46 protein-coding genes and 1 riboswitch (2 of these 47 running past the window's edge) are annotated in these 57,671 nt (G+C 65.0%); of the genes, 19 read left to right on the forward strand and 27 right to left on the reverse strand.

Annotated elements, in window-relative coordinates; translation table 11 throughout:
* Window positions 1-529: the beginning of a CynX/NimT family MFS transporter gene (locus NG898_RS23000; protein WP_252694587.1), read on the reverse strand. The gene continues 683 nt to the left of window position 1, outside the view; 529 of the gene's 1,212 nt are visible here — the first part of the coding sequence; its start codon is at window positions 527-529; its stop codon lies beyond the left edge, outside the window.
* The gene (locus tag NG898_RS23005) at window positions 526-981 is read right to left on the reverse strand and encodes a nucleoside deaminase (RefSeq protein WP_252694588.1); all 456 of its coding nucleotides are present in this window, start codon (window positions 979-981) and stop codon (window positions 526-528) included. The genes NG898_RS23000 and NG898_RS23005 overlap by 4 nt, the downstream gene beginning before the upstream one ends.
* A gap of 94 nt (window positions 982-1,075) precedes the next feature.
* Here NG898_RS23005 and NG898_RS23010 point away from each other — a divergent pair, with 94 nt between their 5' ends.
* On the forward strand, window positions 1,076-1,963 hold the full coding sequence (locus NG898_RS23010) for a LysR family transcriptional regulator (RefSeq protein ID WP_252694589.1): 888 nt from the start codon (window positions 1,076-1,078) through the stop codon (window positions 1,961-1,963).
* 82 nt (window positions 1,964-2,045) lie between these two features.
* Here the strand turns inward: NG898_RS23010 and ahpF are convergent, their stop codons facing one another.
* Window positions 2,046-3,620 (reverse strand): alkyl hydroperoxide reductase subunit F, encoded by a 1,575-nt coding sequence (gene ahpF / locus NG898_RS23015; protein WP_012430076.1) that lies wholly within the window; start codon window positions 3,618-3,620, stop codon window positions 2,046-2,048.
* Window positions 3,621-3,744: 124 nt separating this feature from the next.
* Window positions 3,745-4,308, reverse strand: a complete 564-nt coding sequence (ahpC, locus tag NG898_RS23020; protein WP_024978277.1) for an alkyl hydroperoxide reductase subunit C — start codon at window positions 4,306-4,308, stop codon at window positions 3,745-3,747.
* Window positions 4,309-4,711: 403 nt separating this feature from the next.
* Here ahpC and glgA point away from each other — a divergent pair, with 403 nt between their 5' ends.
* From glgA to NG898_RS23080, 12 genes are all read left to right on the forward strand, one after another.
* Window positions 4,712-6,343, forward strand: a complete 1,632-nt coding sequence (gene glgA, locus NG898_RS23025) for a glycogen synthase GlgA (RefSeq protein ID WP_252694590.1) — start codon at window positions 4,712-4,714, stop codon at window positions 6,341-6,343.
* 31 nt (window positions 6,344-6,374) lie between these two features.
* The gene (locus tag NG898_RS23030) at window positions 6,375-9,965 is read left to right on the forward strand and encodes a maltotransferase domain-containing protein (protein ID WP_252694591.1); all 3,591 of its coding nucleotides are present in this window, start codon (window positions 6,375-6,377) and stop codon (window positions 9,963-9,965) included.
* Complete coding sequence (gene treS / locus NG898_RS23035; RefSeq protein ID WP_252694592.1) at window positions 9,962-13,456, forward strand: maltose alpha-D-glucosyltransferase; 3,495 nt, start codon at window positions 9,962-9,964, stop codon at window positions 13,454-13,456. Before NG898_RS23030 ends, treS begins: the two co-directional genes overlap by 4 nt.
* Complete coding sequence (glgB, locus tag NG898_RS23040) at window positions 13,453-15,759, forward strand: 1,4-alpha-glucan branching protein GlgB (RefSeq protein WP_252694593.1); 2,307 nt, start codon at window positions 13,453-13,455, stop codon at window positions 15,757-15,759. Before treS ends, glgB begins: the two co-directional genes overlap by 4 nt.
* Window positions 15,760-16,666: 907 nt before the next feature.
* Entirely contained in the window at window positions 16,667-18,955 is a 2,289-nt protein-coding gene (glgX, locus tag NG898_RS23045; protein ID WP_252694594.1) for a glycogen debranching protein GlgX, read from the forward strand.
* The gene (treZ, locus tag NG898_RS23050) at window positions 18,952-20,793 is read left to right on the forward strand and encodes a malto-oligosyltrehalose trehalohydrolase (RefSeq protein WP_252694595.1); all 1,842 of its coding nucleotides are present in this window, start codon (window positions 18,952-18,954) and stop codon (window positions 20,791-20,793) included. The genes glgX and treZ overlap by 4 nt, the downstream gene beginning before the upstream one ends.
* Window positions 20,794-20,819: 26 nt before the next feature.
* The gene (gene malQ, locus NG898_RS23055) at window positions 20,820-23,102 is read left to right on the forward strand and encodes a 4-alpha-glucanotransferase (protein ID WP_252694596.1); all 2,283 of its coding nucleotides are present in this window, start codon (window positions 20,820-20,822) and stop codon (window positions 23,100-23,102) included.
* Window positions 23,099-25,921: a malto-oligosyltrehalose synthase gene (gene treY / locus NG898_RS23060; protein ID WP_252694597.1), complete on the forward strand. Its 2,823-nt coding sequence runs from the start codon at window positions 23,099-23,101 to the stop codon at window positions 25,919-25,921. Before malQ ends, treY begins: the two co-directional genes overlap by 4 nt.
* A gap of 135 nt (window positions 25,922-26,056) precedes the next feature.
* On the forward strand, window positions 26,057-27,304 hold the full coding sequence (locus NG898_RS23065; protein ID WP_252694775.1) for an MFS transporter: 1,248 nt from the start codon (window positions 26,057-26,059) through the stop codon (window positions 27,302-27,304).
* Window positions 27,305-27,359: 55 nt separating this feature from the next.
* Window positions 27,360-28,280, forward strand: a complete 921-nt coding sequence (locus tag NG898_RS23070) for an amidohydrolase family protein (protein ID WP_252694598.1) — start codon at window positions 27,360-27,362, stop codon at window positions 28,278-28,280.
* A 119-nt stretch (window positions 28,281-28,399) separates the two neighbouring features.
* Window positions 28,400-29,152: a class I SAM-dependent methyltransferase gene (locus tag NG898_RS23075; RefSeq protein WP_252694599.1), complete on the forward strand. Its 753-nt coding sequence runs from the start codon at window positions 28,400-28,402 to the stop codon at window positions 29,150-29,152.
* A gap of 223 nt (window positions 29,153-29,375) precedes the next feature.
* On the forward strand, window positions 29,376-30,761 hold the full coding sequence (locus NG898_RS23080) for a sensor histidine kinase (RefSeq protein WP_252694600.1): 1,386 nt from the start codon (window positions 29,376-29,378) through the stop codon (window positions 30,759-30,761).
* A gap of 21 nt (window positions 30,762-30,782) precedes the next feature.
* Here the strand turns inward: NG898_RS23080 and NG898_RS23085 are convergent, their stop codons facing one another.
* Together NG898_RS23085 and NG898_RS23090 are read right to left on the reverse strand one after the other, a co-directional pair.
* Window positions 30,783-31,289 (reverse strand): acyl-CoA thioesterase, encoded by a 507-nt coding sequence (locus NG898_RS23085; RefSeq protein ID WP_024978265.1) that lies wholly within the window; start codon window positions 31,287-31,289, stop codon window positions 30,783-30,785.
* Window positions 31,290-31,421: 132 nt separating this feature from the next.
* Window positions 31,422-33,071, reverse strand: coding sequence for a diguanylate cyclase domain-containing protein (locus NG898_RS23090; RefSeq protein ID WP_252694601.1), 1,650 nt, complete (start codon window positions 33,069-33,071; stop codon window positions 31,422-31,424).
* 542 nt (window positions 33,072-33,613) lie between these two features.
* Here NG898_RS23090 and NG898_RS23095 point away from each other — a divergent pair.
* On the forward strand, window positions 33,614-35,095 hold the full coding sequence (locus NG898_RS23095; RefSeq protein WP_252694602.1) for an AMP nucleosidase: 1,482 nt from the start codon (window positions 33,614-33,616) through the stop codon (window positions 35,093-35,095).
* 6 nt (window positions 35,096-35,101) lie between these two features.
* On the opposite strand, the gene NG898_RS23100 is transcribed toward NG898_RS23095, so the two are convergent.
* Window positions 35,102-36,019, reverse strand: coding sequence for a LysR family transcriptional regulator (locus tag NG898_RS23100; RefSeq protein ID WP_252694603.1), 918 nt, complete (start codon window positions 36,017-36,019; stop codon window positions 35,102-35,104).
* 64 nt (window positions 36,020-36,083) lie between these two features.
* Between NG898_RS23100 and NG898_RS23105 the strand changes: the two genes are divergently transcribed.
* Window positions 36,084-37,718 (forward strand): M20/M25/M40 family metallo-hydrolase, encoded by a 1,635-nt coding sequence (locus NG898_RS23105; RefSeq protein ID WP_252694604.1) that lies wholly within the window; start codon window positions 36,084-36,086, stop codon window positions 37,716-37,718.
* 13 nt (window positions 37,719-37,731) lie between these two features.
* On the opposite strand, the gene NG898_RS23110 is transcribed toward NG898_RS23105, so the two are convergent.
* From NG898_RS23110 to NG898_RS23160, 11 genes are all read right to left on the reverse strand, one after another.
* Entirely contained in the window at window positions 37,732-39,258 is a 1,527-nt protein-coding gene (locus NG898_RS23110) for a carotenoid oxygenase family protein (RefSeq protein WP_252694605.1), read from the reverse strand.
* A gap of 19 nt (window positions 39,259-39,277) precedes the next feature.
* The gene (locus tag NG898_RS23115; protein ID WP_252694606.1) at window positions 39,278-39,718 is read right to left on the reverse strand and encodes a DUF2141 domain-containing protein; all 441 of its coding nucleotides are present in this window, start codon (window positions 39,716-39,718) and stop codon (window positions 39,278-39,280) included.
* Window positions 39,719-39,938: 220 nt separating this feature from the next.
* Window positions 39,939-40,160: a hypothetical protein gene (locus tag NG898_RS23120; protein WP_252694607.1), complete on the reverse strand. Its 222-nt coding sequence runs from the start codon at window positions 40,158-40,160 to the stop codon at window positions 39,939-39,941.
* Between the two features lie 98 nt (window positions 40,161-40,258).
* Window positions 40,259-41,050: a phytanoyl-CoA dioxygenase family protein gene (locus NG898_RS23125; RefSeq protein WP_252694608.1), complete on the reverse strand. Its 792-nt coding sequence runs from the start codon at window positions 41,048-41,050 to the stop codon at window positions 40,259-40,261.
* A 125-nt stretch (window positions 41,051-41,175) separates the two neighbouring features.
* A complete protein-coding gene (locus NG898_RS23130) occupies window positions 41,176-42,327 on the reverse strand; it encodes a glycosyltransferase family 90 protein (RefSeq protein WP_252694609.1) in 1,152 nt (383 codons plus the stop codon).
* 241 nt (window positions 42,328-42,568) lie between these two features.
* Window positions 42,569-42,889 (reverse strand): copper-binding protein, encoded by a 321-nt coding sequence (locus tag NG898_RS23135; RefSeq protein ID WP_252694610.1) that lies wholly within the window; start codon window positions 42,887-42,889, stop codon window positions 42,569-42,571.
* A gap of 37 nt (window positions 42,890-42,926) precedes the next feature.
* The gene (locus NG898_RS23140) at window positions 42,927-43,415 is read right to left on the reverse strand and encodes a cupredoxin domain-containing protein (protein ID WP_252694611.1); all 489 of its coding nucleotides are present in this window, start codon (window positions 43,413-43,415) and stop codon (window positions 42,927-42,929) included.
* A 46-nt stretch (window positions 43,416-43,461) separates the two neighbouring features.
* A complete protein-coding gene (locus tag NG898_RS23145; RefSeq protein WP_252694612.1) occupies window positions 43,462-44,760 on the reverse strand; it encodes a multicopper oxidase family protein in 1,299 nt (432 codons plus the stop codon).
* 2 nt (window positions 44,761-44,762) lie between these two features.
* Window positions 44,763-46,172 carry a TolC family protein gene (locus NG898_RS23150; protein ID WP_252694613.1) on the reverse strand — a complete coding sequence of 470 codons (1,410 nt, stop codon included), beginning with the start codon at window positions 46,170-46,172 and terminating at the stop codon, window positions 44,763-44,765.
* A gap of 8 nt (window positions 46,173-46,180) precedes the next feature.
* Window positions 46,181-46,522 (reverse strand): hypothetical protein, encoded by a 342-nt coding sequence (locus NG898_RS23155; RefSeq protein ID WP_252694614.1) that lies wholly within the window; start codon window positions 46,520-46,522, stop codon window positions 46,181-46,183.
* Window positions 46,523-46,618: 96 nt separating this feature from the next.
* Window positions 46,619-47,014 (reverse strand): DUF2946 family protein, encoded by a 396-nt coding sequence (locus NG898_RS23160; protein ID WP_252694615.1) that lies wholly within the window; start codon window positions 47,012-47,014, stop codon window positions 46,619-46,621.
* A gap of 172 nt (window positions 47,015-47,186) precedes the next feature.
* Between NG898_RS23160 and NG898_RS23165 the strand changes: the two genes are divergently transcribed.
* Window positions 47,187-47,690 carry an acyl-CoA thioesterase gene (locus tag NG898_RS23165; protein WP_092974893.1) on the forward strand — a complete coding sequence of 168 codons (504 nt, stop codon included), beginning with the start codon at window positions 47,187-47,189 and terminating at the stop codon, window positions 47,688-47,690.
* A gap of 139 nt (window positions 47,691-47,829) precedes the next feature.
* On the opposite strand, the gene NG898_RS23170 is transcribed toward NG898_RS23165, so the two are convergent.
* The 5 genes from NG898_RS23170 to NG898_RS23190 form a co-directional block, all read right to left on the reverse strand.
* A complete protein-coding gene (locus NG898_RS23170; RefSeq protein ID WP_252694616.1) occupies window positions 47,830-48,639 on the reverse strand; it encodes an alpha/beta fold hydrolase in 810 nt (269 codons plus the stop codon).
* 12 nt (window positions 48,640-48,651) lie between these two features.
* A complete protein-coding gene (locus NG898_RS23175) occupies window positions 48,652-48,984 on the reverse strand; it encodes a hypothetical protein (protein ID WP_252694617.1) in 333 nt (110 codons plus the stop codon).
* A 134-nt stretch (window positions 48,985-49,118) separates the two neighbouring features.
* Window positions 49,119-49,514, reverse strand: a complete 396-nt coding sequence (locus tag NG898_RS23180) for a carboxymuconolactone decarboxylase family protein (protein ID WP_092974884.1) — start codon at window positions 49,512-49,514, stop codon at window positions 49,119-49,121.
* A 33-nt stretch (window positions 49,515-49,547) separates the two neighbouring features.
* Window positions 49,548-50,330: a sulfite exporter TauE/SafE family protein gene (locus tag NG898_RS23185; RefSeq protein ID WP_252694618.1), complete on the reverse strand. Its 783-nt coding sequence runs from the start codon at window positions 50,328-50,330 to the stop codon at window positions 49,548-49,550.
* Between the two features lie 110 nt (window positions 50,331-50,440).
* Window positions 50,441-51,217 (reverse strand): NAD(P)H-dependent oxidoreductase, encoded by a 777-nt coding sequence (locus tag NG898_RS23190; protein ID WP_252694619.1) that lies wholly within the window; start codon window positions 51,215-51,217, stop codon window positions 50,441-50,443.
* Window positions 51,218-51,303: 86 nt separating this feature from the next.
* Between NG898_RS23190 and NG898_RS23195 the strand changes: the two genes are divergently transcribed.
* A complete protein-coding gene (locus tag NG898_RS23195) occupies window positions 51,304-52,197 on the forward strand; it encodes a LysR family transcriptional regulator (RefSeq protein WP_252694620.1) in 894 nt (297 codons plus the stop codon).
* A gap of 33 nt (window positions 52,198-52,230) precedes the next feature.
* On the opposite strand, the gene NG898_RS23200 is transcribed toward NG898_RS23195, so the two are convergent.
* Both NG898_RS23200 and NG898_RS23205 read right to left on the reverse strand, forming a co-directional pair.
* Window positions 52,231-52,869, reverse strand: a complete 639-nt coding sequence (locus NG898_RS23200; RefSeq protein WP_252694621.1) for a LysE family translocator — start codon at window positions 52,867-52,869, stop codon at window positions 52,231-52,233.
* A gap of 126 nt (window positions 52,870-52,995) precedes the next feature.
* Window positions 52,996-53,451 carry a hypothetical protein gene (locus NG898_RS23205; protein ID WP_252694622.1) on the reverse strand — a complete coding sequence of 152 codons (456 nt, stop codon included), beginning with the start codon at window positions 53,449-53,451 and terminating at the stop codon, window positions 52,996-52,998.
* A 314-nt stretch (window positions 53,452-53,765) separates the two neighbouring features.
* Window positions 53,766-53,846: riboswitch (cyclic di-GMP riboswitch) on the forward strand.
* Between the two features lie 62 nt (window positions 53,847-53,908).
* Between NG898_RS23205 and NG898_RS23210 the strand changes: the two genes are divergently transcribed.
* Complete coding sequence (locus tag NG898_RS23210; RefSeq protein WP_252694623.1) at window positions 53,909-54,763, forward strand: spherulation-specific family 4 protein; 855 nt, start codon at window positions 53,909-53,911, stop codon at window positions 54,761-54,763.
* A gap of 122 nt (window positions 54,764-54,885) precedes the next feature.
* Window positions 54,886-55,968, forward strand: a complete 1,083-nt coding sequence (locus NG898_RS23215; protein WP_252694624.1) for a calcium:cation antiporter — start codon at window positions 54,886-54,888, stop codon at window positions 55,966-55,968.
* Between the two features lie 75 nt (window positions 55,969-56,043).
* Here the strand turns inward: NG898_RS23215 and NG898_RS23220 are convergent, their stop codons facing one another.
* The gene (locus tag NG898_RS23220) at window positions 56,044-57,423 is read right to left on the reverse strand and encodes an FAD-containing oxidoreductase (RefSeq protein ID WP_252694625.1); all 1,380 of its coding nucleotides are present in this window, start codon (window positions 57,421-57,423) and stop codon (window positions 56,044-56,046) included.
* Between the two features lie 186 nt (window positions 57,424-57,609).
* Window positions 57,610-57,671, reverse strand: the final stretch of a protein-coding gene (locus tag NG898_RS23225) for a hypothetical protein (RefSeq protein ID WP_045205440.1). The gene runs 373 nt beyond the window's last position; 62 of the gene's 435 nt are visible here — the last part of the coding sequence; its start codon lies off the right edge, out of view — the gene reads right to left on this strand; it ends in the stop codon at window positions 57,610-57,612.

Raw genomic sequence — 57,671 nt, forward strand, 5'->3', positions numbered from 1 at the left:
GACCGACATGCCAATCGGCGACGTGTGCAATACGCGGACTCAGCGTCGCCGCGATACCGCCGCCGGCCATCAGCGAGGCGGAATACAGACCCAGCGCCATCGGCACACGCTGCGGAAACCACCGCTTGACGATGCCCGGCACCAGCGCCTGAACAATCGCCACGCCCGTGCCGGCCAGCGCGGCGCTTGCGATCAGCGCGGCGCCCTGCCCGGCCCACAGCCTCCACAGGCACGCGCCCGCAATGGCGAGCAGACTGCAAGCCACGCCACGATGCTCCGGCAACCAGCGCGCAAGCCACGGCAGGAACAGCGCCACGCTGCCCATGCAGAGCACGGGAATCACCGTGAGCAACGATGCGCCCTGCAAGCTGAGGCCCGTGCCCGCACGGATTTCCGCCAGCAGCGGCCCGATGGTCGTGAGAATCGGCCGCAGGTTCAGCCCAAGCGCAATCACGACCGCCACGCCGATCCGACCGGCATCGATACGCGCGGAAGCGGCTGCGGCACCCTGAGCGGCGACGTCGCTCACGATTGACGTGCCTGCCATGCGTCGTAGAGGCCCTGCTCGCCCGTCGGTCGGCACGAGCGCAGTTGCAACTCGCCACGCTCCGGTGCTCCGCGCATCTCGGCATACAGGGCGGCGGTGGACATACCGAACGGCTCGCCGTCTTCGTTCGAATACGCGAAGTACACCGCGCGAATACCGCTGCGGTGCATCGCCGCGAAACACATCGGGCACGGATGGCCGCTGGCGTACATCACCGCGCCGCGCAGGTCGGGCGTGGCCAGCGTCTGGCTTGCCTGGCGGATGGCCTGCATTTCAGCGTGCGCGGTGGGATCGTTGGTGGTGTGCACCTCGTTGACGGCACGCGCAACGATCTTGCCGTCGCGCGCCAGCACCGCGCCAAACGGCAGGCCACCAGCGTTGACGTTACCGCGCGCAAGCTCTACCGCCTCACGCATGTACTGCTCATCGGACATCGGATTCTCCGCAGACGAAATTGCGGGTCGATTATGGTTGCGCCCCTAAACATGTTCAAATTAAATAGTGGAATGATGTTCAGTGGGTTTTCAAATGATTGATCTTGTCTTGCTGCGCAGCTTTGTCACGGTGGTCGATACGGGCAACTTCACCCGCGCGGCCGAGCATCTGCACCTGACGCAATCGACCGTCAGCCAGCAGATCCTCCGGCTCGAGCAGCAGTTGGACTGCCGCCTGCTCGACCGCAGCCAGCGCCAGGTGCTACCGACGGAAGAAGGCGATCGCCTGCTTGGCTACGCCCGCCGTCTGCTACGGCTGGCCAACGAAGCCAGCGAGGCGCTCAGCCCCGAACACACTGGCGGTGTGCTGCGCCTGGGTGTGCCGGAAGACCTCGGCAGCGGCGCGCTGATGCCACTCATCGCCAGCTTCGCGCGCGAGCGCCCGCGCCTGCGTCTGGAGGTGGAAAGCGGCCTCTCCCACCACCTGCTGCGCCTGTACCGCAACGGCGATCTCGACATGCTGCTCGTCAAGCAATGGGGTACCGATAGCGACTGCCATGCGCGCTGGGCCGAGCCGGTGTGCTGGATCGACAGCGCCGAGCGGCCGCACACGCTGCCGCTCGGGCCATCGCAACCTTCCTTGCCGCTGGTGGTGTTTCCGGTGGGCGCGCTGTATCGGCAGGAGATGCTGCACGCGCTGGAATCGATCGGCCAGCCGTGGCGCATCACGTATTCAAGCCCGAGCCTGGCAAGCCTGTGTGCGGCCGTCAGCGCGGGGTTGGGCGTGAGCCTGCTGCCCGCCAGCACCGTGCAGGCCGGACATCGCGTGCTCGGCGCTGCGGATGGTTTTCCGGAGATCGGCGGGCTCGAGCTGGCGCTTTTTGCGCGACCCGACCTCGACAGCGCTGGGCGGGCGTTGCGCGATCGCCTTGTCGACATGTGCTCTGCGCGCGCGAAGGCGCTGCAGTCCGCCGCCGGCTGAGCACCAAAGCGCCAAAGAAAAAAGCCGGACCCGCTGATCGCGAAGTCCGGCTTTGTACGGCTGGGTTCAGCCTGTTTCTGCTTCAGGCAGCTTCGGCCAGCGGCACGCGGATCAGATGATCAAACGCCGACAGTGCGGCCTTCGCGCCATCGCCGGTGGCGATGATGATCTGCTTGTACGGCGTCGTGGTCGCATCGCCTGCGGCAAACACACCTTCTGCACTGGTCTGGCCGCGCGCATCGACGACGATCTCGCCAAAGCGGTTGCGCTCGAGCGCGCCGTCCAGCCATTCGGTGTTGGGCACCAGGCCAATCTGCACGAACACACCTTCCAGCGCGACCGTGTGCTCGACGCCATCCACGCGGCTCTTGTAGCGCAGGCCGTTGACCTTCTGGCCGTCACCGGTGATCTCGGTGGTCTGCGCATTGGTCACGATGGTCGCGTTCGGCAGGCTTTGCAGCTTGCGCACCAGAACGGCATCGGCCTTCAGCTCGCTGGCGAATTCCAGCAACGTGACGTGGCTTACCAGGCCGGCCAGGTCGATGGCCGCTTCCACACCCGAGTTGCCGCCGCCGATGACGGCCACGCGCTTGCCCTTGAACAGCGGGCCATCGCAGTGCGGGCAGTACGCCACGCCCTTGTTCTTGTATTCCTGCTCACCCGGCACGTTGACGTTGCGCCAGCGCGCGCCAGTCGACAGGATGACGGAGCGGCCCTTGAGCACCGCGCCGTTGGCCAGCGTCACCTCGGCAAAGCCGCCCGGCTTGTCTGCCGGCGTGAGCTTGACCGCGCGCTGCGTGTTCATGATGTCGACGTCGTACTGGCGCACGTGCTGCTCCAGCGCGGCGGCAAACTTCGGCCCTTCGGTCTCCTGCACGGAGATGAAGTTTTCAATGCCCAGCGTGTCGAGCACCTGACCGCCAAAACGCTCGGCCACCACGCCCGTGCGCACGCCCTTGCGCGCCGCGTACACCGCAGCTGCCGCACCCGCCGGGCCACCGCCGACGATAAGCACGTCAAACGCTTCCTTGGCGGCAAGCTTTTCAGCGTCACGCGCAGCAGCGCCGGTGTCGATCTTGGCGAGGATCTCTTCCACGCCCATGCGGCCCGTGCCGAAGGTCTCACCGTTCAGGAACACGGTCGGCACAGCCATGATCTGGCGTGCTTCGATTTCGCCCTGATACAGCGCGCCGTCAATGGCGACGTGCTGGATGCGCGGGTTGATCACGGACATCACGTTCAGCGCCTGGACCACGTCCGGGCAGTTCTGGCACGTGAGCGACATGTAGGTCTCGAAGCGGAAATCCCCTTCGATATTGCGAATCTGTTCGATGACGTCGGCTTCGAGCTTGGGCGCATAGCCGCCCACTTGCAGCAGCGCCAGCACGAGCGAGGTGAACTCGTGACCGGTCGGGATGGCGGCAAAACGCACGCTCACATCCGCGCCGGTGCGGCGGATCAGGAACGACGGCGCGCGCTCGGCGGCGTCGCGTTGTTCGGTCAGCACGATCATGCTGGACTGCTCGGCCACGTCGCGCAGCAAGTCCATCATGTCGCGGGAGCCCTCGCTGTCATCGACGTTGGCGACCAGCTCAATGGGCTGCACGAGGCGTTCGAGGTAGGCCTTCAGTTGGGCCTTGACATCAGCATCCAGCATGACGACTTCCTTTATTCGTTTTGATTCAGTGACAGGGCGCGGCACATGCCTGCGCCCTTAAGCAAACGGCCGGCAGAGCCGGCCGTTTTTCACGCTGCATTTCTGCAGCAACAGCCTTTACAACTTAGATCTTGCCGACCAGGTCGAGCGACGGCTTGATCGTCTTGGCGCCTTCGTTCCACTTGGCCGGGCACACGTTGCCCGGGTTGTTGGCGACGAACTGGGCAGCCTTGAGCTTGCGCAGGGTTTCCTTCACGTCACGGGCGATGGCGTTGTCGTGCACTTCCATCGTCTTGATCACGCCTTGCGGGTCGATCACGAACGTGCCGCGCAGTGCCAGGCCTTCTTCCGGAATGTGCACGCCGAAGGCGTTGGTCAGTTGGTGCGTCGGGTCACCCACCAGCGGGAACTGTGCCTTGCCCACGGCCGGCGACGTTTCGTGCCACACCTTGTGCGAGAAATGCGTGTCGGTCGTGACGATGTAGACCTCAGCGCCAGCCTTCTGGAATTCAGCGTAGTTGTCCGCTGCGTCTTCCACTTCGGTCGGGCAGTTGAAGGTGAACGCGGCCGGCATGAAGATCAGCACGGACCACTTGCCCTTGAGCGACTCATCCGTGACTTCGATGAACTTGCCGTTGTGGAACGCTTGGGCCTTGAACGGTTGGACTTGAGTATTGATCAGCGACATAGTGGTTTTCGGTTGGGTTGCTTGGTTGACAACGGAGTGGATCGTATCGTCGATCGATGCATTGCACAAGTTGATTGATATGATTTTACCGATTGTTTTTTTCTATTGCCCGGGCAATCGAGCGTCTACGGCCTGAAGCGCCATCTATCCCAAACGTGCGCCTGCGTGCATAGACGAAATTACACAGCGCACCCGCAGGTTGCACACCCCGCACGTGGTCCCGCAGCGCGCACATGACGTACAGCCAAGGCGGCGTGGGCAAAGGCTCATAGCCTTGTCAGCGTCTGTCCGACTGGCATAGGTCTTGCGCGAAGAGGTCGATCGCAAACCTCCGCCGCGCATCGGCGCCGTCCACTGCTCATGCAGTTGGCTGACGGCCCGGCAGGCGAATTCCCCCGGGAGCATGACCTTGTCGCTGAACGTTCTCTTTGTCGCTTCTGAAGCTGTGCCGCTGGCCAAGACCGGCGGGCTTGGAGATATGGTCGGGGCCTGCGCGAACGCACTGCGGCGCGCCGGCATGAAAGTGACGGTGATGCTGCCGGGCTATCCCGACGCCATCACGCAGTTGCAGCACACGCGCACCCTGTGTGAATGGACTGACCTGCCCGGCGGCCGCGCCCGCCTGCTGAGTGGCCGCATGGGCGCACAGGGCATCCCGGTGCTCCTGTTCGACGCGCCGGCGCTGTTCGCGCGGCCCGGCAACCCTTACCTCGACGACCACGGCGAGCCGTATGAAGACAACGCGCTGCGCTTTGCGGCGTTCAGCCAGGCCGCGGCGCGCGTTGCCGGCGGCGTGCCGGGCGTGCATCGCTTTGATATCGTGCAGGCGCATGACTGGCATGCGGGGCTGGTGCCGCTGTTCGTCAAGCGTGCGCAGGTGCCGACGAAGACCGTCTTCACGATCCATAACCTCGCGTTCCAGGGCAATTTCCCGATGCACATGGTGCCGGACATTGGCGTGCCGCCCGATGCGGCGCACGAAGCCGAGTTCTGGGGTCAGTTCAGTTTCCTGAAGGCCGGCCTGCTGTGGGCGGACCGCATCACCACCGTGAGTCATGCGTATGCGCGCGAAATCCTGACCGACACGGCGGGTTGCGGCATGCAGGATCTGCTGCGCGCACGCCAGCAAGACCTCGTCGCGATCCTCAACGGCATCGACAATGACGTCTGGAACCCATCGAAAGACCCGCTGCTGCCGCAGCAGTTTGTTGCCGCCAACCTGAGCGGCAAGCACACCGCCAAGCGCGTACTGCAGCAGCGCTTCGGGCTGCCGGAAGACGCCAAGGCGCCGCTGCTGGCCGTGGGCAGCCGCCTGACGCATCAAAAGATGGCCGACGTGACGTTGCAGGCGCTGCCCCAGTTGCTGGAGTCCAACCCGCAATTGCAGGTGGCCGTGCTCGGCTGCGGTGAACACGCCTACGAGACCGGCATGGCCGAGCTGGCAGCGCGGTATCCGCGCCAGGTGGCCGCGAAGATCGGCTACACCGAGGCCTATGCCCACCTGCTGCACGCCGGCGCCGACATCCTGCTGCATGGCAGCCGCTTTGAGCCGTGCGGCCTGACGCCGCTCTATTCGATGCGCTACGGCACGGTGCCGGTCGCGTCGCGCGTGGGCGGCCTGATGGACACCATCACCGACCGCGGCTCGCCCGAAGCAGCGTTGCATGGCGCGACGGGCTTCCTGTTCGACGGCGACACCGCCGACGCCATGGTGGCCGCGGTGGAGCGCGCCCTGCGCGTCTTCGCCCAGCCGCAGGCGTGGCGCATCCTGCAATACAACGGCATGACGACCGACTTCGGCTGGTCGCAGCCCGCACGCGAATACATCGCGCTGTACCGCACCCTCGTGCCAGCCGCCACGCCAATGCCCGCCGTGGCGCTTGCGCAGACGCCCGCTACACCTGACGCGCTGCACTCGCCCCGACCCGACCAACCTGTGCGTACGCCGGCGCGGCGACGCTCGACGGCACTGTCCGACGAGATCCGAGCGCACGCGGTGGCGCGCGCCGCCAGTGCCGAGAAGATCCGTGCCTGACCGCGCCTGACGCTCTGCCCCGCTTTCACGCATGCCCGAGACCAAGTCGCCCAAGCCCGCTACTCCACGTAAAACCACGGCCGCACTCAAGGCGGCCAAGCCACCCGGCAGCAATGCCAAATCCGTGACCCGGCCGGCAGCAATGCCGAGCACCGCCCCGCCCACCGCGGCGGAGCCCCCATACGCTCCGGCCATCTGCTACGTGCATCCGCTGCAACTGGGCAGGCTCGACCGATGGGACGGCGTGCTCGATCACATCGCCTCGTTGGGTTTCGATCATGTGTTGATGGCGCCGCCGTTTGCGGTGGGTGCGTCCGGCAACGTCTTCGTCACCCGTGACCATGCACAACTGCATGCGGCGCTGGGCGCAGGGCCGGCCGACGCCGCACTCGCCAAGCTGGCGGAAGACTGCCGCTCGCGCGGGCTTACGTTGCTGCTCGACTTGGTGATCGACCGCGTGGCCGTTGATGCGCCCCTGCGTGCCGACCACCCGGACTGGTTCGCCAGCCATGCCGAAGACGGCAACGCGCTGGACCCGCGCCTGCCGCCATCGCACCTTGAGGTGGCGTCCTTCCGCCACGACGACCCGCGCAACGCAGATGCCATCCTCACGTGGTGGGCTCAGCAACTGCGCGTCTGGGCCGCATTGGGCATTGGCGGGTTCCGCTGCGAAGCGCCCGCCCGCCTGCCTGCAGACCGCTGGCGCACGTTGATTGCCGACGTGCGCAAGGACGCCAGCGCCGTACGCTTCCTGGCGTGGACGCCCGGCATGGATGGCGCTGCGGTCGATGCGCTGGCCGGTGTCGGCTTTGACGCAACATTTTCGTCGCTGCGCTGGTGGGATTTCCGTGCCGGCTGGATGGTGGAAGAGCACGCGCGCCTGGCCGCTGTGGCACCGCCCATCGCCACCGTGGAAGCACCGTTCGGCACGCGCTACGGACAGGCGTTTGGCGACGCGATGGTCCGTGAACGCGCCTATCGCCGCCTCCTGCACGTGGCCGACACGCTCGATGCCGGCTGGCTGATGCCGCTGGGCTTCGAACGCGGCGCCCTGCTGCCGATGCTGGCCGAGCGCGGTGACCCATCCGACCAGCAATGGATCGACGCCCATGCTGCGTTTGACCTGAGCGATGCCGTGCGCGATGTGAACGCCACCATCCGCGCCGCACGCGAGACGAACACCGTCGCACCGCACGCCGAACTGCGCATGCTGACCGGCCCCGACGCGCCCGCCACCGCCCTGCTACGCGCCGACGGCCCCGACCTGCGTGCAGGCGATGCCGCCACGCTGACCGTCATCAACCCTGATCTGCACATGGGCGTGTCGGTGCATGCCGACCACTTTCTGCCCGGCGTGGCTGGCGGCTTTACGCGCGGCGTAGCGCTCGACCTGCTGACCGAACCGGTGGGCAGTTGCGACGACACGCTGCGTGCCAATGCACGGCCCTTGGCCGAGATCGATTTGCTGCCCGGCGACGTGCAGGTCTGGCGCGTGTTCCGCAATGCTCCGGTGCACTATCCCGCGACAGCCAAAGCCGCCAAGAGCCCGCGCACCAAGGCCGGCGAAGCGAAAGACCCTGTCAACGCGGCCATTGCGTCGCCGCGCATCGGCATCGAACAGGTGCAGCCCTCCGTTGAAGACGGCCGCTTTGCCGTGAAGCGCCTGGTGGGCGATGACATCATCGTCGAGGCCGATGTGCTGATGGACGGGCACGACAAGTTGGCCGTGCACCTGCTGTGGCGCGCGCAAGATGAAGACACGTGGCAGCACGTACCGATGATGCCGCTCGGCAACGACCGCTGGCGTGGCGCGTTCCGGCCCGAACGGCTGGGGCGGCACGCCTATGCCGTGGCCGCGTGGCGCGATGCGTTCGGCACCTATCGGTCTGAACTGGAGAAGAAGCACACCGCCGGCGTGGACGTAACGCTGGAGCTGGAAGAAGGCGCGCAGCTCGTCGCACAGGCAGCAGAACATGCGCCGAAGGACGCACCGGTCGACGCCTTGCACAAGCTGGCCCACCTGTTGGCCGAGGCGGACCACGCGCACCGTCTCACGCTGCTGTTGGACCCCGTGACCGCCCACGTGATGGCGCAGGCTTCGCACTACCGGCCGTTCTACGTGGAAAGCGTGGCGTATCCGCTGGACGTGGAACGCGATGGCGCGGCGTTCGCGAGCTGGTACGAGCTGTTCCCTCGCTCGGCATCGGATGACGAACAGCGGCACGGCACGTTTGATGACGTGATCCGCCGGCTGGGCGCCATCCGCGGCATGGGCTTCGACGTGCTGTACTTCCCGCCCATCCACCCCATCGGCCGCACCAACCGCAAAGGCCGCAACAACAGCCTGCGTGCGGAGGCCGACGACCCCGGCAGCCCATACGCCATTGGCGCTGCCGAAGGCGGGCACGACGCCATCCATCCGCAGCTCGGCACGCTGGAAGATTTCCGCCGCCTGGTGCGCGCCGCGCGTGAGAAAGGCCTGGAGCTGGCGCTGGACTTTGCCATTCAATGCTCGCCCGACCACCCCTGGCTGCGCGAGCACCCCGGCTGGTTTGCATGGCGGCCCGACGGCAGCATCAAATACGCCGAGAACCCGCCCAAGAAGTACGAAGACATCGTCAACATCGACTTCTATGCCAGCGATGCCAAGCCCGGCCTGTGGACCGCCCTGCGCGATGTGGTGATGTTCTGGGCCGACGAGGGTGTGCGCCTGTTCCGCGTCGACAATCCGCACACCAAGCCGCTGCCGTTCTGGGAATGGATGATTGGCGAGGTCCGTGCGCGTTATCCGGATACGATGTTCCTGTCCGAAGCCTTCACGCGGCCCAAGGTGATGTACCGGCTGGCGAAGGTGGGGTTTTCGCAGTCGTACACGTACTTCACGTGGCGGCACACCAAGCAGGAATTCATCGATTACCTGACCGAGCTGACGCGCACGCCGGTGCGCGAGTATTTCCGCCCGCACTTCTTCGTCAACACGCCAGACATCAACCCGGTGTTCCTGCAGTCGTCGGGCCGGCCGGGCTTTTTGATTCGTGCCGCGCTGGCGGCCACGCTGTCTGGCCTGTGGGGCGTCTATAACGGGTTCGAGCTGTGCGAAGGCGCTGCGGTGCCGGGCAAGGAGGAGTACCTCGACTCCGAGAAGTACCAACTGCGCGCATGGGACCACAACCGCCCCGGCAACATCGTCAAAGAAATTGCGCTGCTCAATCGCATCCGCCGGGCCAATCCGGCGCTGCACTCGCACCTGGGCGTGACGTTCCAGCCCGCCTCGGGCGAGCAGATCCTGTTCTTCAGCAAATCGACGCCGCCCGTGGTGCCGGCGCAGTTGGGAACCTCGCCGGCCGAATTGGCCAACGCCCTGCCGCCAGACCGCTTTGGCGACAACACGGTGTTCGTGGCCATCAACCTCGACCCGCGCTCCGCGCACGAATCCGATATCGAACTGCCACTGTGGCAATGGGGCCTGCCCGACCACGGCGCGCTGATGGCTGAGAACCTGGTCAACGGCCAGCGCACCGTGTGGCGCGGCAAATGGCAGCACATCCGTCTTGAACCCGAGCAGCCGTTTGCCATCTGGCGCGTGCGCCCGGCCCTGCCTTCGGAGGAACAACCGTCATGACGCGCAATCCGACCGCGCTGCTGGTGGACGACGCGCTCTGGTACAAGGACGCCGTCATCTATCAGTTGCACGTCAAATCGTTCTGCGATTCCGACAACGACGGTGTCGGAGACTTCCCCGGTTTGATCTCCAAGCTCGACTACATCGCCGAGCTGGGGGTGGACGTCATCTGGCTGCTGCCGTTCTATCCGTCGCCGCGCCGCGACGACGGTTACGACATCGCCGAATACCGCGGCGTCCACCCCGATTACGGCAACATGGCCGACGTGCGCCGCTTCATTGCCGAAGCGCATGCGCGGGGCCTGCGCGTGATCACGGAACTCGTCATCAACCACACGTCGGACCAGCACCCGTGGTTTCAGCGTGCGCGGCGCGCCAAGCCGGGTTCTGCGCTGCGCGACTTCTACGTGTGGTCCGACAACGACAAGAAGTACGCCGGAACGCGCATCATCTTTATCGATACCGAGCCGTCCAACTGGACGTGGGACCCGGTGGCCAAGGCGTATTACTGGCACCGCTTCTATTCGCACCAGCCCGACCTCAATTTCGACAACCCGCGCGTGCTCAAGGCCGTGATCGGCGTGATGAAGTTCTGGCTGAACCTGGGGGTAGATGGCCTGCGGCTGGATGCCGTGCCTTACCTCGTCGAACGCGAAGGCACCTCGAACGAGAACCTGCCCGAGACGCACGACGTGCTGCGCAAGATTCGCGCGGCCATGGATGGGGAATTCAAGAACCGCCTGCTGCTGGCAGAAGCCAACCAGTGGCCCGAAGACACCCAGGAATACTTTGGCGCCGGCGACGAATGCCACATGGCATTCCACTTCCCGCTGATGCCACGCATGTACATGGCGATTGCGCGTGAAGACCGCTTCCCGATCACCGACATCATGCGTCAGACGCCGGAGGTGCCCAGCGGCTGCCAATGGGCGATCTTCCTGCGCAACCACGACGAACTGACGCTCGAAATGGTGACCGACGCCGAGCGCGATTACCTCTGGGAGGTCTACGCGAGCGACCGCCGTGCGCGCCTGAACCTCGGCATCCGCCGCCGGCTGGCACCGCTGCTGGAACGCGACCGCCGCCGCGTCGAGCTGATGAACAGCCTGCTGTTTTCGATGCCCGGCACGCCCGTCATGTATTACGGCGACGAAATCGGCATGGGCGACAACATCCACCTGGGCGACCGCGACGGCGTGCGCACGCCCATGCAGTGGTCACCGGACCGCAATGGAGGATTCTCTCGCGCCGACCCTGAACAGCTCGTGCTGCCCGCCATCATGGGCTCGCTGTACGGCTATGAATCGGTGAACGTCGAAGCGCAAAGCCGCGACGCGCACTCGCTGCTGAACTGGACGCGCCGGCTGCTTGCCACACGCAAGCGCCATCGCGTGTTCGGGCGTGGTTCCATCCAGTTTCTGCAGCCGTCCAACCGCAAGGTGCTGGCGTATATCCGCGCGCTGGAAGGCGAGGCGCCCATCCTGTGCGTGGCCAACCTCTCCCGTGCCTCACAGGCCGTGGAGCTGGACCTATCCGCCTTTGCACAGCGCGTGCCGGTGGAGCTGATTGGCGGGACGGCGTTTCCGCCGATCGGCCAGTTGTCGTATCTGCTCACGCTGCCACCCTACGCGTTCTATTGGCTGGAGCTGCGCGAGAACGAGCCCGGCCCAAGCTGGTCGCAGCCGGCCGCCGAGCAGTTGCCCGAGTTCACGACGCTGGTGCTGCGCGCGGGGCTCGATGCCTTGGCCGACACGCGACAACGCGAGGCACATCGCCAGTTGATCGAACGCGAGATCCTGCCAACCTATCTGCCCAAGCGCCGCTGGTTTGCCGCCAAGGACAGCGTGCTGCGCGGCGCGAAGTTTGCCTGGGGCGCGACCGTGCCCGTGGATGCCGCATCCACCAATCGCCCGCTGGCTGGGGCAACGCGGCCCGAGGTGTTCTTCAACGAAGTGGCCGTCACGCTGGGCAGCCCCGACGGCAGCGAACGCGTCGAGCGCTACCTGCTGCCGCTGTCCATCGCATGGGAATCGTCCACACTGCCGGCACTGCCGATTCAGCTCGCCCTGGCGCGCGTGCGGCGCGGCCGCCATGTCGGCTACCTGACCGACGCCTTCACCACCGAGACGTTCGCCCGCGCGCTGCTCACCAACCTCGTGCGCGGCACCACGCTGGAAGCCAATGACGGCACCGTGCGGTTCGAGCCCGAGCCGAACATCGCAGAGCTGGCAGAACCTGCCGTGTCGCCTGAAACGGGCAGCACACGGCCCGCACCGCTACCGCTGGCGCCCGACACGCCCATCCAATGGCTGGCGGCGGAGCAGTCGAACAGTTCGCTGGTGATTGGTGAGTCCGTCATCGTCAAGCTCATTCGCCGTATCGCCGCGGGCATCCACCCCGAGGTTGAGATGACGCGCCACCTCACGCGCGTGGGCTATGCCAATACGGCGGCGCTGATCGGGGAGGTCTCTCATCACGCTGCCGACGGCGAACGCTCGACGCTGGCCGTCATGCAGAGCTTCGTTCCCAACCAGGGCGATGCGTGGACCTGGGCGCTGGACTACCTGCGACGCACCATCGACGAACTGGCCGTGCAGATGGAAGGCGTGACTTCCGGCGATGGTGAATCGTCCCCTGTGGCCGTCTCGGAAGCGCGCGTGGATACCGACGAAGCATTGGCGGGCTACGTCAACTTCATCGGCGTGATTGGCACACGGCTGGGCGAACTGCATGCGGCGCTGGCCGCGCCCACCGAAGACGCAAACTTCGGTGCCCGCATTGCCGATGCCGACGATGCTGCCTACTGGACTGCCCGCGTGAGCGAACAGCTCACCCGCGCGCATGACAACCTGACGGCATGGCAACAGCAAAACGCCGACAGCCCCCGGCAACCCGACGTGCAATGGCTGCTGTCGCAACACCAGGCGCTGCTCGACGCTGCGCGCACGCATGCCGAAGACGGCCTGGGTGCCACGCTCTCGCGCATCCATGGCGATTTCCACCTCGGCCAGGTGCTGGTGGCGCAGGGCGATGCCTTTCTGATCGACTTTGAAGGCGAGCCCTCGCGCCCCGTGGAAGAGCGCCGGCGCAAGACCAGCCCGTTGCGCGACGTGGCAGGGCTGATGCGCTCGCTCGACTACGTGGTGGGCGCCATGCGCCAAGGCCCCGAACACGTGGCCGGCCCAGCGCAGGAGCGCCGCAACGTCCTGCTGGAGCGGTTCCGCGCTGCGTCCACCGAACGCTTCCTGGAGGCGTATGCCGCTGCCATTCGGGGGCCCGATCTGAACGCGCTGGATCAGCCCGTGGTCGACTTTCACCTGCTGGATCTTTTCCTGCTGGAAAAGGCCGCATACGAAGTCAACTACGAAGCGTCCAACCGCCCGACCTGGCTGCCGATTCCGTTGGAAGGCTTCACGCGCGTGGCACGCCGCCTGCTGCATGCAGAGCCACCCTCACCTGCTGCAGAAGACTCGACGGGAGGCCCACCGTGACCGCACTCGACTTTGCCTCTCCAACCAAAACCGCCGCCGCCCCTGAGGCGCCGATCGTGCTACCGCCCGGTGTCGACCAGATGCGCGTCGACGCGCTCACGCATGGCCGCCTGGGCGACCCGTTTGCCGTGCTCGGGCCGCATCGCGTGGACACCGACGACGGCACGCGCTGGGCGGTGCGTGCCTTCTATCCCGGTGCGCGCCGTGTGCAGGCCATCGACGCCCGCGGCCAGATCATCACCGAGATGACGCCGGTGGGCCGCACGGGACTGTTCCATGGCCCGCTGCGCGCCGATGCGCAAGACGTGTACGGCCACCCCGACCTTTATCGCCTGCGCATCATCTGGCCTGCAGGCACCGGCCATGAAGCCGTGCAGGAAACCGAAGACCCATACGCCTTCGGCCTGCTGCTCGGCGATCTGGACCTGCATTTGCTGAACGAAGGCACGCATTGGGCGCTGGCGAGCTGCCTGGGCGCGCAGGCCATCCGCATCGACGGCATCAGCGGCGTGCGCTTTGCGGTATGGGCGCCGAATGCGCAGCGCGTGTCGGTGGTGGGCGACTTCAACCAATGGGACGGACGCCGGCACCCCATGCGCCTGCGCCATCAGGCTGGCGTGTGGGAACTGTTCCTGCCCAGTGGCTTGGGCGTCGGCCCCGGCGCGCGCTACAAGTTCGAGCTGATTGGCGCTGACGGACACCTGATGGTCAAGGCCGACCCTGCTGCCCGCCAGACCGAACCGCCGCCCGCCACCGCATCGGTGGTGGCCGACCCGGCCCCGCTGCGCTGGAGCGATGACGACTGGATGCAAACGCGCGCTGAACGCCACAAACCTGACGCGCCCATCAGCATCTATGAGGTGCATGCCGGCTCGTGGTTGCGCGATCTGGAAGACGGCGGCCGCAACCTGCATTGGGATGAGCTGGCCGACCGTCTGATCCCCTACGTGACGGCGCTCGGCTTCACGCACATTGAACTGCTGCCGGTGGCGGAACATCCGTTCGGCGGCAGTTGGGGATATCAACCACTCGGGCTGTTCGCACCGTCCGCGCGCTTTGGCTCGCCCGAGGCGTTTGCACGCTTTGTTGATCGCTGTCATCAGGCAGGCCTGGGCGTCATCGTCGACTGGGTGCCCGCGCACTTCCCAACCGACGCGCACGGGCTGGCGCAGTTTGACGGCACCGCGCTGTACGAACACCAAGACCCGCGCGAAGGCTTCCATCAGGACTGGAACACGCTCATCTACAACTTCGGCCGCAATGAAGTGCGCGGTTTCCTGATCGCCAGCGGACTGGAATGGCTGGAGCGTTTCCATATCGATGGCCTGCGCGTGGACGCCGTGGCCTCGATGCTCTATCGCGACTACTCGCGCCGCGCCGGCGAATGGGTGCCCAACCGCTACGGCGGCCGCGAAAACCTCGAAGCCGTGGCGTTCATCCAGCAGATGAATACGGTCGTGCACGAACGCTGCCCCGGCGCCATCACCATCGCCGAAGAATCGACCGCGTGGCCTGGCGTGACTGCGCCGGTCGAGTTCAACGGCCTGGGCTTCGACTACAAGTGGAACATGGGCTGGATGCACGACACGCTGCACTACATGCAGCGCGACCCGGTGTACCGCCAGCACCATCACGACGGCATGACGTTCGGCCTGGTGTACGCGTTCTCCGAGCATTTCATCCTGCCGATCTCGCACGACGAGGTCGTGCACGGCAAGGGCTCGCTGCTGGGCAAGATGCCCGGCGATGAATGGCAACGACTGGCGAACCTGCGCGCCTATCTGGCGTTCATGTGGACGCATCCGGGCAAGAAGCTGCTGTTCATGGGCTGCGAGTTTGGGCAAGTGGGCGAATGGAACCACGACGCATCGCCCGAATGGCATCTGCTGGATGACCCGCGGCACCGTGGCGTGCAGCGGCTCGTGCATGACCTCAATGCGCTGTACCGGAATGAACCGTCATTGCATGCGCGAGACACCGCGCCGGAAGGGTTCAACTGGGTGATTGGCGACGACCGCACCAACAGCGTGTTTGCGTTCCTGCGGCTCGACGGCGACGGACGGCCGATGCTGGTGGTGGCAAATATGACGCCGGTGCCGCGAGAGGGATATCGCATTGGCGTGCCGCCCGCCGATGGCGCCACGCATTGGCAGGAGGTACTGAACACAGACGCCGCCGTGTATGGCGGCAGCGATCTCGGCAACGGTGGCGCGGTGGATGTGGACCACGTGGCGGCGCATGGGCAGGGGCAGTCGTTGGTGTTGAGGCTGCCGCCGTTGGGGGTTGTGGTTTTGAAGGTTTGATTTTGGCGTTGGTGGTTTGCCTTCCTTTCATCCCCTGCCGGGGCTGACTCACTTTCTTTGTCTTGCCAAAGAAAGTAAGCAAAGAAAGGCGCGCCCGAGATGGCGAAAGACTCCTTGAATTTATGTCGCAGAGAGGGGAAGGGAAAAACTCGCTTCGCTCAGACAGTTTCCCTTCCTTTTTCCTCTCTGCAACAGAAATTCAAAGGCGCCATCTAGGGCAGGGTACGGCCACACCGTCGTGGCGCTGGCGTTTGCGTTGGAGCAGACCGCTTCGCACGCCACGCTCTTGCGGTGGGTTGGGGATCCGCGCTTCAGTTTCGGAGCTCTGAACCCCTACTTCGAGGTTCCGAACTCGCGCTTTGGAGTTCTGGGACTTCGAGTTTGAGGTTCTGAACTTCGAGTTTGAGGTTCTGAACTCGGACTTTGAGGTTCTGAACTCGGACTTTGAGGTTCTGAACCTCAGCTTTGCGGTTCTGAAACTTCGACATCGAGGTTTTGAACGCCAGCTTTGAGGTTCTGAACGGCGACTTTGAAGTATTCGAACTTCAACGTTGAGGTTCCGAACTCCAACGCTGGCGTTCGGAACTCCAAACTCCGGGGCTTTGAGCTTCGACAGGAGCAGGCGCACAGCGCCACGGGCGGTGCCCAGCCGGTTTGGCCGTACCTGCCCTAGATGGCGCCTTGAATTTTCGTAAGCGGGCGGAAACAAGAACGGGAACTGTCTGAGCGAAGCGAGTTTTCCCGTTCTCCGCCCGGTTACGAAAATTCAAGGAGGGGGTCGCCATCTCGGGCGCGCCTTTCTTTTGCTTACTTTTCTTTGGCAAGACAAAGAAAAGTGAGTCGTGCCCGACAGGGTACGAAACAGGGATGAACCACCAAGGCAAAAAGACGCAAAACGCCTCAACCAATGCTCCGTCTCCCAAGCTCCCTCGCCCCCGGCAAGCCCTTCCCCCTTGGCGCCCAATGGGACGGCCTAGGCATCAACTTCGCTGTCTTCTCCGCCAACGCCAGCAAGATCGAACTCTGCATCTTCGACCCGACCGGCCGCAAGGAACTGACCCGCTTCGCCCTGCCCGAATGCACCGACGAGGTCTGGCACGGCTACCTGCCCGGCGTGGAAGCCGGCCTTGTCTACGGCTACCGCGCCTACGGCCCGTGGGAGCCGCAGCATGGCCATCGCTTCAACCCCCACAAGCTGCTGCTCGACCCCTACGCCCGCCGGCTGGTGGGCGCGCTGCGCTGGTCCGATGCACTGTTCGGCTATCGGCTGAACTCCAACCGTGGCGACCTTTCATTCGACCGCCGCGACAGCGCCCCCGCCATGCCCAAGGCCGTGGTCACCGACGAGTCGTTCAACTGGGGCAACGACATCCGCCCGAACACGCCGTGGTCGCGCACGGTCATCTATGAAGGGCACGTGCGCGGATTCTCGATGCTTCGCCAAGACCTGCTGCCCCCTGAGCGTGGGACATTCAGCGCGCTCGGCGACAGCGTCTTCATCGAGCGCCTGCAGCGGCTGGGCATCACCGCCATCGAACTGCTGCCCATTCACGCCTTCCTGCAAGACCAGTTCCTGGTAGAGCGCGGCCTGCGCAATTACTGGGGCTACAACACGCTGTGCTTCTTTGCGCCGGAGCCGTCGTACCTGTCGGCGCCGTCGCTGCATGAGCTGAAGGTGGCGATCCGGCGGCTGCATGCGGCGGGTATCGAAGTGCTGCTCGATGTGGTCTACAACCACACGTGTGAAGGCAGCGAACTGGGGCCGACGCTGTCGTTCCGCGGGTTGGACAACGCGAGCTATTACCGCCTCGTGCCGGGCCAGGAGCGTTATTACATCAACGATACGGGCTGCGGTAACACGCTCAACCTGTCGCACCCACGTGTGCTGCAGATGGTGATGGATTCGCTGCGCTACTGGGTCAACGCCTTCCATGTGGATGGTTTCCGCTTTGACCTGGGCGTTACGCTCGGGCGCGAGGGCAACGGTTTCGATCCAGGCTCGGGCTTCTTCGATGCCATACGCCAGGACCCGGTGCTCTCCACCGTCAAGCTCATCGCAGAGCCTTGGGACGTGGGCCCCGACGGTTATCAGGTCGGCAACCACCCGCCCGGCTTTGCCGAATGGAACGATCGATTTCGCGATGGCATCCGCCGCTTCTGGCGTGGCGATTCCGGACAGCGCCCAGACCTTGCCGCGCGCCTGACCGGCAGTGGCGACCTGTTCGACCGCCGCCACCGCAGGCCATGGGCGTCGGTCAACTACGTGGCCTCACACGACGGCTTCACGCTGCACGACCTCGTGAGCTACGCCGACAAGCACAACGATGCCAACGGCGAAGACAACCGCGACGGGCACAACGACAACTGCAGCACCAACTGGGGCACGGAAGGCCCAACCGAGGACACCGCCATCCTGGCCCTGCGTGAACGCGTGACACGCGCGCTGCTGGCCACGGTGTTTTTCTCCAACGGCACGCCGATGCTGCTGGCGGGCGACGAGTTCGGCCGCACGCAAGACGGCAACAACAATGCCTACTGCCAGGACAACGCGCTCTCATGGCTCGATTGGTCGTTGCTGGAGAAAGACCCGGGGCAGGCGCTCGCGCGCTATACGGCACGGCTGATCGCACTTCGCAAGGAAAGCCCGGCGCTGCGCTGGCCGCACTACGTGCACGGCAACACCGAGATCCTGCCCGGCGTGCAGGACATCGCCTGGTTTGATGAGCGCGGCCAGGTGCTTTCGCCCGACGCGTGGAACGACAGCGAGGCTCGCGCGTTGGCGCTACGCCGCGCATGCGTCGAGACCATCGACGGGGAAGCGCGCCCGCACGTGGCGCTGCTGCTCATCAACGGCGCCGCAACGGACCTGACCTTCACGCTGCCTGAGCCAGCCATGGATTGGCAAATCGCCATCGATAGCGCAGCGCCAGAGCAGGAGGCCCACCCGCACGGCAGCGGCACCCTGAAAGTGGCAGGACGCAGCGTCGTGCTGCTGTTCGCCACGCAGCTCGCCACGATCGCCCACATTGCCGGGCAGCCTGATGCGGACGTCAGTGGTGAAACCCTCGGGCACGTTCCCGAAACGCACAACGCACCGCAGAACGACCGGCCCGAGCAACCCATCACCGACGACGAGCGCACCGCACCCACTGCCGGTCAGGCAGCCAACGACGACAATGGAGACGCCTCGCGATGACCGCACCCGCCCCCCGGTTCGCGCACGACATGCCGTTTGGCGCCACCGTCCTGGCAGACGGCAACACCCGCTTCCGCCTGTGGGCGCCTGACGCGACCGCCGCGTGGGTCGAGATCGACGACGCGCGAGGCGACGAGGCCATCCGCATGGATACCGAGCCCGATGGTTGGTACGCAGCGGTGGCCCCCGTGGCTGCCGGCACGTGCTATCGGTACCGCATCGCCAATCGGGACGGCGTGACGCTGTCTGTGCCCGACCCGGCCGCTCGCGCACAGTGGCAGGACATCCCCGGCCCGAGCCTCGTCGTCGATCCGCAGCGCTACCGCTGGCAGCACGCCAACTGGCAGGGGCGGCCCTGGCACGAGACGGTGCTATACGAACTGCACGTCGGCACGCTGGGCGGCTTCAAGGGTGTGCGCGGGCGGCTGCCCGAACTGGCACGGCTGGGCATCACGGCCGTCGAGTTGATGCCGGTGGCGGAGTTTCCGGGCGCGCGCAACTGGGGCTACGACGGCGTCCTGCCCTTTGCGCCCGACGCCAGTTATGGCACGCCGGACGATCTCAAGGCGTTGATCGACACCGCGCACGGGCTGGGCATGATGGTGTTTCTCGATGTCGTCTACAACCATTTCGGGCCCGACGGCAATTACCTGCACCACTACGCGCGCAGCTTCTTCCGCGACGATGTGCATACGCCCTGGGGTGCGGCGATCGATTTCCGCATACCGCAGGTGCGTGAGTTCTTCATCCAGAACGCGTTGATGTGGCTGATGGAATATCGCTTTGACGGCCTGCGGCTCGACGCCGTGCACGCCATCACCGAGCGCGACTGGCTGGGCGAACTCGCCGCTCGGGTGCGGCTGTCGGTCGAACCCGGCAGGCATGTGCACCTCGTGCTGGAGAACGAGCACAACGCGGCATCGCTGCTGCGCGATGGCGGCACCCATGGCGACTTCGAAGCGCAGTGGAACGACGACGGCCACAACGTCCTGCACGTGCTGCTGACCGGCGAGCGCGAAGCCTATTACGCAGCCTACGCAGATGCGCCGGCAGAGCGCCTGGCGCGCGTACTTCAGGACGGGTTCTGTTACCAGGGCGAGCCGTCGCCCATCCATGAAAACGCACCGCGCGGCGAACCGAGCGCGCACCTGCCGCCCACCGCATTCGTGCTGTTCCTGCAAAACCACGATCAGATTGGCAACCGCGCCTTTGGCGAACGACTGACGCAGCTTGCGCACCCCGATGCGTTGCACGCCGCGCAAGTGCTGTTGCTGCTGAGCCCGCAGATTCCAATGCTCTTCATGGGTGAAGAATGGGGCAGCACGTGCCCGTTCCAGTACTTCACCAGCCACCACGGCATGCTGGCCGAAGCCGTGCGGGAAGGCCGGCGCCGGGAGTTTGCGAAGTTCGAGGCGTTTGCCGATCCACACCAGCGCGAGCGCATCCCCGACCCGAACGACGAGCGCACCTACCTCGCCTCCTGCCCCGGCGAGGCGAACCTGACCGAACCCGGGCCGCTCAACACCCTGAACCGCACGCACCGCCTGCTGGCGCTGCGTCATGCAGAAATCATCCCGCGCCTGCCCAATGCGCGCGCACTTGACGCTGTCGCGCTGGGCCACGCCGGCGCCATTGCCCGCTGGCGCATGGGCGATGGCAGCGTGCTCACGCTGATGCTCAATCTGGCCGATCAACCCGTGGCGGTGCCCACGGTGCTGGCGGGTAACCCTGCCGATCTGCTGCACGAATCGCGTGAAGGTGCGGCGGCAGCGCTCATCGCTCATCGCCTGCCGGAGCGCGCGTGTGTGGCATTGCTGCACATGCCGTCGCCCGCCTGACGACAACCGCAACGTACCAACGCACCATGGACCGCACGACTCACTCCTCAGGCACGCAGCGCACGCCACTCCAGCAACTGGCCACGGATGCCGGGCTACTCGTCGACTGGGAAGACGCAGCCAGCCGCCCCATGCGCGTGGCCGACGAAGTGCTGCGCGCGGTGCTCTTTACGCTGGGTCTGCCGGCCGGCACGCCCGCCCAGGTGTCGGAAAGCCAGGCCCGCCTGCGCGCAGAAGCCGAAGCGGTGGCCATACCGCCGCTCGTCACCGGCGTGGTTGGGCAGCCGATCGTGCTGCAGACCTCGGCGCCCCAAGCCGCGTTGCTGGGCGGACAAACCTATCGCGTCGACTTTGAGTCCGATGGCAGCACCGAGGGCAAGATCAGCGTCAGCGCAAGCGAGCACCACGCAACGCTGCGCATGGCGCCAGTGCAGGCCGTGGGCTACCACCGCCTGACCATTGACGCCGGGCCGGGCACCGTGATCGAAGCCACGCTCGCCATTGCCCCAGCGCGTTGCTATGGCGTGGCCGATGCCCTGCGCCGGCACGATCGCCCGGCCGATACACGCCTGTGGGGCGGGTCCGCCCAGCTCTACGGCTTGCGATGCGATGCCGACCGCGCTGCCAGCAGCGCCGGCCTGGGCGACTACACCGCGGCGGGCACGCTGGCGCGGCATCTCGCGCAGCGCGGTGCAGATGCATTGGCGCTCAGCCCCGTGCATGCCATGTTCACGGCCGACGCGCGCCGCTATTCGCCGTACTCGCCATCGAGCCGTCTGTTCCTGAACGCGTGGATGATCGACCCCGCCGCGCTCTTTGGGGACGAAGCCGTGCGACAGACTGTGGTCGACTGCAACCTCGTCGACGACTATGCCCGCCTGGAAGCCGCACAGCTCATCGACTGGCCCGCCAGCGGCAACGCCCGCATGACGGTGCTGCGCGCGCTGCATCGCCGCCTGCTGCAGGCGCCGCTTGGGGACACCGTCGCGCAGATGCTGCTGGACGATTTTCGCGCGTACTGCATTGATGGCGGCACGAGCCTGCGGGATCACGCGCACTTTGAAGCGCTGAATGCGCACCTTGGGCCCGCGCATTGGAAGCAGTGGCCCGAGCAGTATCAACATCCGAGCTATCTGGGCGTGCAGGCTTTCGCTCGCGAGCATGAAGATGCAGTGAATTTCCACCTCTTCCTGCAATGGGCGGCGGCACGCCAATGGGCCCTTGCGCAGCGCACTGCCGAGAACGCCGGCATGGCCATCGGCCTCATCGCCGATCTGGCTGTGGGCACCGACAGCGCGGGCAGCCATGCGTGGGCGCGGCAGCGCGACTTGCTGATCGGCGTGACGGTGGGGGCGCCGCCCGATGTGTTCAACGCGCAGGGCCAGGGGTGGGGGCTGACGACCTTCAGCCCGCGCGCCATGCGCACGCAAGGCTTTTCGGCATTTATCGAGATGCTGCGCGCGGTGATGGCCGTGCCCGGCGGCGTGCGCATCGACCACGTGCTCGGGCTGATGCGGCTATGGGTGATCCCAGATGGAGCACGACCGCTGGACGGCGTGTACCTGCGCTACCCGATGCAGGATCTGCTGCGGCTGGTGGCGCTGGAATCGTGGCGCAACCGCTGCATCGTCATTGGCGAAGACCTTGGCACCGTGCCGCCGGGCCTGCGGGACAAGCTCGCCGACGACGGCCTGCTTGGCATGCGCATCCTCTGGTTTGAACGCGAATACACGCGCGACGATGCGCCCTTCAAGGCCCCGCGCACGTGGGCGCCGGCGTCCGTCGCGATGACGAGCACGCACGATCTGCCCACGCTTGTCGGCTGGTGGATCGGCAACGATCTGCGCTGGCAAGCCGAGCTCGGCTTGCTACCGGCCGGCATGAGCGAGAGCGAGGCGCATGCGCGCCGCATGGACGATCGCGCCGCGCTAGTGGCGGCCTTTGCAGAGCACAACCGCCTGGTGCTGGCCGATGGCGGTGTGCCGATGATCGGCGTGGCGCCCTTGCTGGCGGCATTGGAACAGGCACGCATGGCCACTGCGGCGCAAGCCGACGTCATTTTGCAAGCCAGCGCGCAGGACTTTGCCACGGCGGCTACCGTGTTTACGGGCGCGGCCAACACGCCGCTGGCGCTGGTGCCGCTGGAAGACCTGTTGGGCCTTGTCGAGCAGCCGAACCTGCCAAGCACCATCGACACCCACCCGAACTGGCGGCGTCGCCTGCCAGGGCCGTCCGGCATGCTGCTCGACGCGCCCACGGTGCAGGCGCGTCTGTCCGCACTAGCCAACGCGCGCATCAGCACGCCATGAGTGAACCGACCACACCCCTCACACCCGTCGCCCTCCAGCGTGTACCGCGCGCTACGGTGCGGCTGCAATTGCACCGCGACTTTACGTTCGACCATGCGCGCGCGTTGGTGGATGACTTCGCCGCACTCGGCATCTCGCATCTCTACACGTCGCCCATCACCACGGCGCAGCCAGGCTCCACACATGGCTATGACGTAGTCGACCCCACTCACGTGAACCCCGAGCTGGGGGGCGAACGCGCGCTAGAACAGTTGGTGGATGCGCTGCATGCGCGCGGCATGGGGCTCATCGTCGATATCGTGCCGAACCACATGGGCGTGGGCGGCGCACACAACGGGTGGTGGCTGGACGTGCTCGAATCCGGCCCCGACAGCGCCTACGCCAACTTCTTCGATATCGACTGGCAGCCGCCCAACCCGGCGCTGCGCAACAAGGTGCTCGCGCCCTTCCTGGGCGAAAACTACGCTGACGCGCTGGCCGGCGGCCGACTGCAGCTGACCTACGACGACACAGCCGCCCGGCTGGCCATTGCGTACTACGACCACCGGTTCCCGATTGCGCTGGCCGACTATGCCGCACTGCTTCGCACCGGCAACGCAGACACCGCCACCCACGCGGTAGCCGACCGTTTTGCCGCGCTCGGTACGATCCGCTCACTGCGCACACGCCGCGAACGTGCAGACGAAGCACGCGACGCGCTTCGCAACCTCGCCACCACGCAAGCGGGCGCCGCGCACATCGCCGAAGCCGTGCGCATGCTCAACGCGCAGCCCGATCAGCTTGATGTGTTGATGGCCCGACAGCATTGGCGCCTTGCCCACTGGCGCACCGCCAACGATGAGATCAACTGGCGCCGCTTCTTCGATATCGGCTCGCTGGCTGGCCTGCGCATGGAGCGCGCCGAGGTGTTTGAAGCCACGCATGCGCTGCTGTTCCGGCTCTATCGCCTGGGTTGGATTGACGGCGTGCGCATCGACCACGTTGATGGCCTGGCCGACCCGGCCGCCTATTGCCGCCAGCTACGCCGCCGCCTGCAAGCCGAACACGCCGCTCGCCCCGCTGACCGGCTCACGAGCCACCCGTGGATCGTCGTCGAAAAGATCCTCGCCGGCGATGAAGCCATGCGCACCGACTGGGCCGTGGACGGCACCAGCGGCTACGATTTCATGAACCAGGTAGGTGCGCTGTTGCACGATGCGCACGGCGAGACCGCCCTCACCCAGGGCTGGCTTGAATGGATTGGCGCACCGGTGGCTGAGGCGCCGTTCTCTGCCACGGCGGTGCCCGCACGTCGTCAGATCCTGCACGCGCACTTTGCTGCAGAGCTCGATGCAGCCACGTCAGCGCTGCACGCGGTGGCACAACAGGACCGCAGCAGCCACGACGTGACATGGCACGCCATCCGCCGCGCGCTGGCCGAGGTGATCGTCCACTTTCCGGTGTATCGAACCTATGTGAATGCGCAGCAACGCGATGCGCAGGATTCGGCGATCTTGCAAACCGCCATGTCCGGCGCGGCGACCTGCCTGCGGCGCGTCGACGCGCCTGTGCTCCGCTGGCTCGATGCGTGGCTTGGCGGCCAACCGGCCGGGCAGGACAAGCTGCGCCAACTGGCATTGCGCCGGTGCCAGCAGTTGTCGTCGCCGGTGGCGGCCAAGGCGGTGGAAGACACAGCGTGCTACCGCTACGGCCGGCTGCTGTCGCGCAACGAGGTCGGCGCGGATCCGGGTACGTTTTCCATGAGCGCCAACGCGTTCCATCACGCCATGCAAGCGCGCGCCCACACCTGGCCGCACGCGATGCTCACCACCGCCACGCACGACCACAAGCGCGGCGAAGATGTGCGTGCGCGGTTGGCCGTGCTGTCGGAGCGCCCCACGCAGTGGCTGGCCGCCGCACACCAATGGCGCACAGAACACGCTGCATGGGTGCGCCAATTGCCCACCGGCCCAGCCCCCTCATCCGCCGCGCAGTGGATGCTGTATCAGACGCTGGTGGGGATCTGGCCCGCGGATCTCGACTGGCATGACGCCCACGCCGTGCGCGAGCTGGCCGAGCGCGTCGCGCAGTGGCAAGAAAAAGCGCAGCGCGAAGCCAAGCTGCGCACCGACTGGTTCGCGCCCGATGCGGACTACGAAGCTGCCTGCCGCGATTTCGTCTTTACGCTGCTGACGGGCGAGGCGGCCTCGACCTTCCTGCCTTCGCTCTCCGCCTTCGTGCAAAGCGTGGCGCCGGCCGCCGCCGTCAACGGCCTCGCCCAGACCTTGCTGCGCACCACGCTGCCCGGCGTGCCCGACCTCTACCAGGGCGCGGATTTCTGGGACACCAGCCTCGTTGATCCCGACAACCGCCGCCCCGTCGACTACGCCGCGCGGCATCGCGCATTGCGGGCATTGCACGTGCATGCCGGGCACAGCCTCGCGTCGCTGCTCGCGCATTGGACCGACGGCCGTATCAAGCAAGCCGTACTGGCACGTGCACTGGCCCTGCGCGCCGCCATGCCAGCCGTGTTCGAATCCGGCGACTACCAACCGCTGGCCGTGACCGGCAGCGGCGCGCAGCACGTGTTGGCGTTTGCGCGCGTGCATGGCGCCCAGGCGGTCGTCGCGATCGTGCCGCTGCATGCCTCCGCCCTGCTGGGCCATGCCGCCACACCAACGTTTGCGGATGGCGCATGGCGGGACACCACGGTCTGTCTGCCGTCAGCGCTGTCACACGCTCCGCTGCATAGCGCTTTCGACGGCCAGACGCTGCACACCCCCCGCCTGGCGTTGGGTCAGGTGCTGGCCCACTTGCCAGTCGCCCTGCTGCACACCTGATCACCCCGTCACGCATTCGCACGGGTTAACACCGACTGCGCCTCTCCCTTGCCAGCCCTAGAATTCCTCTATTCATATAGATGACTAGAGCAATGCGTGATGAACACGTCGCTCACGTCACCCGGAGGAGACCGCATGTTCGGCTGGTTCAAAGAGATTTCAAAAGGGGAAAAGCGCACGTTCTGGGCCTGCTTTGGCGGCTGGGCGCTCGACGCGCTGGACGTGCAGATGTTCAGCCTCGTCATCCCGACCATCATCGCGGCGTGGCACATCGGCAAGACCGAGGCCGGGCTGGTGTCGGGCGTCACGCTGGTGGCGTCGGCCCTGGGCGGCTGGATTGCCGGCGCGCTGACCGACCGCTTCGGCCGCGTGCGCACGCTGCAATTCACGGTGCTGTGGTTTTCGCTGGCCACATTCGCCTCGGCCTTTGCGCAGAACTTCGAGCAGTTCCTGGTGCTCAAGGCCATTCAAGGCTTCGGCTTCGGCGGTGAATGGGCGGCGGGCGCCGTGCTGATGGCCGAGAGTATTCGCGCCAGCCACCGCGGCAAGGCGATGGGCACCGTGCAGAGCGCGTGGGCCGTCGGCTGGGGCGCGGCGGTGTTGCTGTATGCGCTCACCTATTCCTTCATCGAGCCCGACCTCGCCTGGCGCGTGATGTTTGCTGCGGGGTTGCTGCCGGCGCTGCTCATCATCTACATCCGCCGTGGCGTACAGGAGCCCGTGCCGGCCGCCAAGCCAGACGCGAAAACCGATGCGATGCCAATTTCGCGCTTTCCGCTGCTCGACATCTTCCGCCCGCAGGTGCTGCGCATGACGCTGATCGGCGGGCTGCTGGGGGTGGGCGCGCACGGCGGTTACTACGCGCTGATGACTTGGCTGCCGACGTATCTCAAGACGGAGCGCCACCTGTCGGTGCTCGGCACGGGCGGCTACCTGGCGGTGATCATCTTCGCCTTCTGGTGCGGCTGCGTGGCCAGCGCGTGGCTGCTGGACGTGCTCGGCCGCCGCGGCAACATCCTGCTGTTCTCGTGCTGCTGCGTGGTGACGGTGCTGGTGTATCTGCTGGTGCCGTTGTCGGATGGCGCGATGCTGGTGCTGGGCTTTCCGCTGGGCTTCTTCGCGGCGGGCATTCCGGCCAGCATGGGCGCGCTGTTCAATGAGTTGTATCCGCAGGGCGTGCGCGGCACGGGTGTGGGCTTTTGCTACAACTTCGGCCGCGTGGTGTCTGCCGCCTTCCCGGTGCTGGTGGGCAAGATGAGCGCATCGATGTCGCTCGGCACGGCCATCGGCATCGACGCGGCCATCGCGTATTCGATCGTCGCGGTGGCAGTGCTGATGCTGCCCGAGACGAAGGGCCGCGACCTCGCTGCCGTCACCGTCTGAACACCCATCACCACATCATGACGACGCCCTTGATCCGTCGCCGCCAGGAGACCCCATGCCCACTCGCCGCGCCTTCAACACCGGGTTGCTTGCCATGCTAGGTTCCACCGCCCTTGCCGGCTGCGCCGCCACCGGCAGCAGCGACGTCTCGCGCGGGGCGTCCGCGCGCATCACGGCCATCGACACGCATGCGCATGTGTTCGAACGCGGCCTGCCGCTGGCAGGTGCGCGCCGCTATGCGCCCACCTATGACGCACCGCTGTCGGCCTACCTCGCGCAGCTCGACGCGCATGGCGTGTCGCACGGGGTGCTGATCCAGCCGAGCTTCCTGGGGGTCGACAACAGCTACCTGCTGGCCGCGCTCAAGCAAGCGCCCCAGCGCCTGCGCGGTGTGGCCGTGATCGACCCGGCTGCGCCCGAGACCTTGCTCACGCAGATGAACGCCGAGGGCATCGTCGGCATTCGCCTGAACCTGATCGGCGCGGCAGATCCGCAGTTGAAATCGCCCGTATGGCAGGCCGCGTTGGCACGCCTGCATGCGCTCGGCTGGCATGTGGAATTACACGTCGAGGCACGCCGCCTTCCCGCGCTGCTGCAGGCCCTGCTGGAAGCGCAAGTGAACGTGGTGGTCGACCATTTCGGCCGCCCCGATCCCGCGCTCGGTGTGGACGACCCGGGCTTTGCCGCATTGCTTGCCGCGGGCCGCTCCCGTCGCGTGTGGGTAAAGATTTCCGGCGCATACCGGAACGGCGCCAACGGACGCGGCGAAGCCATCGCGCAGGCCGCCATGCCGCGCCTGAAAGATGCGCTCGGCCTGGACCGCCTCGTCTGGGGCAGCGACTGGCCGCACACGCAGTTCGAATCGCAGATCAACTACGACAAGATGTGGGCCTTCGCCGGCGTGCTGCTGCCCAGCGCAGCGGACCGCAAGCAAGTACTGGTCGACACGCCCGCGCAGTTGTTCCGCTTCGTCTGAACGCGCGATAGCTGCGGCGCCCCCGCGCGATACCCCATTTCGCGAATCACGAATTTCGCCGCGCGGGCCGCGCTCCTACACTGGCCGCTCCTCATCCCCACAAGCCGCAAGGAGCAGCCATGCAGCAGCATCGACTCGTCGACCAGCAATTCGGCCAGGTCGCCCAGGCCTACCTGACCAGCGCAGTGCACGCGCAGGGCGCCGATCTGGACGCGCTGGCCGCGTTGGCGCAATCGGTGCCGCACGCCAAGGTGCTCGATCTCGGTTGCGGCGGCGGCCACGTGAGCTTTGCGATGGCGCCGCATGTGGCGGCCATGGTGGCGTACGACCTGTCGGAAGACATGCTGAGCGTGGTGGCCGCCGAAGCCGCGCGCCGTGGCCTTGCGCAATTGCACACGCAAGCCGGCCATGCCGAGAGCCTGCCCTTTGACGATGCCGCGTTCGACATCGTTGCCACGCGCTTTTCCGCTCACCATTGGTACGACGTGCGCAAGGGCCTGGCGGAAGCGCGCCGTGTGCTCAAACCGGGCGGCAAGCTCGTCATCGTGGATATCGTCGCGCCGGAGGTGCCGCTGCTCGACACGCTGTTGCAAACCGCCGAGGTGCTGCGCGATGCGTCGCACGTGCGCGACTACCGTGTTTCCGAATGGCAGGCCATGCTGGCCGAGGCCGGTTTCCAGCCCGGCACGCCGCGCACGTGGAAACTGACGATGGCTTTCGACAGCTGGATCGCCCGCATTCGCACGCCGCAAGTGCGCGCAGATGCCATCCGCGATCTGTTCGACCGTGCAGCCGACGAAGCACGCACGTACTTTGCCGTGGCACCCGACCATTCATTTGCCATCGACGCGATGCTGATCGAGGCCGCCTGAGCGACGTAAGCGGCTTGGGCACCCTCATCCCCTCTCATCCTTTTTGCCACACCCGTTGGAGGGGTGCCCTGATACGGCGCCATTTTCAGGGTTTCGCTTAATCCTGAATGAAAAAAATGTGATATCGGAACACGTGTACGAACGTGGCGTTGCCGGTAGCCTTCCGGGTTACCGTCGATCCTGGTCGGCATTGGCGCGGCCACTGCGCCGACTTCCGATTTCCATGTACGCCCTGTTCCCCGCCTTCGTCTCGTCGCTCTTCCTGTTCTACGGCGTCTACGTCGTGACCACGCGCGGCCGCACGCGCGCGAGCCTGGCGTTTCTCGGCATGACGACGCTCACATGCCTGTGGCAAGGCATCTGGGCGTTTCTGTTCCAGACCCAAGACCTTGGCACCGCCCAGGTGCTCGCCAAACTCGGTTGGATCGCCATCCTGGTCATGCCGACCATGCTCTATCACTTTGCCGTGGAGGTGGCCGAAGCACCGGGCGAGCGGCACTGGCTCCTGGCCGCCTATGCGCTGGACACTGCGCTGATCGCGTTGCTGTTGACCACCAACCTCGTCATCGATGGCGTGCATCAGTTCCACTTCGGTTTCTATCCGAGGGCGGGCGTGCTGGAAGCCGTGCATATCGCGCAGACAGTTGCGCTCGTCACGCGCGGCATGTGGGTGCTCTACCGCGAGCAGCGACATGCCACCGCCGAAAAGCGCAAACGGTTGCTGACGTGCCTGTTCGGCGTTGGGCTGATTTCGTTGGCGGCGGCTGATTACGCAGTCAACTATGGCATTGCGTTCTACCCGCCGGGTGTGCTGCCGTTGGCCATTGCGCTGGGCATCATCGCCGTGGGCGTGGTCAAGTTTGACTTGATGCGCCCTTACGCACTGGCGGCCACCGTTGCGCACGAGGTGCGCACGCCGCTGACCACCATCCGCTTGCAGGCCGCTGAAATCGCCCGCGCCTGGCCCGACGTCTACCGCGGTTATCAGCTTGCCATCGACAACGGCCTGTGCCAGCCGCCGCAGCATCCGGCGATGCTGGACCGACTGTCCAAACTGGCGGGAGCCATCACTTCGGAAGTCGCGTCCGCACACAGCGTGATCGAGATGGCCCTGGCCTCCGTCACGCTGGAGCGCCTGGACCGGCGCACCTTCGCGGCACATTCGCTGCACGAATGCGTCGAGACGGCCGTGGCGCAGTATCCGTTCCAGGCCGGTGAGCGCGAACGCGTGCAAGTGCAGCCGTTCAACGCCGACTGGCGTTTCGTGGGCTCCGACACGCTGCTTGTGTATGTGCTCTTCAACCTGCTGAAGAATGCGCTGCATGCCATCCAGATCGCGCGCAAGGGCCATATCGAAATTTCCGCCCGCCAGGATGGAGACGCCTATGTGCTCGTGGTGCGCGACAGCGCCACCGGCATTCCGCCCAGCGTGCAGCGTCGCATCTTCGACCCATTTTTCTCCACCAAGCATGTCGGCAAGGGCTCGGGCGTAGGGCTGACATTCTGCCGCCGTGTCATGCAGGCATTTGGCGGGCGCATCCAGTGCGAATCGGTGGTTGGGGAATACACGCTGTTCTCCATGCGGTTTCCCCAACCTCCTGCTATCTGACGCTCACATCTTCAAAGTGCGTCAGGACACGTGTGCCAGCTCCGGCAGCGTGTCCAGCTCGTACGCCTTCACACGCAGGCGCACGTGTTCCGGCAACCGCTGAATCACGCGCTCCGCGTTGGCGCACACCACCTGCTGATACCCCAGCGACACCAGTCGCCCGCCCGAAACAAATCGGAACACCATGTAGAACGAGCATGGCTGCACGCGGAAGGTGTTCAGGTGACATTCCACGCGCTGAAACGGGAATGTCTCTTCAACGAATTCCTGATGCGCGAGCTTGGTCACGAAAATCACGCGCCCGCTCATGAGCAGGTCTGCGTCAATGCATTCGTGAAACCAGCGCTCGCGCACCACGCCCTGCCACTCGAAATACCGGGCGAAATACGTGTTGGCGTAGGCGTTGGAATCCTTCAGATAGACATCGAAGGCGTGCTGGAACGTCTGCTGCGCAGAAATGGCTTCGGGCAGCTCGGCATTGCGCAGATAGTGGTTGACGACTGTGGCAATGGATTGGCCTGTCGGCATCGCATACTCCAAGAATGGAATTGGCTGCTGGCGGCAGCCGCGCATGCGCGGTGGTCCCGCGCATGTATCCATTCTTCCGATGCACTTGCCGTTGCGTAACAAGCCAATAGCGTAGCCCTACGAAAGGGCGGTCTACTCCCCGCCCGCAACACTCCGCAGCCCCGGCGGACTCTGATGAAAGCGGAACGTATTGCGCCCGCTGCGCTTGGCATCGTAGAGCGCCGCATCGGCCCATTCGAACAGAACGTCCAGGCGTTCGTCGGCAGGCGTGAGCGTGACCGCACCGGCTGACAGCGTGACGTATGGCGCGGCAACGGATGCCGCGTGCGGTTCAGCACGTTCAGCCACCATGGCCACGGCACGCGCCACGGCCTGGCGGGCATCATCACGGTTCAGGTCAAACAGCATGGCGACGAATTCTTCCCCGCCCACCCGCGCAATGAAGTCGTCGGGGTGCCGGCATGCCATGCCCAGCGTGTCGGCCACCATGCGCAGGCAATCGTCGCCGCGCAGGTGGCCGTAGGAGTCGTTGTATTGCTTGAAGCAATCAATGTCGAACAGCGCCAGCGTGACGGGGCGATTGTCACGGCGGGCATGGTCGAACAGGCGCGGGGCCTGCGTCTCAAAAAAGCGGCGGTTGAACAGCTGCGTGAGCGCGTCGCGATTGACATCGTTCTCGAGCACGCTGAGCTTGGCCTGCGTACGCTGCAGCTCGCCGCGCAGTGCATCCTGGGCGCTGGCCATGCCGGCACGTTGCAACTGCTCGACCGTCACGTCCCGCAACAAGAGGAAAACGCCGGCATGCCGGCCGCGCGCGTCGCTCAGGCCTTCGAGCGTCACTTCCAGTGTGCGGCCCGTGTCGGGCAGCCAGACCTGGTGGCGGTTGGGCAGGCGCGTACGCTCAAACTCGCGCACGATACCGGCCACGTTCAGCACGGCGGGCGGCATTGCATGCACCTGTGCAGTCGGCAACAGGTACCTCGCGGCGGCGTTGATGCTTGCGATGGAACCATCGCGGGCCAGCACGATGCAGCCGTCACGCATGGCTTCGATGATCTTGCCGCGGGCATAAGCGGCGGTGTCGCGAAGGCGCGGCCGCAAGACGATCCAGCCGAGCAACGCGGTGCTGACAGCAAACGTGGCGGGGGTGAGGTCGCCGCCGAGCGCCGTCGTCCAGTGCTGCAGATAAGCCAGATGCGCCACCAGCGGCAGCAGTTGCCCAATGACCAGCGCCAGCCGCACCTGCGTGCGCGATGACACGTAGAGCCCGGAGGCAACTTCGTCGATGGGCAATACCAACAGCACAAGGCTGATGGCCAGCAGCACGTAGTTGTAGGCGGTGCCCACCCAGAACATGCTCCCGTGGTCGAACACCGCACGCTTAGTCCCATCAATCACGACGAAGCGCGAATCGAGCCATACCAGGTGGTGCAACTCATTGGTGGCGACCAGCCCGATGAAGCCGGCGGCCACCAGCAGCGCCAGCACCCAGCCCGCGCGCACCAGCGGCAACGCGTTGAATTCGGGCCGGATGAGGCCAACGACCATGCGCAGCCACGCTGCCGGCACCATCATGATCCCGAGATAGGCGACCTTGGCCCAGCCCACGCGCGCGGGCATGTCGAAGGTCACGACCTCCATGAGGCGTGCGCCGCTCCACAGCGCGGTGCCGAGCGCAAGCAGCATGAAGGCGGAGACTTCCGCGTCATCGCGGCGCGGCCATGAGAGGCCGATCAGCGCGATCGAAACGAGGGCAGCGCAAGCCAGTGCAGCGATCAGCATGATCGGCACGCCCCGCGCGCATGGCGATGCCGGCGAATAACGACGCCAGCCGGTTGGTCCACGTGTATTCCCCGTTTGGTTGTTGTTCTTGCAGTGTATCGGGCACCGTTGTCGGGTGGATGACTGCGTGGTGCACACCCGATCACCTCCCCCTCCCATCGGCAGGAAATGTAAAAACTGAAGGCCAGCGCGGCTTTGCGGCGCATGGCGAGGCCTGCGCGTGTGGACAGGCGCATATCAGGCTACAGACGAATTCGTTTGCGCGGCGTAGAAATCACCTCCAACGCTTGGCTACCAAAAAACTCCAGGGTGTCATGCGCACCCGTGTTTTTTGGCTATTGGGGCGCGTGGGCCGTGCTGCGTTTTCCCGCTATACAAGAGGTGGGGCGTCGCCAAAATGGGGGCCGTCAAGCCCTCCGGACGCCCCCGCCACAGGCCGACCGGGCAACGTTTTTGCGCTGGCGCGAACGTCCCGTTTCAGATGCCGTGACTTGAGCGACACCGCTATCTTGGCTTCACAAAACGTCGGTATCATCAAGAACATGACCGATACCCGCGCTACTACCCATCTCTATCCCGCGCACGACCTGGCGATCTGCACCGACGCCAACACCGCTGTCGAGCGCATCACCGCCATTTACGAGCGCTCCGCGCAAGCGATCCGCGATCGTTTCCACGCCTTTGCGCGTGGCGAGGATTGCAGCGAAGACCTCTCCGCCTGCTACCCCTACCTCGGCATCACCGTCGACCCGAAAACGCTGGTGAGCGACGCGCGGCCGGCGTGGGGCACGGTGGCGTATCCGGGTGTGTACGGGACGACGCTCACGCGGCCGGACCTGTTCCGGGATTACTACCGCGTGCAGATCGAACGGCTGCTGCACTATCACAACAGCCCCGTCGTGGTGGGCGTGAGCAACCGACCGATCCCGCTGCCGTTCGTGGTGGAAGCGTCCACCGTGGATATCACGCCCGAACAGGCGCGCGCGCTGGGCGGTGCGTTTACGCTGCCCGACCTCGCACAGATTGACGACTCCATTGCCAACGGCACGTACCGCCCGATTGGCGACGAACCGCAGCCGCTGTCAATGTTCACCGCCGAGCGGGTCGACCTCGCCCTGCAGCGCCTATACCACTACACCGCCACGCACCCGAAGCACTTCCAGCGCTTCGTGCTGTTCACCAACTACCAACGCTACGTCGATGAGTTTGCCGCGCTCGGGCGCAAGCTGATGGAAGACGGCAACGACGAGGGCTACATCCGCTTTGTCGAGCCCGGCGACACCGAACACGAACTCGGCACGCCCGCCCCAGACGACTCCCACCGCATCAAGGGCCTCCCGCAGATGCCCGCTTACCACTTGGTGCGCGAAGACCGCCTGGGCGTGACGCTGGTGAACATCGGCGTGGGCCCTTCCAACGCGAAGACCATCACCGACCATCTGGCCGTGCTGCGTCCGCATTGCTGGATGATGATCGGCCACTGCGGCGGCTTGCGCCGTTCGCAGCAGCTGGGCGATTACGTGCTCGCGCACGCCTATGTGCGCGACGACCACGTGCTCGACCAGGACCTGCCGCCCTGGGTGCCTGTGCCGCCCATCGCCGAAATCCAGGTGGCGCTGCAGGAGGCTGTGGCGCGCATCACGGGGCTGTCTGGCGCCGACATGAAATCGCGCATGCGCACCGGCACGGTGGTCTCCACCGACGACCGCAACTGGGAGCTGAAGTACCAGGCGCTGTACAGCCGCTTCAACCAGTCGCGCGCGATTGCCATCGATATGGAAAGCGCAACCATTGCCGCCAACGGCTTCCGTCTGCGCGTGCCCTACGGCACCCTGCTGTGCGTGTCGGACAAGCCGCTGCACGGCGAACTGAAGCTGCGCGGCATGGCCAACCTGTTCTATCGCCAGCGCGTGAGCCAGCACTTAGACATCGGCATGGAGGCCGTGCGCCTGTTGCGCGAAAGCGGCGTTGAAGCGCTGCACTCACGCAAGCTGCGCAGCTTTGACGAGCCCGCGTTCCGGTAGCGCAGGTCAGCGCGGGGGCTGCTCCGGCAGCGCCTCGCGCAGGAAGTCGAGAAACACCCGCACCACCTCAGGCAAAGTTCGGCCCGCCAGGGTCTGCAGTTCCACCGTCCGCCCGCGCATGCCGCGCTCGCGGATCTCCGCGGCATGCAGCTCACCGCGCTGCACGCGCTCGCGCACCGTGATTTCCCCAGCGATGCCCAAGCCGCCGCCTTGCAGCACGAAACTCAACAGCCCATCGAAGCGGTTGCTGACCAGCACCGGCTCGAACACCAGCCCGCGTTGACTGCAGCCCATGTCGAACAGCTGGCGCACCGTGTTGTCCGGCCCCGAAAGCGCAATTGGAAATGGGTGCATCTGCGCCAGCGTCACGCTGCTGAACTTCGCCAGCGGGTGGTCGGGCCGCATGATGGCAAACACCGAGCCACGCTGCTGATACGCCACGCGAATGCCGTGCACGGCAGCGCGGCTGTAGGTCAGGCCGATATCCACATCGCCACGCAAGACGGCCTCTGTCACGCGCATCGGCTCTTCGGCGCGCAGGTCGAACTGAATGCCCGGATGCCGCTCCCGAAACGCAACGATGGCGCGTGGCGCAAACTCGATCGCAAAGCCATCGGAGCACGCGATGCGCACGCGGCCTCGCTGCAACCCTTGCAGGCGCTGAATATCCGAGACCACGCGCTCGGCCTCCAGGGCCCCGCGCAGCGCATGCGCGGCGAGCAGCTCGCCCGCTGCGCTGGGCCGCATACCGCGCGGTTGCCGCTCGAACAGCGGCACGCCCAGAAGCTCTTCAAGCATGGCCACTTGCCGGCTGATGGCCGATGCGCTGACGTGCAGGCGCGCGGCCGCCTCCGTCAACGAGCCAGTGCGCACAACCTCGAGAAAATAGCGGAGGGACGTTTCCTGCAGGCGATGAGATGACATAAGCGACGTAGGCGCGGGCCCTTTTGCTTTGCAGAAAACGCAAAGATATCCCAAGAAAATTCTAATGGTCAAAAGGGTGTGGTATGCGCAGACTCACCCGGAACTGTTCGACCAGCGGAGTGTCCTGATGCCCTTTCAGCAAGCAGCCCGTCAAACGACCGCGCACCGCGCTTCCCATCGGCTCCGGGCCCTGGTGCCGGCCCTCATGCTCGGTGCCGCTGGCCTGGCCGGCGCCGCCGAGCTGTCTACGGCAGACGCCGAACGCCATGCCCAGGCAACCTATCGCGAATACTTCGAGCTGCTTTCCCTGCCTAACGACGCCATCGCGCCAGAGGATGTTCGCAAGAATGCCGACTGGCTGGAGCAGGCGTTCCGCAAGCGCGGCTTCACGACAAAGCAATTCGCCAACAACGGCAAGCCGATGCTCTATGCGGAAATGCCGAACCCGGACGCTGCCCGCAAAACGGTGCTGTTCTACATGCACCTCGACGGCCAGCCCGTGATTCCCGCGCAGTGGGCACAGAAGAGCCCGTGGACACCCGTGCTCAAGCACAAGACCGCTCAGGGCAACTGGGAAGAGATCGACTCGGCGCAGTTGTTCAGCGGCCCGCTCGATCCGGAATGGCGTGTCTTCGGCCGTTCATCCGCCGACGACAAGGGCCCGATCATGATGATGCTGGCCGCCCTTGACGCACTGAAGGCCGGCGGCGGCCAGCCCGCCGTCAACGTCAAGATCATTCTCGACAGCGAGGAAGAGAAAGGCTCGCCGTCGATCAGCAAGGTGATGGAGGCAAACCGCGAGCTGCTGCGCTGCGACGCCATCGTCATTCACGACGGCCCCATGCACGCGAGCAACCGGCCAACGCTGGTCTTTGGCAACCGCGGCGCGGCCGAAGCGCGGCTGACCGTCTATGGCGGCAAGGTGCCGCTGCACAGCGGGCACTACGGCAACTACGCCCGCAACCCTGCCCAGCAGTTGGCCAACCTGCTGGCGTCGATGAAGAACGACGAGGGTCGGGTGACGGTGCCGGGCTATTACGACCACGTGAAGATCAGTGCGGCCGACCGCAAGATCATGGCGGCCGTGCCCGACGACCAGGCGGCGCTCAACAAGCGCCTGGGCATTGCGCATGCCGACAACGTCGGCGCCAATTACCAGGAAGCGATGCAGTACCCATCGTTGAACGTGCGCGGCATGGCGTCTGCAGCCGTGGGCGACAAGGTGGCGAACATCGTGCCCGACAAGGCCGTCGCCGAACTCGACCTGCGCACCACGCCAGACTCCACTGCAGCCTACCTCGGCAAGCTGATCGAGCAGCACGTCGAGCGCCAGGGCTACCACCTCGTCAAGAACGCCCCGACGGATGAAGAGCGCAGCCGTTACGACAAACTGGCCACCTTCACGTATCAGAGCGAAGGTGCAGACGCTGCCGGCTCACCGATCGACTCGGCAGTGGGCACATGGGCCTACAAATCGCTGACCGACACGTTTGGTGCCAACCCGGCGCCGGTTCGCATCCGCATGATGGGTGGGACGGTGCCCACCGCAGAGATCGTTGGTGTGCTGCAGGTGCCCTTCGCGATCATTCCGCTGGTCAATGCCGATAACAATCAGCACGCTGCCAACGAGAACCTCCGGATGGGCAACTACGTGAGCGGCGTGCGCACGATCTACGGCCTGATGACTCACCCGCTCTGACACGCCACGACGGTTATGCCGCGCGAAACAGCCCATGCAGCCCGAGCGGCGCCACGCCGTTCAGGCTAGCCATGGCGACGGGCCCCGCAGAAACACTCTGTGCATCGAACGCCGTCAATCTGGTGCAGCCGGCGTCTACATCGAACACCGTGCCGATCAGCCAGCCCTCGCCTTCACGCGCGCTGGCAGATGCCGGCACGAACACGTGTTCTTCCACCAGCGTGCGGTGCCCGAAGCGGTACTGTTGCACCTGCCCCGAATTCGTATCGACGCGCATGACGGTGTCGAATCCATTCAGCGACTGAGAGCTGCTGCTGGACGACGGCGCCGTGTGAGCCACCATGAACAGCGCGTGATGACGCTGCGCGGTGTGGCGTGTGTCGATCTTGGGGAATTCGGCCACATGCTCGGTGCTAAACTGCTCGGCGCGGCCGGTGCGCAGGTTCAACTGCACTTGCGTAAGGCGAGCACCGGGCGATGGGCGAATCTGCCCGCGCATCAATTCACGCAGCGACGTGGTGACGACCGAGGCATCGTCCGAGCGGATGTAATCGAGATGGATCTCCTGCCCATCCGGTGAAGACCACGCGTTGCCCAGATGGAAGACGAAGCCTGCCGGCAACTGCAGCCAACGCATGCGCGTAACGTCGTCCTTATCGAGCACGAGCACACGCATGCCCAGCTCCGGCCGCCAGACATGGGAATCCAGAAACGACATGCCTGCGCGCGAGCGTTCCACGTCGTATACGAAGGGAGGCAGCAGGAACACCAAGTGGCGCTGCGTTACTGCAAAGTCGTGCACCATCGCCACGTCCGGCACCTTGAGCGTTTCCACACGCTTGAGCGCACCGTCCGCGCCCACGCAGTAGACGGTCAGCAAACCGGCCGCGCTGCTCACGCCAAAATTCCATAGCGTGCCGTCGGCTTCGACCTTGGGATGGGCGGAAAACGGCATGCCCTTGTAGTCATCGCGCCAGGTCTGCACACCTAGCGTGCGCAGTGAATCGGGATCGACACGCGTGGCCGAGCCACCTTCCCACAGCGCGAGCATCTCGTCGCCGTGCATCACCAGGCTGGTGTTGGCCACGTTGATGCTGTCAGGCGATGCGACCGGCTCCATGTCGGGGTTGGCGGTGCCGAACGTCGCGCGCAACGGCCGGCCGGCGGCGGTGTCGGCGACAAACTTGTCGGTGCGCACAAACACGCCGCGGTGGGTCACACCCTGCTCGCTGATGTCGTAGCGCTGGATCATGCCGTCGCCATCAAACAGGTGGTGGTAACGCACGCCGCCGATCTCCTGCCGCGCGGGGCCGTTGCGGTAGAACGCGCCGTGCAACGCGGGCGGGAACCTGCCTTCCACCCTCAGCGGGCGAGTCGGCATATCGGCGCTGACGCCCTGGTAACCCGCCAGCCACGGGTACTGCGCGCGTGCCGCTGCAAACCCCGCAGCCCACGGGTCCGGGGTGGCGGCCATCACGTCGGTCAGGGTCAAGCCAAACGGTGCGGCGCCCAAGGCCGCAATGAAGGATCGGCGTTGCATGACGGGACCTCGCTCAAGATCAATGCAAGTGAATCGTCACGCGCTGGTCGCCCTGCACGTCGATGGCGGCATCGTCAAATGCGGGCGGGCCGAAGCGGCCGCGTGCATCGCGGCTGAAACCGTAGGGCTCGACGGGAATGCCGGCCGGGTTGGTGCTGAGCCTGGCGTCATTGTTGGCGTCATGGAAGACCGACAACGCGTAGCGCCCCGCCGGCAAGTCCGGATATACGAAGGTGACGCTTGCGCCCGACACGCTATCGAGCGCAGCAATGTCAGCCCGGATGGCCGAATCGGGCTTGAGCCAGCCCGCGGCGTCGCGGAACATCGCCGCGCGCACGGCGCCCTGCCGCCCTTGTGCGCCTTCCACCACCACAGTCAGCGTCGCGGCGGATGCACTTGCTGCAAGTGCTGTCAGCATCAGGGCCAACGCAAGGCGCGGCAAAGACAACATGGCAGTCATGAACGTCTCCTGTGGGCCCGGCATGCGTTTGCAGGCCGGCGATCAGGAGGCAATGTAGACAGAGACTTCGGGGCAGTCAGCGCAGATGCGACGAAGTGCAGATGCCACGGCGCAAACGGTCGCTTGCGAGAGATGAGCGCATCACTGCAGCTTGAGGGGAGCACGCCAGAGGTACTGACTAAAACGCCCGCTGGGTCGGCGGGCGCTTTGTAGGGTGACGCTAATGCGGCAAGCTAGACAAGCGGTGCTCGGCCAGCAACACGCTCGCACTCAGGGCAAGCTGGGCGGAGATGAAGCCTTCCGGCATCTCAATGTCTTCCCAGTCACACACGATGTTGCCGGCGCAACAGACCTGGAAACGGGCTGTCCATCGATGATCGTCGCGTTGCAGCGGATCAACGACGATGACATGCGCTCCATGGGTCACTTCCTGAATCGCCATTGTGGTTCCCCCGTTCGTGATCGTTGGGACACCACCTTAGCAAAGGCACATGACACAAATCTGTCCGCCGCCCACCTACAAATGGGGGAGGGCGCACCTCAACCGACTAGCGGATCGGGCCGGGCTGACGAGCGCGTGCCAGGCAGCGGATGATTATTGGGGCCGTAATACGTAAACACAGCCGAGAACTTGACGGCGCCCGTCTGGTTGGCGCGTGCGGCATGGAAGGTGTTGCAGTGGAAGAGCAGCACGTCGCCGGGCAGCAGCGGCACGGGGCGCGCGGTGTCGATCAGCGCGCGATTCTCTGGCAGCTCCTGGCGCAGGAACAGCTTTGCATCGAACCGATCCGCAGGAAGTTCAAGCGTATGACTGCCGGGAATCACCCACAGGCAGCCGTTGTCGACCGTCTCTTCCACCAAGGCCAGCCACGATGACACCAGCTCGTTGCGTGCGAACGACCAGTAGCGGCTGTCGCGGTGCCAATGCGTGGCGGTGCCAAACGCAGGGTGCTTCGTCATCACGCAGTTGTGGTGCGCGAGCGAGAGATGCACGGGGCTACCAATCAGTTGCGCAATTGCGCCGGCCACGCGTGGGTCGCGCGCCCACTCCGTATAAGGCGTGCCGCGTGAATCTGCGTCGAGCAGGCGGCGCACCGTCTGGCCCCCTTCGGCTTCGCGCGAGAGGGGCGCCCCGGCATAGCCGACGTCGGTTTCCAGCTCCACCGGCGCTTCAGCGCGGGCCAGCCCGTCCTGCGCGGCCGCAAGCAACGCGGCGCTCACCTGCTGGCTGACGAAGCCGCGCAACACCACGTAGCCGTGCTCCTTGAAGAAGGCTTGTTGCTCGTCGGAAAGCGGGTGGGCGTGGGTGGCGGTGGGGGCAGACGCGGACATGGTGGAAAAAGCGTACGGAGACGGCGAAAGACAACGAGTGTAACGCGCCGCCGTATGCGTTGCAGGCCCGCCCCACGACTGGCCTGCTCAGGATCAAACGCAATGCGCGTTGTCGGGGTCGCGCTTTACCAAAACGCCTGCTGGCCCGACATCCGGAAATATTTGGCGATCACCATCAGGCCAAGCAGGCGTTCCTGGTCTCGGTTCATGAATTGCGCCACCCAACGATTGGCGTTGCGCACGATCGCCAGTGCATCGCCAGGGTGCTTCCGGTAATGCTCCATTTTCTCCTGGAAGTCCGAATAATCATCCTTCAGCAGAACATAATGCACGTCCGGAATCAGCCTCCCCTCCATGAACCACGTCTCATACCGGGGCCGCCGCATGAAGCAAAGCGAATTGGACGACATGATCCATTTGAGATTGGTGGCAACGTCGTTCCCCTCGACGCTCACAATGAACTTATATTGCAATTGCTCGGCAATCGTCATGGGAGCTTTATAAGTCGCCTTCCCAAGCTCTGATTTTCGAGTATCGCCAATGTCAACGTTTGCCAAGTCGTGACAACGCTCGACAAACGCTTTGCGATGTTCCTGGTGGCAAGGACCACGAAAAACCGCCATGGGCTTCTTGTCGTGGAAATCGATCGTGTCGCGTGCCAGTGAAAAATGCCGGATGGCGTCCAGCTTCAAGAGAATCCCATTATGGGAGCTGCTCTTGATGGGGCGGCTTTTCACAAACGCCGGGTGAGTCGGCTCGGCCGTCACGTCGCCGCAGTCGTAGTCGAAGCTGTAGCCCGGGCCAAAATAGTCCATCAGATCGACAAGATCATAGAAATAGGTGCTGCCTATTTCACGGCCCTTGTTCTCAATAGTGCTGGTTGAAGATTTCAACAAGAACCTTGAATACTCGACGGCATTGCGGCTTGGGTCGAATGACTCCGAAATCGAGTTGTAATAACTCAATCGATCGATGACATCTTGCATGCCACTGTGAGCGCCTTTTCTTTTCAGAAGAGTCTCGGCTCTTCCATTTTTTGTAGCGCGCGCCAGGAAATGGCTTGAAGCATTCGAAAAGTAATACCAGAATTTTCTTGCAGAGAATCTGCTCAAGCGGTATTTGAGATGACGCATGAACCAAAAGTTGCCGCGGAAATTGAACCCAGGGCGTCGCTTTTCGAGCGAAATGTTCCAGCCCCCAATACGCAGATAAAGTAGCGCATGAACCACTTTCTGCCCGCCGCTGACGCACGGTGCGGCCGATCGTGCATCTGCCACCCGACAGCACATCGACCCCGTTTGCCACTCGCATTCGCGGCGGCCCTCACTTTACCGTAAGTACCCTGCGGCTCATTGTGTTTCTTGGGGCCGAGCCGCCCGCTTCGGCAGTCGCCCCGGTTCCCGTCGCTCGGCTGTTGTCCCGGCGTAACACTTTGCTGCCGTCCGAGGCTGAACGCGCCGTGTCAGCCTCGGCCACGGCATTGACCGAGGGGGCTGCCGATAGGCGCCCGCCTTCGCGTTATTGCACGTCCAATGCGGTCACGGTCAACGCACCATTCACCTTCTCGGCGACAAAGCGCACTTTGCTGCCAACCTGCACTTTGGCGAGCATTGCCGGATCCTGGACTCGAAACACCATCGTCATGGGTTCCATACCGAGGTTCTCAAGCGGGCCGTGCTTGATGGTCAGCTTGCCCGCAGCGGTGTCGATCTTCTTGATCTCACCTTCTGACATCGGGGCGGCAGCGGTAGCCGCAGGGGCGGAAGCGGCATCTTCAGCCGCGTGAACAAACGGTGCACCGGCCAGCAGCACGGTCAGCATCAGGGCGTAACGAAACATGTTGGGCTCCTTGTTCAAAGACGGGGTCGGGAAGAAATCAGGATTTGTTGCCGCGCACCTGCACGGCGCCGCGCATGCCGGCTTCGAAATGTCCGGGCTGCAGACACGCAAAATCGACGGAGCCGGTGCGCGTGAAGTGCCAGACGATCTCGCCGCGCTGGCCTGGGTCAACGGTGACGGCGTTGCCGTCGGCGTGCTCCATCTCGGGGTGCTTGCGCATCTGCTCGGCATGCGCTGCGAGGTCGGCCGGCGTGCCCAGCGTCATCTCGTGCCGTACCTGGCCGCTGTTGACGACTTCGAAGCGGATGGTCTCGCCGCGCTGAACGCTGATCTGCGCGGGCGTAAAGCGCATGGTGTCGGTCATGTCGACGCGCACCGTGCGCGTGATGCGGGCGGCGTCGCCGGGTTCACCGATGGCGGCATCGCCATGGTCATGCCCGCCGGCGTGATCGCCGGATGCGTGCGCGATGGCGGCCATCGACATCAGCGCGGCCAGGAAGGTGGAACGGATCAGATTGCGTTGCATGTTTGGTCTCGGTCTACGTTTCGTATGGATGTGGATTCAGGATCGATCAGTCGTCGATGCCGGTGCCGGTGTATTCGTAGGCGACGGTGCCCTTCGGGTGCCTGTACCAACCGGGGTCGGCATAGCTGTTGCGCGGCAGATCGCGGCGCACCTTCATCACCGTGAACATGCCGCCCATTTCAATGGCGCCGAACGGGCCCTGCCCCGTCATCATCGGCAGCGTGTTGTCGGGCAGCGGCATTTCCATCTCGCCCATGTCGGCCATGCCGGCCTGGCCCATGCCCATGTAGTCGGGCACCAGCGCGTTCATCTTCTTGGCGAGGTCTTTCTGCTGCACGCCGATCATGGTCGGCACGTTGTGCCCCATGGCGTTCATCGTGTGGTGCGACTTGTGGCAGTGGAAGGCCCAGTCGCCGGGGTTGTCGGCAATGAACTCGATCGCGCGCATCTGGCCCACGGCAATGTCCGTCGTCACCTCCGGCCAGCGCGCGCTGGGCTGGACCCAGCCGCCGTCGGTGCCGGCCACTTCGAAGGTGTGGCCATGCAGGTGCATCGGGTGGTTCGTCATGGTGAGGTTGCCCATGCGGATGCGCACGCGATCGCCAAGGCGTACGGGCAGCGGATCGATGCCGGGGAAGACGCGGCTGTTCCACGTCCACATGTTGAAGTCGGTCATCTGAGCCACGCGCGGCGTGTATGACCCCGGGTCGATGTCGTACGCGGCGAGCAGGAAGACAAAGTCGCGGTCGACACGGTGCTGCGCCGGGTCTTTCGGATGCACGACGATAAAGCCCATCATGCCCATCGCCATCTGCACCATCTCGTCGGAATGCGGGTGATACATGAAGGTGCCGGACTTCTTCATCTCGAACTCGTAGACGAAGGTCTTGCCCGGTGGAATGTGCGGCTGCGACAGGCCGCCCACACCGTCCATGCCGGCGGGCAGGATCATGCCGTGCCAGTGCACCGTGGTGTGCTCGGGCAGCTTGTTGGTGACGAAGATGCGCACGCGATCGCCTTCCACGCATTCGATCGTCGGGCCGGGGCTCTGGCCGTTGTAGCCCCACAGGTGGCCCGTCATGCCGGGTGCAAATTCGCGCTCGACCGGCTCGGCGACGAGGTGGAACTCCTTCCAGCCGCCGCGCATGCGCCACGGCAGCGTCCAGCCATTGAGCGTGACGACGGGGTTGTACGGCCGGCCGTTGGGCGGCGCGAGGGGGGGCTGTGTGGTGGGCTTTGATTGGAGCGGTGCTTCAGGCAGCGAGGCAGCGCCGACGCGCGAGACCATCGCTGCGCCCAGCATGGCCGCGCCCGTGCCGCCGAGAAATTGACGTCGGGAAACCATGTTCAATGTCCTTGAGGAGAGATCGGCGCAGGAGCGGCCGCGTTCGCTTCGGCCGGCGGCAACTTGCCGCCCAGCGCCATCTGCAAATCGGTCTGGGCAATCCAGTAACCGCGCAGCGCGTCGATGTAGCCGTTCACCGCATTCACCTGCTCGCGCGCATCGGCCAACAGCTCGAACACGCTCACGAGCATGCCGTTGTAGCGCAGCAGCATCTCGTCGGAGATGCTCTTGCGCACGGGCACCACCTCGTCGCGATAGTGGCGGGTAAGGTCATATGCCGTCTGATAGCGCACATACGATTCGCGCACTTCGGAGCGCGCCCGCACCGCCGTGTCGGCAAGCTGATCGGCGGCCTGCATGTAGATCGACTGCGCGCGCGCCACACGGGCGCCGCCCCAGTCGAAGAGCGGGATCTCGATGCCGATCTCGTAGCCCGTTTCGCGTGGCTCATTGGATTTGCTGTTGCGCACGTAGCCGAGGTCGAGCACGTTGATGAAGCGCGTTGCCTGCGTGAGCCCCAGCGACGATGCCAAGCCGTCGACCTGCAACTTGCCCGCCTGGATGTCGAGCCGGTTGCGTAGCGCGTAGGCCTCGATCTGCTGCAGTTCAGGGCGATCCTTCGGCACGTCGGGCAGCCGCTCCGGCAGCTTGAAGCCAGTGTCCGCGCCCCACACGCCAAGCAGGCGGATCAATGCTTCGCGCTCGGCCAGCGCCTGCTGACGCGTGCGCGCGAGGGTGGCAGTGGCTTCCGCATAGAAGGCGTGTTCGCGTGCACGATCCAGCTTGCTGAAGTTGCCGGCAGACGCCAGACGCTTGGCGAACTCGGCACCGGCTTCGGCGGCTTGCTGAACCTGCTCCGCATAGCGCGCGGATTGCTCCGCCGCCACGGCATTGACGTATGCGCGGCGCGTATCGGCCGCCACCTGCAGCATCTGGTTGGCGACCAGCAGCTTGGTCTGCTCGAAGTATCGGCTCTCGATGCGAGTGGCCATCGGCAGCGTCAGCAGGTTCAGGAACGACAGCGAGAACGTGCGCTCGATCGACAGGTCGTCGCCGCTGCGTGTGCGTTTGAAACTGAAGCCGGGATTCGGCAGGCGGCTGGCCTGCACGAGCGCGGCTTCGGATAAACCCAACTCCGCATATGAAGCCTGCAGCCCACGATTGTTCAGCAGCGCGATCTGCACGGCGCTGTCCATCGTCAGCGGCTGGGCGAGCAGCTCGCGCGTGCGTTGCGCGGCGCTGTCGCGGGCTTCTGGTGAACGCTGCCACGTGGCGTCTTTGCCGAGCCGATCGCGCGCCACATCGGCAACGGTCTTGAAGCCGCTGTCTTGCGTGATGGTGGCGCAGCCGCCCAGCAGTAGCGTGCCGGCCAGCGCGCACAGGGCGAGACGGTGTGTGGATGATTTGAGCACGGCGCCTCCTAGTGGTGATGCATGCCGGGCATGGACCCGCCGGCCGGCTTGTTGGAGGTGGCGGCTGGTGCGCTCGCTGGCATGACGTGCCCCGCGTGGCCGCCATCCGCAGAAGCGTCTGACTTGGGGCTCACGGCCGCGTTGGTCTCGCGCCAGGGCGCGGGGCCGGTATCGCGATACGCGCGGTAGCTGTCGAATGTGCGCGGCGCGGCTGCAGCCGGCACAGTCGCGTCCGCATTCAGTGGATCAGTTGGGGAAGCTGTCGGCGCAGACGCCCCGCCCTGCGCCAAAACCCATGGCGGCGCCAACGCCAGTAGCGCGGCGGCCACGAACCATCGTGTGGAAAGCATGAGAAACCTCGATCAAGCGTGATGACATACGGCCGCGTGTCGTGCACGGAGCCGTAGAACCAGAGGCCAGCCCGCTCTATGGACGGACTGGTGGCGTCAAACGCGAATCGAGGGTGGACGTTGCAGCGCTTCGGGAATGAAGCTGCGGAAGGAAACAGCAAGGCCACGCGGCGCAGCGGCCGGCAGCTTGATCAGCGGCACGCCAAGGCTGGCGACCAGGGGAACGACCGACCCGAGCGAACAGGCCGCGCAGATCGGGCAGGTCTTGCAGTGCGACTGCGCCGGCGCTTTCGGCTCGGTGTCGGCAGCCATGGCGTCTTCATGCTCATGGCAAGCGTCGGACATGACGGCGCCATCATCCCGCATTGCCATGGCAACCATTGCATCGTCCATTGCACCGCCGCGCGCCATCATGGTCGTCGCGGCAAACCCTTGCAGGGGCAGTGCCAGGACAACCAGCCAAAGCAGGAGGCGGGTCAGCAAGCGGTGCATGGAAAACAGGACGGACTGAAAATCGTTTGCGGCAGAAACCGTTAGTGTAGCGCGATGCCATCAAATTTCGAGCAATGCAGCACAAGATGAGTTGAGCGCGGCACAATGACGGCCTGCTGCGTACCCATTTCTGCGCGCCCTGCTTTCCCATCATCCCAGCTTCAACGCCCCCATGAATACGCAATCCCACCAGCTCAGCATGACCGTGCTGATGACGCCTGACATGGCCAATTTTTCCGGCAACGTGCACGGCGGCCACATCCTCAAGTTTCTCGATCAGGTTGCGTATGCGTGCGCGAGCCGCTACGCCGGCCGCTATGTCGTGACGCTGTCGGTGGACCAAGTGGTGTTTCGCCAGCCGATTCACGTGGGTGAACTGGTGACGTTCCTCGCGTCGGTCAACTACACCGGCCGCACATCGATGGAAATCGGTATCAAGGTCGTTACGGAGAACATCCGCAACCAGGTCGTGCGCCATACCAACAGCTGCTATTTCACGATGGTGGCCGTGGACGACGATGGCAAACCGGCTGACGTGCCGCCGCTGGCGCCCGCCAACACCGAAGAAAAGGAACGCTTCGAAGCCGCGCAGCAGCGCCGCGCGCTGCGTCAGGAAATGGAAGCCCGACACAAAGCGATCAAGGCAACCTACAGCACGCCGGCTTCGGGCAGCTGAACTGCCTGCCTACGCAGTCAGCAAGGTACTGCAAACCGCGTGGTATCGCGATCGCGCATCGTTATCCACAGGCTTACCCACCGTTTCTGTGGATAACGCAGCGCCAGTGTTGCGCAAACGCGCCCCGCCTCGACGCAACCTATGACTGAGGAAGCGCGTGCAGAAATGCGAGCACGGCGTCGTTGAACAACGCCGGTCGCTGCAATGGCGCGAAATGGCTCACGCCCGGCAGCAACACAAACTGCGCGTCAGGAATGGTCTGCGCCAGATAGTGCGCGTGCTCGGGCCGAATGAACTCGTCGTGTTCGCTCTGAGCGATCGTCACCGGCACGCGGGTCGCAGCCAGCTCTTCGGCTGTTGCGTTGGGCTGCGTCTGCATCATTTCGGTGACGGCCGCGACAAATGCATCGAAATCGTCGGGCGTGGATGAGAGCGCGGTGTAATCCTTTCGGTGGCGCGCAAAACAGCGATCGATGACGGGCGTAGGCAAAAAGGGCTTGGCGCCGCTTGGGTCCATGTTGCAACCGAAGAAGAACACGCCCGCAGCGCGTTCCGGCGTCTGCATGGCCAGGGTGAGCGCAACGCAAGCGCCGTCGCTCCAGCCGATGAACGCCGCGCGGTCGATGTGCAGCGCATCCATGACAGCCCGCACGTCGGATGCCATGCGCGTGTAGGCGTAAGGCTGTGCGTCGCGTGTGCTGCGGCCGTGCCCACGGCTGTCGATGACGATGGGCCTGTAGCCCGCACTCGTCAGTGCCGGAACCTGATACCACCAATTGCCGCTGTGGCCGAGCCCGCCATGCAGCAGGATCACAGGCCTGCCGGCACCGAAGGTCGCATACCAGATGCGGGCACCGTCGTGCTCGACATGGCCGTGCTCAACGGCGGACGGCAGCGGTTCAGCGCCCTGGGCGGCAAACCGTGTCAGATCGTCGTCGAAGGCGTCCATGTCGATCAGGTATCAGCCTGCATAGCCAAGCGCCGCAAACTGCTGCTTGAACCACCAGTAGCAGAGCGCCGCGGCGGCGGCAAAGATGGCCACAAGCACCCAGCCCAGCGGCGTCAGGCGCTTGCGTTCGGCATCGCGGTAGGCCAGCTTGTCGCCGCCGACCAGAAACGCCAGCCCGAAAACCAGGCAAGCCGGCACCAGCACCATCGCCTTGAGCGAGTACCGCACCGTGGGCGCGCCCGCCTGCGCCTCGTGCAGCGGGGCGAGGATGAAGAACCAGCCGATCACCGCGCCAATGACGAGCACCAGCACGCCGCCCAGGCGAGTCTTGAGGTCTTGAGACATGGGAAGCTTCGAGGGATGGGTTGGCTGGCGCCGTGCGATTACGCCACCAGCATGATCCCGCGAGAATAGGGAAGCCGCCCCGGCCACGCAACTTGTGTTAAGGCCGTTAACACTAGCCGCAAACCCGGCCCGGACTAGCGCGCCTCTCCGATCTCGATACCGAGTTCGTTGAGCACCTCACGCGCCGAACGAAACGCCTCGATGGCAGCCGGCGCACCGGCATAGATAGCGCTATGCAGCAGCACTTCGCGGATCTCCACCGCCGTTGCACCGTTGTTGATGGCGCCGCGCACATGGCCCTTCAGTTCAGTGCTGCGGCCCAGCGCAGCGAGCATCGCGCAGGTGCACAGGCTGCGCGTCTTGAGGTCGATGCCGTCCCGCTGCCACGTGCTGCCCCAGGCGTGTTCGTTGAGCCAATCCTGCAGCGGTGCCGAGAAGGCGTCCAACCCGCTCATCGCACGTTCAACAAATGCATCGCCCATCACCTGCGCGCGGCGTGCACGCCCGGCCTGCTTGTCTTGTTCCGACACGATGCCTTCCTCCGTTTTGAAAAATCACGTCGATCAGCCTGGCTTGACCAGGAACATCATCAGCGCCGTACCCAGCAGCACCGCGCAGAACGCCAGCCGCAAACGCCGCGCTGAAAACCGATACGCCAAGGCCACACCCCACGACACGCTGACAATACCGCCGGCCGCCAGCGGAATACCCGTTCCCCAATCCACGTGGCCGGCATGCGCATACGTGGCAAGTGCGATCAGCGAGCCTGGCACCACCAGCGCGAGCGCCATGCCCTGGGCGCGTGTCTGCTGCATGCCGAAGAACGTCACCAGCGCCGGCACCACCACCAACCCGCCGCCCACCGTGAAAATGCCCGACATCGCGCCGCTGGCGATGCCCATCAACGGCAGCGCGGCGGCCGGCATGGCATGTGGAGCAGCATGCGCGGCATCAGCGGTATTCGGCTTCTCTTTGAGCTGCGAGGCAAAGTACACCGCCAGCACGATCAGAAATACCGCAAACGCCGTATGCAGCAGGTGAGCGTCCAGCCCTGCTGCAAAGCGCGCGGAAACGTAGGTGGCCGCCATCGAGAACACGCAGATCAGCGCGACGGAACGCAGATGCACCGGATGCCGCTGGTGATACCGCCAGAAGCCGATCAGCACGTTGGGCGCAATCATCACCAGCGCGGTGCCCTGCGCCAGGTGCTGGTCCATCCCGTACAGATAGCCCAGCACAGGAATGGCGATCAGCCCGCCGCCAATGCCGAGCAAACCGCCTGCCACGCCGAGACCCATCCCGAGCAGCAAATTGATCAGGCCCGTAAGAATCGCGTGAGACGTCATGCCGACAAGAATGGAAGGGGCAGAAAGAAACGCGGCGGCGCGCTGTATCTGCTACAGCGCGCCGCCGGAAGTGAATGTGAAATTGTAGCGCTTGCCGTGCCGAGCAAGGTCTAGGCGAGATGCGCAGCGAAGCCTGATTTTTCGGGAGCGATCTCGGCCCGCAGCGTGAGTGCCGGGATCTCGTATTCACCGGCATTCTGCTGGCGGAACGGGATCGGTGCTGAGGTGAACAAGGTGTCGAGCCGCTCGCCCAACGCCTGGGTGGTCTGCGCAAAGCGTGCCGCGTCCATGCGGCCGGTGCGGTAGCTCACGAATGGCGGCACCACATCAAAACCGGGGTAGTACAGGATGCCGTGCTGGATCGGGAACAAGATGTCGTCGATCGGGCCGTTGATGCCGCGCGGGCTGTAGTGTGATTCCCAACCGCCCGTGGTGACGATGAGCATGGCGCGCTTGCCCGCGAGCGTACCTTCGCCGTAGCGGTCACCCCAGTGGGAGTCGGAGTGCTCGCCAACGCCATAGGCAAAGCCATAGGCATAGACGCGCTCGACCCAGCCCTTGAGGATGGCCGGCATCGAAAACCACCACAGCGGAAACTGCAGGATCACGGCGTCGGCCCATTGCAGCTTGGCCTGTTCGGCAGCAATGTCGGCGGCTTGCAGGCCGTTCTCGAATGCGTGCTTGGAATCCAACGACGGGTGGAAATGCGGACCGACCGGCGCGACGGCGCTGTCGTTTGCATCCAGCGAGGCCTTCCACTGCATGGCGTACAAGTCCGATACCTGCACGGCGTGGCCGGCGCCTTCCAGACGCTGGACGGCAAAGTCCTTGAGAGCGCCGTTGAGCGACTTGGGTTCGGGATGGGCGTAGACGATCAGGACATTCATGGTGACAACTCCAAATAAGGAATGGCTCCAGAATGCGGGGCGCCCAGGTATATTGGAAATGAATTATCAATATTCCAGGCATAGCCATGAATAATCTCAGGCGGTTGGACCTGAACCTGCTGGTGACGCTCGATGTGCTGCTGACCGAGCACAACGTCACGCGTGCAGCGGAGCGGCTGAACTTCTCACAGCCTTCCGTGAGCGTGCATCTGGCCAAGTTGCGCGACATCTTTGGCGACCCGCTGCTGCTCCCTGGCCCGCGCGGCATGCGCCCAACCGCCCGCGCGGAAAGCTTGCGCGAGCCGCTGCGGCTGGCGCTGCAAGCGCTGGAGCAGGCTGTCGCGCCCGCCAGCCCATTCGCCCCGAAGCAAGCCACCAACACGTGGCGCGTGGCCGCCACGGATTACGGCGAATCCACCATCGCGCTGCCCGCGCTGAACACCCTGCGCACAAGCGCGCCGGGCACGCGGCTCGCCATGCTGGAGCTGGTGCCCACGCGCGTCGAAAAGCAAGCCGAGCAAGGGGAGATCGACCTCGCGTTCCACACCACAGACGGCGCGCCACCCGGCCTGCGCCGCCGTGCGCTATTCACTGAACGCTATGTGTTGATCGGTCGCGCTGGGCACCCGCGCCTGAAGCGCAAGCCGACGCTGGCGCAGTTCTGCACGCTGGATCACGTGATCGTGTCGCCCGATGGCGGTGGCTTCTTCGGCGTGACAGACGAAGTCCTGAAGGCGGCCGGTGCCACGCGACGCGTGGTGCTGTCGGTGCCGCACTTCCTCTTTGTGATGACGGCGGTGGCCAGCACTGACATGGTCGCCATGCTGCCCGAGCGGCTGGTGCGTGGGGCCAGTGCGCTACAGGTGGTTGAACCGCCGGTGGACGTGCCCGGGTATGAGATGTCGATGCTGTGGCATGAACGCATGCATCGAGACCCAGGGCACCAGTGGCTGCGAGACGTGATTGCGGGAGCGGTCTAGCCAGCCGCCCCCAAAGCACCATCGCGGAAAAGACTACAGCCCGACCTTTGGCGCGGTGAAGATCAGGCGCAGTCCGAGCGCACCGATCGCCACGGCCGCCACGCGATCGACCCAGGTCTTGGCACGCAAGTACATCTCACGCGGCACACGGCTCGAAAAGCACAGCGCGACGATGGTGTACCACCCGAACTCGACCAGGAACACCAGCGGCGGCAGCACGAAGTAGCACCACACCGGCGGATGCTGCGGCAGCAGCGCGGCAAAGATACTGCCGTACCAGATGGCCGTCTTGGGATTGCTCATCTGCGTGGTGATGCCGGTCCAGAACGACTTGCGCGCGCTGCCGGCCTGCTGCGTCAGGCGATCGTCCATCACCATGGGTAGCTTGGCGCCGCGCCAGATCTTCCACGCCATGTAGGTCAAATATGCGCCACCGGCAACCTTGAGGCCGATGTAGAGCCACTCCACGGCTTGCAGCAACGTGTAAAGCCCTGCCAGGGCCAGGCCACCGAAGAACAGGGCGCCAGCGCCCATGCCAAGTGCAGTGGCCAGGCCGTCGCGGCGCGACAACCCGATGGCATTGCGCGCCACCAGCACAAAACTCGGCCCGGGAATCATGGCGCCCAGCAACAGCGCAACGAGAATGGCAAATACGGCGGCAGATGCGGTCATCAGGAGTCTCCTTGTGTGGGCGCAGACATTCAGAGATGCAGGCCGCGATTCTGCCACGCCAACGATTCCTGCGTCGGCCCGGTGGCAAGGCAGCGGCGGCACCTCTGCCGCCACCCCGCCCTGCCCTTACTTGCACTGCTGCTTGTTGATCGACACGTCATTCAGGTCAGCGGCGGTGTAGAGCGCCGGCACGTTCGGGTCGCCGGCACCCGTCATTGCCACATTCAGGAGCGCCAGGGCCTGGAGGTGGCCAGCCTCGCCGCTTGAAAAGCGCTGCTGCGCCGATTTCGATGCGTTGTACATGCCATTGCACAGGAGCGCCTTGCGGAATATCTCCAAAACCGCGATCCGTGCAGCGTACGTCTCGCGCCGCTCAGCGGCTGTGGCGGGCGCGTGGTTGATCTTGGCGTACTGATTGGCGCACTGCGTGCCGAGAATTGGGTACGCATCCTTGATGCCGTCGCATGTTGCGACGGTCGCGGGCGGCGCAGCCAACGCGGCCGTGGCCGCCAGCGACGCGATCAGGGACACCACCGCCAACAGCACGATACGGATGACAAGCACATTCGAGCGGATGTTCATTGCAGGTTCTCCTCAGTCAGATACGTGGACAAAAAACACAGCGGCAACCGGTAGCGCTGTGTGGACTGACGATACGGGCGGGGTCTGCGGCGGTGGAATGCACCAGAGGTTCTGGCGCAGGTCAGGGGAAACGCGGCATGGGAAGAATGCCGACGAGGCCGGCCACGCTTCATTGGCGTCGATGGTTGATTGCCATGGCAGCGCGCAACGTGGGGTCCCGACAACGCTTCGTGCAGCTGCCGGCGCGTTTGCGCAATCTCCGTTTGCCGCGCTGGCGCGGCCCCGGTAGAGTCTTCCCCCAATGGGTTCACACCCAGAGGTCTGGGCAAAACCGGAGTGATCCGGCGACGCAAAGCTATAGGGACTTCGCTGAACGAAGTCAGCCAGTTGCCCGCCAACCCGCAACGGGGGCGGGCCTGATGACACACGCAACGAATTGCGTGGTCGGGGGCACATAATGAAAACGATACAAACGGGGGGGCGTTCGCCCGCATTCGCCACGCTGGCCGTGGCATCGCAAATGGGCAACGCAAAGCGCAGGTTTGCACGCGCCGCATGCGCGGCTTTCGCCTTGGTGTCGGGCGCGCTGATGGGTGCATCGCACGCCAGCGCTGAAGGGCTGCTGGTGCCGTCCTACATCTATCCGTCGGGCACCGGCGCAACGCAATGGAGTGCGCTGGCCACAGCGGCAACGTCGGTACCGACCACGGTCATCCTCAACCCGAACAGCGGCCCGGGCACGACGCAGGATGCCAACTACGTTGCCGCCGTCGCCAAGGTGCATGCTGCAGGCGGCAAGGTGATCGGGTACGTGTCCAGCTCGTACACAAACCGGTCGTTGTCAGCCGTGGTACAGGACATCAACACTTACCAGGCGCTGTATCAGGTGGACGGCTTCTTCATCGACGAGATGACCGCCGACAGCACAACCGCGCACATCCAGTTCTACCAATCGGTCTACAACTACATCAAGGGGCTATCGCCCAACTACACGGTCACGGGCAACCCCGGCACCAATGTGCCGGAGATCTATGCCAGCCTGCCGGTGGCGGATCAGCTCGTCGTATTTGAAGACAACGCCAAGCACTACGCCAGCTATGCGCCCCTGGCGTGGCAGGCCAACTATCCGACCGCGCGGTTTGCGCACATCGTCTACGCTGCGTCAGCCACGCAGATGCAAACTTTCGTTCGCAACGCATCGAGCAAGGGCGCTGCCACCGTATTCATCACGAACAAGACGTTGCCGAATCCGTACGGCGCGCTGCCGACTTACTGGAGCCAGGAGGTGTCCGCCACTGCCATTGCCCCATGACGGCGCTGGCGTGACGCACGCCGCATGTGCGGGCTGATGCTCCGCACATGCTTTATATTCGGGCCACATCGCATCCACCCTTCGCCGCCCGCCGGCGTTGAGGCAACAACAAGGAGAACCCCGTGGCCCTTTCTTCCAACAAGCTGCCCCCCTGGACCGTCGCTGCCCCGCTGCTGGCGTGGGTGGTGCTGGTCGGCGGCTCGTTCATGACCCCCCCTGGCTGGCTGATCGCGCTGATGGCCCTTGCACTGGCCGGCGCCGTCTTTGCCGCCGTCCACCACGCCGAAGTCGTCGCTCACAAGGTGGGCGAGCCGTTCGGCACGCTCGTCCTGGCGATTGCCGTGACGGTGATCGAAGTCGCGCTGATCGTCTCGGTGATGCTCTCTTCCGGGCCAGAGAAAGCGGGATTGGCGCGCGACACCGTGTTTGCCGCGGTCATGCTCATCTGCAACGGTATCGTGGGCGTGTGCCTGTTCGTGGGTGGCCTGCGTCACCGCGAGCAAGCTTTCCAGGCGCCAGGCGCCACTGCAGCGCTCGCCGTGCTCGCTGCGCTTGTCACGCTGACCATGGTGCTACCCAACTACACGAGTTCCACGCCGGGGCCTGTCATGACCTCGTCGCAGCTGGCCTTCGCCGGGGTGACATCGCTGGTGCTGTACGGCTGCTTCGTCATCGTGCAGACCATTCGCCACCGCGATTATTTTCTCGTCGACAGCGCCAACGAAGACGTGCATGCACCGCCGCCGCCCGCACGCGTCGCGGCGCTCAGCGCGGTATTGCTGATGGTATCGCTGGTGGCCGTCGTGGGTCTGGCCAAGGTGCTGTCGCCTTCGGTGGAAGCGGCCATCCTGAATGCAGGCGCTCCGCCCGCGACGGTCGGCATCGTCATCGCCGCTCTGGTGCTGCTGCCGGAATGCCTGGCCGCCCTGCGCGCCGCCAATGCAGACCGCATCCAGACGAGCCTGAACCTCGCACTGGGCTCGGCGCTGGCGAGTATCGGCCTGACCATCCCGACGGTGGCGGCCGTGTTCATCTGGATCGGCCGCCCGCTCGAACTGGGCCTGGGCCCGAAGGAAATGGTCCTGCTGTTCCTGACGCTGATCGTGTCGTCGCTCACGCTCGGCAAGGGCCGCACGACCATCCTGCAAGGGGTCGTGCATCTGGCCATCTTTGCGTCGTATCTGTTTCTCTCGATCGTGCCCTGAGCAACACGCACGGTAGCGGGTTGATGTTTGGGGCGCCGCCGGGCGCCCCTTGTTTTTTAGGCGCCATGTCCGGCGTTATTGCACCGGCTCCATGCCTTGCAGCAACGTAGGAATCAGCTCCGACACCGTCGGGTGAATGTGCATGGCGCGGCTGATGGTCGTGTACGGCGCCTTGGCATACATCACGTCGAGGATCGAATGCACCGCCTCGTCACCGCCCACACCCAGGATCGACGCGCCCAGAATCTCGTGTGTCTGCGCATCGACCACCACGCGCATGAAACCCTGGCTCTCGCCCTTCTCCACCGCGCGGCCGACGCGCGTCATCGGGCGGTTGCCGACCAGCAGCTTGCGCCCCGATTGCTTCGCTTCCGAGAGCGACATGCCGACGCGCGCAAGCGGCGGGTCGATGTACATGGCGTACGCCTGGATGCGGTCCGACACCTTGCGCGGATCATCGTCGAGCAGATTGGCCGCGACGATCTCGTAATCGTTGTAAGCCGTGTGCGTGAACGCGCCGCGGCCGTTGCAATCGCCCATGGCCCAGATTCCAGGCACGTTGGTGCGCAACTGCTCGTCAACGCGGATATTGCCGCGCTTGTCGATTTCCACGCCGGCCTTGTCGAGTCCAAGATCATCGGTATTGGGCACCCGCCCGACCGCCATCAGCAGATGCGAGCCCGACACCTCGCGCGCGCCGCTGCCGCAGTCCAGACCGACCACCACGTTGGCGCCATCGCGCCGCACGTTCAGGCAATCGGCGTTGACCTGCACGTCGATGCCCTCGGCTTCGAGAATCTCGCGCACCGCCTGCGATACGTCTTCGTCTTCGCGGGCGATCAGGCGCGGGCCTTTCTCGACGATCGTCACGCGCGCACCGAAGCGACGAAACATCTGGCCGAACTCCAACCCGACGTAACTTCCGCCGATCACGACGAGGTGCTCGGGCAGAAAATCCACGTCCATCATGGTGGAGTTGGTGAGAAATGGCACTTGATCGAGCCCCGGCATGGGCGGCACCAACGCCCGGCCGCCGACGTTGACGAAGATGTGTTCGGCTTCAAGCAGTTCGTTGCCGACGCGCACGGTGTGCGCGCTCTCGAAACGGGCGTGGCCCTGAAAGACGGTGCAGTGCTCCAGACCGCGCACCCATTGCTCGACGCCATGGTTGGAGCGGCCGGAAATTTCATCCTTGCGGGCCTTCATACGCTGCATATCAACGGTGACGCCGCCGTTGATCACGACGCCGTATTCAGCCGCACGCTGCGCCATGCGTGCTGCATAGGCGCTGGCCACCATCGCTTTCGTGGGAATACAGCCGGTGTTGACGCACGTGCCGCCAAAGCGGCCGCGCTCGATGATGGCCACCTTCATGCCGGCGCCAGACAGGCGCGCCGCCAGCGGCGGGCCGGCCTGACCGGTGCCGATGATGATGGCGTCGAAGCGTTGCGTCATGGCGCTCTCCTTCGTGTGCGGGCCAATCGCGGCCGTCTCGGTATGGTAGGCGGCCCACGTGGCAACGGCGAGTCCGGCGGCAGGTTTTGCCGACGCACCGGGCGACGCACGCGGACAGCGTCGTCGCCGGAAGGAAAGCAAGAAAGCGGCCGTTGCGCTCAGTGGCGAGCGCAACGGCGCATCAGATCAATGGTGGTGATGGTGCTTGCCGTGGCGACGGTAGCCGCGGCCGCGGTCGTCGCGGTCGG

The sequence above is a fragment of the Ralstonia mojiangensis genome (assembly GCF_023955645.1).
In the GTDB taxonomy this organism is placed as follows: Bacteria; Pseudomonadota; Gammaproteobacteria; order Burkholderiales; family Burkholderiaceae; genus Ralstonia; species Ralstonia mojiangensis.

What these genes read in the sequence shown, in the direction of transcription:
- NG898_RS23125 (WP_252694608.1), bottom strand. Translation starts at nt 41,050, where the DNA reads ATGTCCGCGTCTGCCCCCACCGCCACCCACGCCCACCCGCTTTCCGAC.
- NG898_RS23090 (WP_252694601.1), bottom strand. Translation starts at nt 33,071, where the DNA reads ATGCTGATCGCTGCACTGGCTTGCGCTGCCCTCGTTTCGATCGCGCTG.
- NG898_RS23165 (WP_092974893.1), top strand. Translation starts at nt 47,187, where the DNA reads ATGAATACGCAATCCCACCAGCTCAGCATGACCGTGCTGATGACGCCT.
- glgA (WP_252694590.1), top strand. Translation starts at nt 4,712, where the DNA reads ATGACCTTGTCGCTGAACGTTCTCTTTGTCGCTTCTGAAGCTGTGCCG.
- NG898_RS23175 (WP_252694617.1), bottom strand. Translation starts at nt 48,984, where the DNA reads ATGTCTCAAGACCTCAAGACTCGCCTGGGCGGCGTGCTGGTGCTCGTC.
- treY (WP_252694597.1), top strand. Translation starts at nt 23,099, where the DNA reads ATGAGTGAACCGACCACACCCCTCACACCCGTCGCCCTCCAGCGTGTA.
- NG898_RS23135 (WP_252694610.1), bottom strand. Translation starts at nt 42,889, where the DNA reads ATGTTTCGTTACGCCCTGATGCTGACCGTGCTGCTGGCCGGTGCACCG.
- NG898_RS23220 (WP_252694625.1), bottom strand. Translation starts at nt 57,423, where the DNA reads ATGACGCAACGCTTCGACGCCATCATCATCGGCACCGGTCAGGCCGGC.
- ahpC (WP_024978277.1), bottom strand. Translation starts at nt 4,308, where the DNA reads ATGTCGCTGATCAATACTCAAGTCCAACCGTTCAAGGCCCAAGCGTTC.
- NG898_RS23155 (WP_252694614.1), bottom strand. Translation starts at nt 46,522, where the DNA reads ATGCTTTCCACACGATGGTTCGTGGCCGCCGCGCTACTGGCGTTGGCG.
- NG898_RS23185 (WP_252694618.1), bottom strand. Translation starts at nt 50,330, where the DNA reads ATGACGTCTCACGCGATTCTTACGGGCCTGATCAATTTGCTGCTCGGG.
- NG898_RS23110 (WP_252694605.1), bottom strand. Translation starts at nt 39,258, where the DNA reads ATGCAACGCCGATCCTTCATTGCGGCCTTGGGCGCCGCACCGTTTGGC.
- NG898_RS23190 (WP_252694619.1), bottom strand. Translation starts at nt 51,217, where the DNA reads ATGAATGTCCTGATCGTCTACGCCCATCCCGAACCCAAGTCGCTCAAC.
- NG898_RS23075 (WP_252694599.1), top strand. Translation starts at nt 28,400, where the DNA reads ATGCAGCAGCATCGACTCGTCGACCAGCAATTCGGCCAGGTCGCCCAG.
- NG898_RS23030 (WP_252694591.1), top strand. Translation starts at nt 6,375, where the DNA reads ATGCCCGAGACCAAGTCGCCCAAGCCCGCTACTCCACGTAAAACCACG.
- NG898_RS23070 (WP_252694598.1), top strand. Translation starts at nt 27,360, where the DNA reads ATGCCCACTCGCCGCGCCTTCAACACCGGGTTGCTTGCCATGCTAGGT.
- NG898_RS23170 (WP_252694616.1), bottom strand. Translation starts at nt 48,639, where the DNA reads ATGGACGCCTTCGACGACGATCTGACACGGTTTGCCGCCCAGGGCGCT.
- ahpF (WP_012430076.1), bottom strand. Translation starts at nt 3,620, where the DNA reads ATGCTGGATGCTGATGTCAAGGCCCAACTGAAGGCCTACCTCGAACGC.
- NG898_RS23105 (WP_252694604.1), top strand. Translation starts at nt 36,084, where the DNA reads ATGGTCAAAAGGGTGTGGTATGCGCAGACTCACCCGGAACTGTTCGAC.
- NG898_RS23095 (WP_252694602.1), top strand. Translation starts at nt 33,614, where the DNA reads ATGACCGATACCCGCGCTACTACCCATCTCTATCCCGCGCACGACCTG.
- NG898_RS23115 (WP_252694606.1), bottom strand. Translation starts at nt 39,718, where the DNA reads ATGACTGCCATGTTGTCTTTGCCGCGCCTTGCGTTGGCCCTGATGCTG.
- NG898_RS23205 (WP_252694622.1), bottom strand. Translation starts at nt 53,451, where the DNA reads ATGAACATCCGCTCGAATGTGCTTGTCATCCGTATCGTGCTGTTGGCG.
- NG898_RS23210 (WP_252694623.1), top strand. Translation starts at nt 53,909, where the DNA reads ATGAAAACGATACAAACGGGGGGGCGTTCGCCCGCATTCGCCACGCTG.
- NG898_RS23140 (WP_252694611.1), bottom strand. Translation starts at nt 43,415, where the DNA reads ATGCAACGCAATCTGATCCGTTCCACCTTCCTGGCCGCGCTGATGTCG.
- NG898_RS23085 (WP_024978265.1), bottom strand. Translation starts at nt 31,289, where the DNA reads ATGCCGACAGGCCAATCCATTGCCACAGTCGTCAACCACTATCTGCGC.
- NG898_RS23005 (WP_252694588.1), bottom strand. Translation starts at nt 981, where the DNA reads ATGTCCGATGAGCAGTACATGCGTGAGGCGGTAGAGCTTGCGCGCGGT.
- NG898_RS23010 (WP_252694589.1), top strand. Translation starts at nt 1,076, where the DNA reads ATGATTGATCTTGTCTTGCTGCGCAGCTTTGTCACGGTGGTCGATACG.
- NG898_RS23195 (WP_252694620.1), top strand. Translation starts at nt 51,304, where the DNA reads ATGAATAATCTCAGGCGGTTGGACCTGAACCTGCTGGTGACGCTCGAT.
- treZ (WP_252694595.1), top strand. Translation starts at nt 18,952, where the DNA reads ATGACCGCACCCGCCCCCCGGTTCGCGCACGACATGCCGTTTGGCGCC.
- NG898_RS23100 (WP_252694603.1), bottom strand. Translation starts at nt 36,019, where the DNA reads ATGTCATCTCATCGCCTGCAGGAAACGTCCCTCCGCTATTTTCTCGAG.
- NG898_RS23160 (WP_252694615.1), bottom strand. Translation starts at nt 47,014, where the DNA reads ATGCACCGCTTGCTGACCCGCCTCCTGCTTTGGCTGGTTGTCCTGGCA.
- NG898_RS23120 (WP_252694607.1), bottom strand. Translation starts at nt 40,160, where the DNA reads ATGGCGATTCAGGAAGTGACCCATGGAGCGCATGTCATCGTCGTTGAT.
- treS (WP_252694592.1), top strand. Translation starts at nt 9,962, where the DNA reads ATGACGCGCAATCCGACCGCGCTGCTGGTGGACGACGCGCTCTGGTAC.
- NG898_RS23065 (WP_252694775.1), top strand. Translation starts at nt 26,057, where the DNA reads ATGTTCGGCTGGTTCAAAGAGATTTCAAAAGGGGAAAAGCGCACGTTC.
- NG898_RS23200 (WP_252694621.1), bottom strand. Translation starts at nt 52,869, where the DNA reads ATGACCGCATCTGCCGCCGTATTTGCCATTCTCGTTGCGCTGTTGCTG.
- malQ (WP_252694596.1), top strand. Translation starts at nt 20,820, where the DNA reads ATGGACCGCACGACTCACTCCTCAGGCACGCAGCGCACGCCACTCCAG.
- NG898_RS23145 (WP_252694612.1), bottom strand. Translation starts at nt 44,760, where the DNA reads ATGGTTTCCCGACGTCAATTTCTCGGCGGCACGGGCGCGGCCATGCTG.
- glgX (WP_252694594.1), top strand. Translation starts at nt 16,667, where the DNA reads ATGCTCCGTCTCCCAAGCTCCCTCGCCCCCGGCAAGCCCTTCCCCCTT.
- NG898_RS23080 (WP_252694600.1), top strand. Translation starts at nt 29,376, where the DNA reads ATGTACGCCCTGTTCCCCGCCTTCGTCTCGTCGCTCTTCCTGTTCTAC.